Annotated in this window: 32 protein-coding genes and 5 pseudogenes; 31 read left to right on the plus strand and 6 right to left on the minus strand. The window is 41.0% G+C overall.

The window, feature by feature from the left end; all coding sequences use genetic code 11:
- The 4 genes and pseudogenes from ACED28_RS16685 to ACED28_RS16700 all read left to right on the plus strand — a co-directional run.
- Positions 1 to 912: pseudogene (locus tag ACED28_RS16685) on the plus strand (hypothetical protein); the annotation flags it as partial.
- An 831-nt stretch (positions 913 to 1,743) separates the two neighbouring features.
- Entirely contained in the window at positions 1,744 to 3,399 is a 1,656-nt protein-coding gene (locus ACED28_RS16690) for a hypothetical protein (RefSeq protein ID WP_371710302.1), read from the plus strand.
- Positions 3,400 to 3,422: 23 nt separating this feature from the next.
- Positions 3,423 to 4,664, plus strand: coding sequence for a hypothetical protein (locus ACED28_RS16695; protein ID WP_371710303.1), 1,242 nt, complete (start codon positions 3,423 to 3,425; stop codon positions 4,662 to 4,664).
- Between the two features lie 337 nt (positions 4,665 to 5,001).
- Positions 5,002 to 9,420: an OmpA family protein gene (locus ACED28_RS16700; RefSeq protein WP_371710304.1), complete on the plus strand. Its 4,419-nt coding sequence runs from the start codon at positions 5,002 to 5,004 to the stop codon at positions 9,418 to 9,420.
- A 73-nt stretch (positions 9,421 to 9,493) separates the two neighbouring features.
- Here the strand turns inward: ACED28_RS16700 and ACED28_RS16705 are convergent.
- From ACED28_RS16705 to tssH, 3 genes and pseudogenes are all read right to left on the minus strand, one after another.
- Positions 9,494 to 9,658 (minus strand): annotated as a pseudogene (locus ACED28_RS16705) (helix-turn-helix domain-containing protein); the annotation flags it as partial.
- Positions 9,659 to 9,738: 80 nt separating this feature from the next.
- A pseudogene (locus ACED28_RS16710) lies at positions 9,739 to 11,122 on the minus strand (sigma 54-interacting transcriptional regulator); the annotation flags it as partial.
- On the minus strand, positions 11,109 to 13,802 hold the full coding sequence (gene tssH / locus ACED28_RS16715) for a type VI secretion system ATPase TssH (RefSeq protein WP_371710305.1): 2,694 nt from the start codon (positions 13,800 to 13,802) through the stop codon (positions 11,109 to 11,111). The pseudogene ACED28_RS16710 and the gene tssH, both read right to left, overlap by 14 nt.
- A gap of 454 nt (positions 13,803 to 14,256) precedes the next feature.
- Here tssH and ACED28_RS16720 point away from each other — a divergent pair, with 454 nt between their 5' ends.
- The 13 genes from ACED28_RS16720 (at position 14,257) to tssG (ending at position 29,977) form a co-directional block, all read left to right on the plus strand.
- Complete coding sequence (locus ACED28_RS16720; protein ID WP_012600867.1) at positions 14,257 to 14,775, plus strand: Hcp family type VI secretion system effector; 519 nt, start codon at positions 14,257 to 14,259, stop codon at positions 14,773 to 14,775.
- A 74-nt stretch (positions 14,776 to 14,849) separates the two neighbouring features.
- Entirely contained in the window at positions 14,850 to 16,928 is a 2,079-nt protein-coding gene (tssI, locus tag ACED28_RS16725) for a type VI secretion system tip protein VgrG (RefSeq protein ID WP_017097124.1), read from the plus strand.
- Positions 16,928 to 17,413, plus strand: a complete 486-nt coding sequence (locus tag ACED28_RS16730; protein ID WP_012600865.1) for a hypothetical protein — start codon at positions 16,928 to 16,930, stop codon at positions 17,411 to 17,413. The genes tssI and ACED28_RS16730 overlap by 1 nt, the downstream gene beginning before the upstream one ends.
- Positions 17,414 to 17,438: 25 nt before the next feature.
- Positions 17,439 to 18,758, plus strand: a complete 1,320-nt coding sequence (locus tag ACED28_RS16735) for a hypothetical protein (RefSeq protein WP_135384237.1) — start codon at positions 17,439 to 17,441, stop codon at positions 18,756 to 18,758.
- Complete coding sequence (locus ACED28_RS16740; protein WP_371710306.1) at positions 18,739 to 19,731, plus strand: DUF2169 domain-containing protein; 993 nt, start codon at positions 18,739 to 18,741, stop codon at positions 19,729 to 19,731. The genes ACED28_RS16735 and ACED28_RS16740 overlap by 20 nt, the downstream gene beginning before the upstream one ends.
- The gene (locus ACED28_RS16745) at positions 19,724 to 20,677 is read left to right on the plus strand and encodes a hypothetical protein (RefSeq protein ID WP_017097127.1); all 954 of its coding nucleotides are present in this window, start codon (positions 19,724 to 19,726) and stop codon (positions 20,675 to 20,677) included. The genes ACED28_RS16740 and ACED28_RS16745 overlap by 8 nt, the downstream gene beginning before the upstream one ends.
- Positions 20,678 to 21,178: 501 nt before the next feature.
- The gene (locus ACED28_RS16750) at positions 21,179 to 23,170 is read left to right on the plus strand and encodes a serine/threonine protein kinase (protein WP_371710307.1); all 1,992 of its coding nucleotides are present in this window, start codon (positions 21,179 to 21,181) and stop codon (positions 23,168 to 23,170) included.
- Between the two features lies 1 nt (position 23,171).
- Positions 23,172 to 24,749, plus strand: coding sequence for a type VI secretion system protein TssA (tssA, locus tag ACED28_RS16755; protein WP_371710308.1), 1,578 nt, complete (start codon positions 23,172 to 23,174; stop codon positions 24,747 to 24,749).
- 18 nt (positions 24,750 to 24,767) lie between these two features.
- Positions 24,768 to 25,274 carry a type VI secretion system contractile sheath small subunit gene (tssB, locus tag ACED28_RS16760; RefSeq protein WP_012600859.1) on the plus strand — a complete coding sequence of 169 codons (507 nt, stop codon included), beginning with the start codon at positions 24,768 to 24,770 and terminating at the stop codon, positions 25,272 to 25,274.
- 8 nt (positions 25,275 to 25,282) lie between these two features.
- Positions 25,283 to 26,758, plus strand: coding sequence for a type VI secretion system contractile sheath large subunit (tssC, locus tag ACED28_RS16765; protein WP_371710309.1), 1,476 nt, complete (start codon positions 25,283 to 25,285; stop codon positions 26,756 to 26,758).
- A gap of 60 nt (positions 26,759 to 26,818) precedes the next feature.
- Positions 26,819 to 27,229 carry a type VI secretion system baseplate subunit TssE gene (gene tssE, locus ACED28_RS16770; RefSeq protein ID WP_029223832.1) on the plus strand — a complete coding sequence of 137 codons (411 nt, stop codon included), beginning with the start codon at positions 26,819 to 26,821 and terminating at the stop codon, positions 27,227 to 27,229.
- A 10-nt stretch (positions 27,230 to 27,239) separates the two neighbouring features.
- Positions 27,240 to 28,988 (plus strand): type VI secretion system baseplate subunit TssF, encoded by a 1,749-nt coding sequence (gene tssF / locus ACED28_RS16775; RefSeq protein ID WP_029223833.1) that lies wholly within the window; start codon positions 27,240 to 27,242, stop codon positions 28,986 to 28,988.
- Positions 28,985 to 29,977, plus strand: a complete 993-nt coding sequence (gene tssG, locus ACED28_RS16780) for a type VI secretion system baseplate subunit TssG (protein WP_029223834.1) — start codon at positions 28,985 to 28,987, stop codon at positions 29,975 to 29,977. Before tssF ends, tssG begins: the two co-directional genes overlap by 4 nt.
- A gap of 28 nt (positions 29,978 to 30,005) precedes the next feature.
- Here tssG and ACED28_RS16785 read toward each other — a convergent pair whose 3' ends face one another.
- The 3 genes from ACED28_RS16785 to ACED28_RS16795 all read right to left on the minus strand — a co-directional run bounded on the left by ACED28_RS16785 (position 30,006) and on the right by ACED28_RS16795 (position 35,297).
- Positions 30,006 to 30,458, minus strand: a complete 453-nt coding sequence (locus ACED28_RS16785) for an Lrp/AsnC family transcriptional regulator (RefSeq protein WP_017097132.1) — start codon at positions 30,456 to 30,458, stop codon at positions 30,006 to 30,008.
- A gap of 66 nt (positions 30,459 to 30,524) precedes the next feature.
- Positions 30,525 to 33,917, minus strand: a complete 3,393-nt coding sequence (gene tssM, locus ACED28_RS16790; RefSeq protein WP_371710310.1) for a type VI secretion system membrane subunit TssM — start codon at positions 33,915 to 33,917, stop codon at positions 30,525 to 30,527.
- 66 nt (positions 33,918 to 33,983) lie between these two features.
- Positions 33,984 to 35,297 carry a type VI secretion system ImpA family N-terminal domain-containing protein gene (locus tag ACED28_RS16795; RefSeq protein ID WP_012600852.1) on the minus strand — a complete coding sequence of 438 codons (1,314 nt, stop codon included), beginning with the start codon at positions 35,295 to 35,297 and terminating at the stop codon, positions 33,984 to 33,986.
- Between the two features lie 679 nt (positions 35,298 to 35,976).
- Here ACED28_RS16795 and ACED28_RS16800 point away from each other — a divergent pair.
- From ACED28_RS16800 to ACED28_RS16865, 14 genes and pseudogenes are all read left to right on the plus strand, one after another.
- On the plus strand, positions 35,977 to 36,579 hold the full coding sequence (locus ACED28_RS16800; RefSeq protein ID WP_017097135.1) for a hypothetical protein: 603 nt from the start codon (positions 35,977 to 35,979) through the stop codon (positions 36,577 to 36,579).
- A gap of 9 nt (positions 36,580 to 36,588) precedes the next feature.
- Positions 36,589 to 38,076 carry an FHA domain-containing protein gene (locus tag ACED28_RS16805; protein WP_371710311.1) on the plus strand — a complete coding sequence of 496 codons (1,488 nt, stop codon included), beginning with the start codon at positions 36,589 to 36,591 and terminating at the stop codon, positions 38,074 to 38,076.
- Positions 38,069 to 38,569, plus strand: coding sequence for a type VI secretion system lipoprotein TssJ (gene tssJ / locus ACED28_RS16810; protein WP_029223835.1), 501 nt, complete (start codon positions 38,069 to 38,071; stop codon positions 38,567 to 38,569). The genes ACED28_RS16805 and tssJ overlap by 8 nt, the downstream gene beginning before the upstream one ends.
- An 11-nt stretch (positions 38,570 to 38,580) precedes the next feature.
- Positions 38,581 to 39,906 (plus strand): type VI secretion system baseplate subunit TssK, encoded by a 1,326-nt coding sequence (gene tssK, locus ACED28_RS16815; RefSeq protein WP_012600848.1) that lies wholly within the window; start codon positions 38,581 to 38,583, stop codon positions 39,904 to 39,906.
- Positions 39,903 to 40,694, plus strand: a complete 792-nt coding sequence (gene icmH, locus ACED28_RS16820) for a type IVB secretion system protein IcmH/DotU (RefSeq protein WP_167852958.1) — start codon at positions 39,903 to 39,905, stop codon at positions 40,692 to 40,694. The genes tssK and icmH overlap by 4 nt, the downstream gene beginning before the upstream one ends.
- A 148-nt stretch (positions 40,695 to 40,842) precedes the next feature.
- A complete protein-coding gene (locus ACED28_RS16825) occupies positions 40,843 to 42,330 on the plus strand; it encodes a PAAR-like domain-containing protein (RefSeq protein ID WP_135384243.1) in 1,488 nt (495 codons plus the stop codon).
- Between the two features lie 14 nt (positions 42,331 to 42,344).
- Positions 42,345 to 43,106, plus strand: coding sequence for an AHH domain-containing protein (locus ACED28_RS16830; RefSeq protein ID WP_371710312.1), 762 nt, complete (start codon positions 42,345 to 42,347; stop codon positions 43,104 to 43,106).
- The gene (locus tag ACED28_RS16835) at positions 43,103 to 43,669 is read left to right on the plus strand and encodes an imm11 family protein (protein WP_012600836.1); all 567 of its coding nucleotides are present in this window, start codon (positions 43,103 to 43,105) and stop codon (positions 43,667 to 43,669) included. Before ACED28_RS16830 ends, ACED28_RS16835 begins: the two co-directional genes overlap by 4 nt.
- Positions 43,669 to 44,079, plus strand: a complete 411-nt coding sequence (locus tag ACED28_RS16840) for a hypothetical protein (RefSeq protein WP_012600835.1) — start codon at positions 43,669 to 43,671, stop codon at positions 44,077 to 44,079. Before ACED28_RS16835 ends, ACED28_RS16840 begins: the two co-directional genes overlap by 1 nt.
- A 61-nt stretch (positions 44,080 to 44,140) precedes the next feature.
- A pseudogene (locus ACED28_RS16845) lies at positions 44,141 to 45,574 on the plus strand (PAAR-like domain-containing protein); the annotation flags it as partial.
- A 14-nt stretch (positions 45,575 to 45,588) separates the two neighbouring features.
- Positions 45,589 to 45,984, plus strand: a complete 396-nt coding sequence (locus tag ACED28_RS16850; RefSeq protein WP_371710313.1) for an AHH domain-containing protein — start codon at positions 45,589 to 45,591, stop codon at positions 45,982 to 45,984.
- 406 nt (positions 45,985 to 46,390) lie between these two features.
- Positions 46,391 to 46,960, plus strand: coding sequence for a hypothetical protein (locus ACED28_RS16855; RefSeq protein ID WP_012600832.1), 570 nt, complete (start codon positions 46,391 to 46,393; stop codon positions 46,958 to 46,960).
- Between the two features lie 50 nt (positions 46,961 to 47,010).
- The gene (locus ACED28_RS16860) at positions 47,011 to 47,427 is read left to right on the plus strand and encodes a hypothetical protein (RefSeq protein WP_371710314.1); all 417 of its coding nucleotides are present in this window, start codon (positions 47,011 to 47,013) and stop codon (positions 47,425 to 47,427) included.
- An 80-nt stretch (positions 47,428 to 47,507) separates the two neighbouring features.
- A pseudogene (locus tag ACED28_RS16865) lies at positions 47,508 to 47,651 on the plus strand (PAAR-like domain-containing protein); the annotation flags it as partial.
- Between the last annotated feature and the right edge of the window lie 54 nt (positions 47,652 to 47,705).

Consider the following 47,705-nt stretch of genomic DNA (forward strand, 5'->3'; position numbering starts at 1 on the left):
AAAAGTGGCTCTGCGACAGTCGCCAACGGTGGGGCTTGGAGTAGCAGTACCGTTGACATCAGCGATCAACCGAACGGCACTTACACCGTCATTGTGACGGGCACCAACGCTTCAGGCGTGCAAGTCACCGAAAGCGCAAGCTTTACGCTCGCGCAAGCCATGCCGACGTTAATGAGCGCGACGTTTAATCCAACGCATCAAGCGATAGGTCAGAGCGTATCGGTCAGCCTTCAGTTCGATAAAGCGTTGCAAGCGGCCAGTGCAGAATTAGGAGGCACGCTCATCTCGCTGACGAAGAGTGTGGATGCCCGCGTGTGGACCGGGGATGTACTGGTTCCAGCATCGTCTGATTTGAATGTCGGTTTGGTGGTGAGAAATTACCAAGATTTATCGGGTAATGTGGGCGCGCAAGACAGCACGCATTCGCTGCCTATCACGCCAACGTTGGTCATCACGCCAGTGAGCAGCGTGGACGGCAGTAACGCCACTAGCTTGGTATTTTCAGGCACATCGACGCGTTTAGATGGTCAAGGACTTAGTCTAGAAGTGAAAGCGCAGGGCAGTGATGCGGTATTAAAAAGTGGCTCTGCGACTGTCGCCAACGGTGGGGCTTGGAGCAGCAGTAGTGTTGACATCAGCGATCAACCGAACGGCAGTTACACTGTCATTGTGACGGGCACTAATGCTTCAGGCGTGCCAGTCACCGAAAGCGCAAGCTTTACGCTCGCGCAAGCCATGCCGACGTCAACGAGCGCGACGTTTAACCCAACGCACCAAGCGATAGGAGCTGAAGCGGCTGTGATTGAATCGGTTTTTACTCTGAATAATGGCGTGAGATCCACGGCGGTTATTAAACCAAACCTATTTCATCAAACTTTTGAGTTAGTTAGTAATAAAAAATTCGCAGCATAGCGCCAATCGTTATGCAAGAAATGAGAAAAAGGTCTGTCCGTTGAGCAGACCTTTTTTATACACATATCTCAGGCTATAAATATTTAAGTGTACGATATCCCTATCGCCTCTAATTTCTCCACAAATATCGATATAATGTTCAGTGTGAATGTTGTTTTCAATTAATGTCCATTTTTATTGCAATATTTTCTTTCAAATTAATTCATTATTTAGGTGAAATTTAACTAAGATAATTATTATAACTATTGATGTGTTCAAAATACTGATTTTATCGATATTTTGCATAGTGTTTTTTGATGTGAGCCCCATAAAAGTACCATCTTGATAATAGATGGGGACTCTATATAGTAGCCACATCACACTTTGTAATTAGTGTGGTGTTCTGCTTTGGGTAATTATTTTAACCCCTATTTTTAGCTAGTTTATTTAAACATGTTGTCTATTAGCTGTGTTTGTGTGGGAATTTATTCCCACTTTTTTTACTCTTTTACTATCGATACATAATGCTTATACAAGCTTGCTAACTCGAAGGTATGTCGCCACTAGATACGTATTTCCGGTTTTGTTGGCATTGACTTTAACGTGTTACAACGAATGTTACATGATGTTGATGCGTAATTATCTGCTCCGTTAGTTTGCTAGTAAAATTGACTATTTATCCTGTTTAATTGACTGTTTTACTAGCGTTTTAGCAGGTGGTGTTACCATTTCTAATTTGTTGAAATTTATAATTATTCCGCGTAGAATTTCTTCAACCAAATCGTTTTTTTAAGCCTTATCAGCTTAGCTATCACCGCAACTATTGATACCCGTAGGTTGTGGAGAATCCAAATGCACTTAGTTTGCAAATTTATATCTAGTTCGTCCCTCAGTACGAACGACCTTCAATATGTCTTAACACCAGATGAGTGTGTAGGGCTATTTTCGCGTGTGCGCACCCCGAAAGACATCTTGGCTCAATTACCAAGTAATTTGCTTCAGCAGGTTACTGCGTCGGCTAAAAAAAATGTCCACAGCCTACTCAACGCGATTCGAGTTGAACTCGTAAAAGCGAACTGGGTTTGTCTTTCCTCCAATGTGCGACGTAGTCCATTAACCAATAAACAGCTAGCAAGCTTCCCTAAACTGAAGATACATGTTGATAGGGTGAGTAATTGCAGTTCAGAGCGCGCTCACAAAGCCAACTACAAGCAAGTTGTCGATGATGTACCTTTGGCACGTCACTATAGCTTCTCGCCAGTTGAACCTTCCCCAGAACACAAAATTGTGGTCGAGTTTGCGGGCCAGTGGTCTAGCAATGCGGCATGTTTAGCGCTAGGTAAAACCGATGAACAGCAAGGAAAGGTTACGGTAGCAAAACCCGATCTCGCCAACAAACACCGCAGCCTAGCGACGTTTAAAGATCTCGAGGCTGAGGGCAAAACGCTTTATATCAAAATTCCTTGTTCTGACCAGCCTCAGCCAATCTTGCTTAAACTCGCCGAAGGCCTGCAACCCGTTGATAAAGACACTCAGATGGATGAATGGGATAACGTGTTGGTGCCGGTGAGACCATTGGCTTACTTAGATGGCAGCAACGACAAAGCAAAAGCTTCGGATCTGCGTGGTGGTTTTCTTTATGTCTTTTGGAAAGGGAAGCTTTGGCGAGAGATGGCCATAAACGAGAAGGGTTACTACCAAGACGTTGACGTCGAGTATTACCGTACCTTAGAGCAAGAAGAAAAGAAAAAAGACACACATCAGGTAATACAAAGAAGCGCAAGCGGCTTTGCCATGGCGCATTTCTGGGCACCTTACAAAATATTGGGTGAAGTCCAACAAGGGGAAAGTGGACTCAAGATCATTTTTTCACCGAAACAAAAGCGCTTTGCTCAAATTGAAGCATTAGAATCGGATGCTGCTTTGCTAGAGAAATCCAGCACACCATTAGATGAATTAAGCAGTTACAGTGACGGACAGTCATTCAGTGCACAAGAATTCACCTCTGATGTAGACAGTGCCGCCATCCACAAAGTTACCGAAGACGACATGCCATGGCTGAGCGACCAGCAAGCCATAGTACGTAACTATGACCAGAGTAACACCGTGATTGCTTATGTAGATGGAAAAAACAGTGGTCTATTATTCCGGGTGGATGTTGGCACCTCCGGCATCACCGCTTTGAATTCACTCTATGTGACCGATCACAATAGCGATTATAAAGACGTGTTTGATTTAGAGTTTTATGAAGGGGAAGACCACGATTGGCAACAAGCGTTACTAAGCGGGCTACCATCGGACGGAATCTTTACTATGTCTCTTGTACATGATCAAGATCCTGATAGCCGTCACGTACTTTTTGATCAGGTTGCTTATAACGATTTATTTGTTGAGCCTGAGAGCGCTACTGAAACTCCGCCAAAAGCTCTGCCAAACGACAAGCCTAAAGGTATGACAACAGAAGAAAAACAACGCTTTGAGTCATTAGTGCTGGATTGGTCGTTGTAACCTCACTAGAAAATGGATTAAGAATGAAAAATAAAATATTACTCGGCTTGGGTTTGACGACTGTTGTTGTCGCAGGCATTGGTTACATAGCAACTAAACCCTATTTTGACGAAAAAGCTCGAATAGAATTATTGGCGGACCAATTAGAGTCACGGATTAATACGCGATTTAATGATGGAAGTAAGTGGAGATACCGCTATTCTTTTGAAATACCTAAGAACCCGAAGGTTGGGGATTGGAATACTGAGAATGTTAAGCTCCCTCAAGTGTTGTTTTCTATCGAAAACCGAAAAGACAAATCCAAGGTCAGTTACTGGGCATTAAACATTGATGGTACTAACCCTCAATTGTTGATCCCTGAGGGGATATTGCCGCCTGCGCCCAATACTGGGATTGATTATGCTAAATATATGTCACGATCGCCAAACGGCCGCTACCTTGTTATCCCTCAGAAAGATAGTACTGTGTTGTATGATGTAAGTAGTGGTGAAATAACTGAAATTAGTGAGGTATATGGCTCAACTCGTCACGATATTATGTGGGATACAGACAGCACGCAAGTCGTCGTAAAAAAACGAGATGAACTTCTGCTGGTTAAGCTAGACACAAAAGAGGTAGTTAAATTTACCGATGTGAATGGTTCATGGGCAGAGTACTTGACTTCTTTTGCCAAGCCTTATTTGAGCCAGTCAGAGCAAGCGATCTATTTTAGTTACGAACCGGGACTGGCTGGGTTTGGCTGTAAAGGCAGGAAAGAAGAGTACCTCGAAACTTTTGGTGAGAGCGATGTACCCAAATGCGGTAATACATTTGTGTTTGATGCCCAAACCTTAAAACTGGTAGATCGCGGTGATTTTACTCCGGATAGCTACGATTGTAATGTTTGGGGCGGTACGTATGGAGATGGCTTCTATTGCCTCGGAGGTGCGGCATACCGTTCGGGAAGACCATCTGAAAAAATAGGCAACTTCCCTGCTACGGTCGATCTGTTGGCTTTTAACGATAGTGATATGTGGTTCGTACCTGTTAATGGTCGAAATATAAGACGCGTGTTACACCAGCCAAATGAGAATAGCCCTACGACAGAAATGTTATACCTTTACGGCGCTAAAGGTGTAAAAAAATCTGCGTTTGGTTTTGGCTTTAGCCGTTATGTGATTGAACATAAAGAGACGGATAATTGGAGTGAGTCACTCTACCCATTGCCAACCTACGCTGACCTAGAAAAAGCTAAAGCGGTACTAAAGGAGCGTAATCATGGCTAGGGCTAAGATTGAACAGCACTCTCTCTATTTAATGGGGCAATTAGTCGGACCAACTGGAGATGCAATTGACGGTAATGGGCTTTATCCATTACCTGGCTTTGCGCTAGCCCTACCAGAGCTAGCAGTTGTTCAAGCTGCGGACGGTAGCAGCAGTAAGAATGAGTCACCATTATACTTCAGTGATTCATCAGGTCGGCTACAAGGTTGGAATTCCAAGGTTCAATCCGTTAATGAGCTTGTTGGGAACAAGCTTGCTTCTACGCCACTTTTGATTTCTAGCACGACAGATAAGTTAAAACCCATCTATATTCCACCTTACTTAATTCCCGCTGCGGTAATGTCTGAAAATACAACTTGGCCGGAAAGATTAGCTAAATTAGCTAAAGAAGTAGTCACCTCGCAAGGAAAAGAGATCCGCTTGTCCTCCGTAGAAGACTGGCAAATCAAAGATGATTTGAGTAAGGATGCAGCCGAGAGGCGATTTTTAGCGCCCGAATTAGCCGAGTTTTTTATCCATAAAGCTGAAGCGGCAGAAGCGCAGTTTGGGCAGAAAAAAGGGGCGTATAAACGCCTGTATGAACAAATTTATAACGGCAACTATAAACATAATTTTCATTATCTGCGCATTCCTCAAGTTTGGACCATCAATTTATTCTTCTCAGCCGACTATTTTGAGGGTGCGGAAGTTACTTTGTCTGGACAGCCGGAAAACTTAATCATCAAAGGGGATGCTAAGGACATTGGCAATAAAATCACCAGCCGAGTGAGGAAGGTAGAATACTTTGATATTGCCAACCAAGCCAGTGACGCCAAGGATGCAGATAAAGTAACCCAATATGTAGCCACATTTTGGATCACGGGCGGTCACCTAGATGATGATGAACAAATTAAGCAATTAGTCCGCTTTGATATAGATTTGAGTACGATTAATGCTTACTTGGAAGACACCCTAGATCTCGAAGATGAAAATCAAAAACGCCTATTGGAAGAGAGTTTAGCCCAAGTTGATGAGTTAAGCCTCCCAAACAATTGCTACTCTTTGTCTGAACAAGTCTTACACCTACCGATTTATTCAATAGCAGGGCGCAGCATCATTGTGTCCGGTGATCCTATATCTGTTGAAGAATCACTGTTTCAACATGCGCCAGACACGTTTAAAGGTTGGCTAGATTGGAGTAAAAACCTCCCCTATACCAGCGAAAACAAAGCCGCGAACGGTGTTCAACCATCGATTAATATTCTTAACTCCATTGGGAACTATAAAGGGGTTATCGAAGCTTCAGCGTCAGGCGTAATGGACCCATTCAGTATGACGACGGTCCATAAAGCGTTCAGCGCGGGTTTGAATAAGGAGCAAGCTGGAGATGAACTTTTAAATGCGTTAAAACTCGCGGTCGGTATTGATGCTAAAGCTAAGGGGTTCTTAGATTTTGCGCAAACGCTCAAGCCACCAGCGCAAGGTACACTTGCACCGATTACTGATTTAGCGAATGCCCTCAACTGGTCAAATCACCTTGGGAATACCTTACCGAGCGTTTATACGATTCCACCAGCGTTACAGCATTTTTGGCATAAGGTTGACGATAAGATCTTAACCCCTTTAAAGCCGGCCGTTCGTGCTATTGAATATGTGCTTGATAAGCCTTTTGGTTTTGCGCAGCTTGTTTCTAGCGGTCTTGAAATCCCAAAAGGTGTTGAGAATTCTGAGACGGCGTTTAATGCCTATATCGATAAGTCAAAAGAATATGGACAGAAAACACAATCGGTTATCTCTACGCTTTCACTGAGTGATGAAAAAGATCGTCAGGTTTTGCTTGAGTCTGAAGCGGAACATAAAAAAGCGCTCCTTGAAGCATTCTCTGATGAAAGTGTACGCCACAGAGTATTACTAAATGGTCAACCGTTGTCACAAAAAAAACAGGCTAAAGAAGGCGAGGCAAGCTATCTCACGCTGTTTTTCGAATTTGATAGTGCGAATGATAAACTTGCCGATTCTGATAAGGACCTAGTAAAAAAAGTGGCAAAGTATCTGAGTGCTACAGAATCGGAAATGTTGTTGAACGTTGAAGGTTATACGTGTGATATCGGCTTGGTGGAATACAACACTAAACTGTCAGATAAACGTGCTGCAGCGCTTAAATCTTCTATTTTAGAAGAGCTTGGTGCAGATGCTATTAAGTGGGAGTATCGCATTTCAGCGCTCGGGAAAGGCGTTTTTGCTGATAATGATACGCGCAATAGACACTTAAGCCGTAGAGCGGAAATGAAGTTTTATCTTAATTCTGCTTTCGAATACCCTGCCTGTAGAAGTTGGCTGTTATCGCTTGAGAAAAATCGCCAGAAAGCAGTTTTGGCGGAGATGAAAGTCCATAAGGAAATTTGGAAGTTTTCTGGTCAAGCCTTTGACATTGCACTAGGCTTTGCCGCGCCAATGCTGGGTCCGGGAGCGGCTTTAGCTTATGGGTTGTATTGGTCAGGTGAAACCTTAGTTTCGACATTGAATGGCGCAGCAAAAATCCTCAATAAAGAGCTAGAAGAATATAAAGATAAACAGAAACGTTTCTCTGAATTTGATGTTGTTGGACAAGCGCTACTATATCGTGATTTACCCGCGTTCAATGAGTTAAGTGTACTTGGCAAAGCATATATAAAACGCGCTATTGCACTCAATGGGCTGTTACGATTGCTACTCCTTGAAGCTCAAATGAATAAAGAAACGGCCGCGCCCAATTATGTGTCGCAGTATCACGCGGTTAGTCACTTAACATCAGGGCAAAGAGATCTTGATATTGAAGGTTACATAAAGACTTATCTTCTTAGTGATGATTGGGATCTGGGAGGTACTTGGCTTCCTTCATTCCATCTTGATGAAGCTTGGTTGGAGACAAAGAACATTTATCGCAGTGCTTCAGAAAGTGTGTTGAGCTTTTCTGCTATGACGAGCTATGTTACCTATCGAGCAAAGCAGTCTAAGACGGGGGAAGAAGCGCTTGAACAATCGCAGGTTTATCAGAAGTTCTGTCCAATACATACCATAGCTGACTCTAGTTTAACTAAGCTAAAATCTCTATTAAAATCCCCGGATTTATCTAAGCTCGATAAGTCGATATTTTTAGATCATATAGTTTCAGTTAAGGTCGGCGACAATTGGCATCTGCTTGAAAAACTGGTCAATCAAGGTAAGACAATTTCACCGACTATGCCAATTAGAGTACTTGTTATTCTTGATATGAAAGACGAAGCGCTGACCAAGTTCAAAGAAGAAGGTTTGCTTACTCTTGTGCCTGTAGGTGTTAGGCCTGTGAGGCAAAACAGGCTGTTTGACGATTTTGGATCTTACACTACTGAATATGTTCGTGAAATTGCACTGGAGTCATTAGTTGAAACTGAGAGGGTGTATTTAACAGAAAAACAAATGATAGAGACGGATACGCCACTATACGGTGTTGTTGTAAGCCCTACGTATTACTTTGGATGCAACATCATCAGTGGCATCAAGCCTATTGCTGATGACTACGGTAGTAAAGAATGGAAGTCAGTGTTTGGTCAGGTGGATGAGCAGCAATCAGCGTCTTACGTAATGCGTTACTTGTTAGAGGTTGGTGTACCAAATGTCAGTAAAACGGAATCAAAGTTAACATACAAAAGAGAGCTCGTATTTAAAACTCAAGACGGTAAGGTGATTACTTCTAGCACGAATAAGGCATCCATCTTTAATTTAACTATGTCTAAAGAGCATGAGTTCTTGTATGAGAAGACTTTTTTAGCCAGAACGGGAAAAAAGGCGGTCGAGTACCCAGAGCTATTTTCAGACGTCAAGGCAAACTTATATATTTATGATGCTAGCGTGAAGAGTCTGATCCCTGGTAATGAGCACGATGATAAAATGGAAGCGATTGGTTGGACGAAGAAGCAACCATCTTATGATACCTCTGAAAAAGCAACCAAGCTGTTGCTCATCGTCAGTACAAAATCTGTTGAAAATGTTGAACAAACACTTGAACGAGGAGGGTTTGATCCTCACCGTTTACCCGTGGATATTCGTCTGAAATCAAACGACGCAGAAGGCTTCTACAATTTTGAACATCAAGACATCGACTTGTATCCATTAGGAAAGGTCGAAGTGAACCTTGAGAAGAAAGAGGTGTCATTCAAACCTAAATCAATACCGCAAAGCCTGAATAACGTATCGGATCATCTTTCTATCAATATGAGTAAGCTTGTAAGTGATCTCGTGGTTAAGGATGGTAGTTTATTCGATTTTACGCCTGATTTTGTGGATACTGATTTATATGCAGTCGAAATTTCGTTGAAGTACACCAATGCAGCAGGAAAAGAGATGGTTGGTTTACGACCGTTTATTGCGCGCACAAACGAAAAGCCATTTATTAGCGTCGACATAGATGGAAAAGCTGGACTAGCTTTAAATGCCTCATCACAGAAGCTTCCTGTAAGAGTTGTTGATACAACAGCGCCAACTTTGTTCAATTCAAGGGAGATCCACTACAACGCAAAATGGTATGAAATGAATGAAAAGGAGTTTAACTCCATTTCTGAATATACTGCGGGAACGACTGATGATGCTGATTCCAATGTGGCAAATTCAACTCGTAGCAAGATATCGCATAAAGCTACCCCTTTGAGTGTTTGGATGAATGCGGAACCTCTGATGAAAGATTACTCTTCAGCTAAGGTAATGCCTCTATCGAAACAACGAGAGCAAATACTTAAAAAGTGGTTGCTTGATGGAAAATAAGAAAAAACCGCCTTCGGGCGGTTTTTCTTTTCTTATCAATTAAAACAGAAGTTAGAATTTTCCCGTTTCCCCATCAGCCCGCCGCAGAAATATCGTATTTCTTCATCTTGTGATTGAGTGTACTTAACGGCAGCGACAGTTGTTCAGCCGCTCGTTTCGTGTGCCAATTACAAGAGTTTAAGCAGTCAATAATTACGGTACGTTCGTACTGGCTTACGACCTCTTTTAGGCCAACTGCGACATCGTCATCTCCTAGAGGTTCAGGTTCGAACGTGGTTTGAATTGCCGATGTAACTGGAGCAACAACTTGACGGTGTTCTACGTCTTCAGGGATTTGTTCACCAAACTCAATCTGAGTAATGGTTTCAAAATCGGAAAGCAGAACCGAGCGTTCAATGATGTTCTTAAGCTCGCGCACGTTACCGGGGTAGGGGTAAGCGAGCAGTTGGTTTCTCACATTAGCACTCAATCCTGGTGATTGAGGCAAGCCTAACATCGTCGTGGTGTGCTGAACAAAGTGCTCGGCAAGTGGAATAATGTCCGCTTGTCTGGATCTCAGTGGTGGTAAAGTGATAGGAAACACATTTAGGCGGTAGAATAAATCGGCCCTAAAGCCACCGTCTTTAATCTGCTGCATTAAATTACAGTGTGTCGCTGCAATGACTCTGACATCCACTTCAATCTCTCTGCTGGCGCCTACAGGGCGAACTTTACGTTCTTGCAGCACACGTAACAGTTTAGCTTGAAGTAGCATTGGCATATCGCCAATTTCATCTAGGAACAGGGTGCCACCGTTTGCTGCTTCAAATAAGCCAACTTTGTCCTTGTCTGCACCGGTAAATGAGCCCTTTCTGTGCCCGAAAAGTTCGGATTCCAGAAGTTGTTCAGGAATTGCGGCACAGTTCTGAACGATTAATGCTTGGTCAGAACGATTCGAGTTTTCGTGAATGTATTTTGCAATGACTTCTTTACCTGCACCCGTCTCGCCTCTAAGCAAGACGTCGACAGGCAACGAGAGCACTTTATCAAGTCGGCTCAATACATTGACCATCTCTTCACTTTCAGCGATCGGACCTTGATAGGTTTTCTTTGTCCGCTTTTTTAGCTGAGTATTTTCACGAACCAACGCTTGGTTATCGGCGCTTAAACTCTTAATCACTTGACCATATTGCTCTAACCAAATGGCATGGCGAATATTACTCGCCGCCATTCGGCAAAACTCGGTAAGTGCGGTTTCGTTATCGATAACGCTTAAATCAAGCAAAACCAACAATCCGATAGTTTTGCTTTCATCATCAATCAATGGCCAAGCAAGTAAGTTATTGCTTTTTAGACCTAACGTTTGCTCGGTTTGATAGATGCCTTCACAGTCATAACCATTGTAAGTGTATAGCTCATTGATCAAGACAACTTCGCCGTTACGTACGGCGAAGTTGAATGGGTCGGCTTCACTTACAGTGTCTAACTGCAGTGGCTCCCAAGGATGTGAGGCGATGACTTTTTCATGGTGATGCGCGGTACTTGGAATCAAGGCTTGACCGGTTTGGTCAAGCACGTAAATGATGCCATGTTTCGCGAAAGTCATTTGCCTTGCTGCTGTGAGAACGGCATCCAAAGTTTGAGCTAACTGGCTGCGATCAGCCAGAGATTGGCTGATCGCAAGTAGGGCGTTACTAAGCTCACTATGGTTAGCTGAACGCATAGGTTAGAGTTCCTTGCTCGTCGACAGAAACTTCAATTTGAGTATGTGAATCATCCTTGTCATTCACCAGTAGTTGAGTCGAAAGCTGCGGCAATAGTTGACGGTTAATAACGGCATCAATATTTCGAGCTCCCGTCTCCGCAAGGCGGCAGTTGCCTAATACGAATTCCACTAAGTTATCACCATAGCAAAGTACCAGTTTGTGGTGGCTTTGCAGGCGCTCAGACACTTTCTTCAGTTTATGATGGATGATATCAGTCATTGCTGCGTCTGAAAGAGGAAGGAATGGCAACACGGACATACGAGCCAACAAGGCTGGCTTGAAGTGTTGATTCAACGTTGGGCGAATGGCTTCAGCGACGATATTGGCATCAATGTCTTTCGCTTGGTGAACCAAAGACTCAATCTCATGTGTCGCGAGGTTACTCGTCATGATGATGAGCGTATTTTTGAAGTCGATGGTACGACCTTCGCCATCATTTAGTGTGCCTTTGTCGAACACTTGGTAGAACAGGTTGAGTACTTCTGGGTCTGCTTTTTCAACTTCATCTAAAAGAACAACAGAGTAAGGGCGCTGACGTACTGCTTCGGTTAGCATACCGCCTTCGCCAAAACCAACATAGCCAGGAGGAGAACCAATAAGGCGAGACACAGTGTGTTTCTCTTGGAACTCAGACATGTTGATGGTGGTCATGAAGCGCTCACCACCAAACATTTGGTCGGCGATAGCACGAGCGGTTTCTGTTTTACCTACACCACTTGGGCCAACCAATAAGAAAACGCCTGTTGGTGCATCTGGGTTACCTAATCCCGCTTTTGCGGTTTGAATTCCTTCAGCAAGCGCATCAATGGCAAATTCTTGGCCTTTAATGTTTTGAATTAGGTTTTGCTTCAAGTTTAAGGTCGCTTGCGACTCATCTTGAAGCATTTTTCCCATAGGAATGCCTGTCCAATCAGATATCACATGACTAATTTCGTCGGGACCCACTTCATAGTGAACGAGCGGATTGGTACCGCGCACGTTATCTAAACGTTCGTTACAAGACTGAATAGCTTCACGAGTCTGCTCTTCAGAATATTCATGACAATTTGGTTTGTCACTTGTTAGTTCTTCATTGTCTTGAAGCGTATTGTCAGCTTTAGGAGCACTGTCTTCTTCAGTCGAAGGAGTAGTAAGGCTATAAAGATGGCTACGCAGTTCAATGATTTCTTGAATAAGAGATTGTTCTTTTTTCCATTGAACCTGAAGGGTAGCTTGTTCTTCTGTGGCCTTTTCAATCTTCTCTTTTAGCTCAGGAATTAAAGCGGCACTGTGTTTGTCACCAGTTTGTTGAAGTTGGTCACGTTCTAGAGCTTCGAGCTCACGATTCGCAGCGGCAATTTCTTGATGTAATGTTTCAACAGGTGCCGGTGTTGCATTAAGGCTAATATTGACGCGAGCACAAGCCGTATCTAACACGTCGATTGCTTTATCTGGCAGTTGGCGTCCGGTGATGTAACGATCAGCTAAGTTTGCTGCGGCAGTGATTGCGTCGTCACGTACGTATACGTTATGTGACTTTTCATAGGCTGGTCTTAAGCCTCGGATGATCAATGCTGCTTGAGTAGCCGACGGCTCATCAAGTTTTACCAGTTGGAAACGGCGCGCCAGAGCTGGATCTTTTTCGAAATATTTCTTGTATTCAGACCATGTGGTGGCAGCAATTGTTTTTACTTCACCACGTGCTAGAGCGGGTTTAAGTAGGTTGGCAGCATCACTGCCGCCAGCTTGATTGCCTCCACCAACTAGCGTGTGAGCTTCATCTATAAATAAAATGATTGGAGTCGGTGAATTCTTCACTTCATCTAGTACTGCGTTAAGGCGTTTTTCAAACTCACCTTTTACACTCGCTCCTGCTTGAAGTAAGCCCATGTCTAGGCCATATAGTTCAACACCTTTGAGGCAGTCTGGCACATCTCCTTCGGTAATTTTTAATGCAAGACCCTCTACCACCGCTGTTTTACCAACTCCCGGCTCACCTACTGCGATTGGGTTATTTTTTCTGCGTCGCGCCAAGATGTCGATTATTTGTCTGATTTCTTGATCACGGCAGAATACTGGGTCGATCTCGCCCTTTCTTGCTTTGCCGGTAAAGTCGGTGGTGAATTTACTTAATGCCGAACCATCTTCACGTGCGTCGGTTTTTTCAGATGTCGTTGCTAAAGATTCAAGAGAGTTTGTTGTAAGTTCAGAAAAGTTACGTTTTAAGGTGTCTGGGTTTACACCTTCTAAGATTGAAGCGTAACCGTGCTGACCATAGCGTAGTGGGTTACTCACTAGCGTAAGAAGTAGGGCGCCAGAGCGAATCTGAGTTTCGGATAGGTCTAAAGACGAGACTAACCAACTTTCTTGAAGCCATTCGATTAAAAGTGAAGAGAAAACGGGCTTGCTGCCATTTCCTGTGGTGTTGGTATTTAGCGTAGAACGAATAGATTGTCTTAATATGGTCTCTGAGCAATCGAAATGACTTAATAAGATGTCAAAATCACTATTTGGCCTTTCTAATAAGCTTAATAGATAGTGTTCAATTTGCACTTCATTGGCTTTTTCCGATACCGCTAATGCAGCAGCATCTTCTAAAGCGACTTTTACAATCGGGTGCAGACGCTGTATCAAAGAGGAAAGGTTTATATTTATCATTTTAATTCTGTTAGTTATTTATATGGGATGTGCTAATTATACTAAAATTGGTAACTGGTTTTTTATTCGGAGATGAATTTACTATTGTTTATTGGTTGTTTTTATTATCAGCTTTGTTTTTTTGTCTGATTGAAGTATTGATTTTCATTTAAAATAAAATATAACCTAGGTATTTCGACTTAATTGATAGTTTTTTTAACTTTATTTCAATTGTTCAAGCTAGTTGTTTTGTCTTTGTTTTTTAAATTCAATTTATTAAACTAAATGTTCGAAAACTTGTTTTTTTATACAATAAATTGTTATTACATATAAATTGTAAATGACCAAACTTTCGTTAAGTTGCTGTATTTGTTATCTTTATAGGGTTGGCATGATGTTTGTATTAGTTGAATCAGTCGCGGTGATAAGCGATTTGGTGAATTAATGACTTATAAAATTTAAAAAGGAAATATCGATGCCAACTCCAGCATATATGTCTATCAATGGTGAAACACAAGGTCACATTACTAAAGATACTTACTCTGCAGATTCTGTAGGTAATACTTGGCAAGAAGCTCACGTTGATGAGTTCCTAGTTCAAGAACTTGATCACGTACTAACAGTTCCACGTGACCCACAAAGTGGCCAACCAACAGGTCAACGTGTTCACCGCCCTGTAGTAGTAACTAAAGTACAAGACCGTTGTTCACCTCTGTTATTCAACGCATTAGTGTCTGGCGAAAAGCTTCCAGAGTGTGTAATCCGTTTCTACCGTACTTCAGTACAAGGTAAGCAAGAGCACTACTACTCAATCAAGTTAATTGATGCACTACTTGTAGATATCCAAACTCGTATGAATCACTGTCAAGACGCTGCAACTTCAGATCGTGTAACTGAAGAAGTACTTAAGCTGACTTACCGTGCAATCGAAGTCACTCACGAAAACTGTGGTACTGCTGGTAACGATGACTGGCGTGCTCCACGCGAAGCTTAATCGCTTTTCGTGAACAACAAAGGGTCAACAATTGCTGTTGGCCCTATTTCTATTATTAGTATCAGGTAAAAGATATGGTGAATGACGTAGAATTTAAGTTTGAACTGCAAGGCTCTGAGCATGATTTCCGTGTTGAAAGCTTTCAGGTAATCGAAGAGCTTTCCAAGCCTTTTCAAATCAGCCTATCATTACTTTCACTTGATCCTGATATCTCATTTGACGCACTCATCCGTAAACCAGGTAGTTTGACTCTATACGGTCAAGGCGTCAGTTCTGCGAGATGTTTTCACGGCGTGGTAAATGAGGTGCGTTACCTTGGATCGGGCAGGAGATTCTCTCGTTACCAATTGACTCTAGTTCCACAAGCTTGGTTTTTGAGCCAAAGACAAGACTGCCGTATTTTTCAACAGAAATCAGCGTCGGCAATCATTTCTGAAGTTTTAGATGATGCGTCAGTAACTGATTATCGATTAGAGCTGTCAGGCGTATATCCTTCAAAAGAATACGTGCTCCAATATCGAGAGACAGACCTTGAGTTTGTTCAACGAATTCTGGCAGAACACGGAATGTGGTACTACTTCGAGCATACAGAAGCTAACCACACGATGGTGATTGTCGATAGTAATGACGCAATAGCTGAGTTATTGAACACGCCACTGAACGGGTCTTATTTGGGGCCAATTGTTTACCATGCTGATGGTGGTGGTGTTGCAGACCGCGAGCATATCTCAGACCTTGAACTCGTGAATAGAGTGAAAACCGGCCACGTTACTTACACTGATTATAACTACGAGTTTCCGAAAATTCCTCAGGAAATGAGCAGCTCTGGTGAACTTGATTTAGACCTGAAATTGTTCGATTTCCCAGGGCGTTACGTGGACCCAGCAATGGGGCAAGTAAGATCAAATGAATGGATGTCGGAGCATGTTGTTGACAATCAACAAGTAGAAGCAAGCAGTAATGTCATGAGATTGGCTTCTGGATACAGTTTTAGTGTCAGCGAACATCCACGCTCAGCAATCAATCGTGATTACCTCATGTTATCGGTAATGCATAGTGGCCACGATCCTCAGGTTCATGAAGACGAAACTAATGGCTTGCCGACCACATATCACAACCAGTTTGCGTGCATTCCTAGACATGTTGAATTTAAGGCTCCAAAACTTGAAGCTCCTTTAGTTGAAGGTACACAAACAGCGGTTGTTGTTGGCCCTGCAGGCGAAGAGATCTATACAGATAAGCTTGGGCGAATCAAAGTTCAGTTCCATTGGGACCGTTATGGAGAGAGCGATGAGCATTCAAGTTGCTGGATTCGTGTTAGCCAATCAATGGCAGCACCAACTTGGGGAGCAGTATACTTACCTCGTATCGGCCATGAGGTGGTGGTTACTTTCCTAGAAGGCGATCCAGACAGGCCTTTAGTGACAGGTGCTGTTTATAACGGGCTTCATTATCCTCCTTATTCGTTACCAGAGAATAAAACACGTACGACATTCCGAACTCAAACGCATAAAGGGACTGGCTATAACGAGTTGAGCTTTGAAGATGAAGCCAATCAAGAAGAAGTCTACATTCATGCACAAAAGGACATGTCGACCAAGGTTTTAAATAACCGCTATCGAGACATAGGCCAAGATGAATTCTTGAAAGTGGCGCGCCATCAGACGAACGATGTTCATGGTGATCATAAAGAGACAATCGATGGCCATAAGACTACCCAAATTAACAGTACGTTTACTGAAACTGTCGAGCAAGACGTATCGGTTACTTACAACGCTAATGAAACTCAATATGTAAAGAACAACTCTGATCTAGAAATTGGAGATAATCAAATTACCAAGATTGGTAAGAATGATGACTTGGATGTGGGTGAAAACAGCAATTTAACGGTAGGCGCATCAAAAAGCTCTGATATTGGTGCCGATGATAACCAAACGGTTGGTGGCAACTTGACTGTGTCTGTGAAAGGGAACACGTCATATAAAGCCGATGGTGCGACCCAGATCATAAGCGGTGACAAGATTGTACTGAAAACGGGTGGTTCGTCATTAGTGATGAATAGCGACGGTTCTATTAAGCTGTCAGGTTCTTCAATAACCATTGAAGGAAGTGACAAAGTTGTAGTCAAAGGTGGCAACGTAGCGGTCAATTAATGATGGAAAAACAAATCCCAATAATACAAACCATCACCGAACAGCAAGCCGAATTATCGGCTTGCTTTTCACGTTTTGGAAGAATCTTATCGATCAATGAGTCTATGAATGGAGTACGAGTCGACTTTGAAGGCAACTCGTTACAGCAGCCAATTAATGCAAGGTTGGGGCGAGGCTTTAAATTAGTTGAGTTACAATTTGCTATAGATAACAAACTTTCATGTCGCATTGAGTTCCTAAATAACGACGTTAACCTTCCTTTAGTCACAGATATCTTTTTCTCCATTCTTGAGGAGTCGGATGAGTTTGTGCTGAGAGCAAAGAAAATGGTTATTGAAACGGAACAAGAGTTAATTGTGAGAAGTGGCGAAACCGAAACTCGCTACAGCGGCCGTGATGGTCGAATTACCACCAAAGCCAAATATGTGACTTCTCAAGCTGAGAAGGCACAAAAAATTCAAGGCGGCACCATCGCGATCAATTGATCGTGTTACTAGATTGGATTCACGGATGCGTCAAAAAATAGGTATAGATCAGCTAAACCAGCCGATTACTAATGAAGATGTGGAGCTGGCGATTGCCAATGCGGAAAGTACGCTCGCTTTATTGGACGAGCTTCCTATCAAGTGGCTGGAAATTTGTAATGAAAAGTTGTCGCTGGCTTCGGAGACACTCAATTTCTTATTAAAGCAACGATTACAAGTCCATAAGAGGGGATACCCAAGCATCGAGCTGGAGTATTTAGCGTTGGCTGATCGTCAGGTTAAAGACCTAAAAAATGTTTATTTGTCTTTCTATCGTTTGGCTCCGGGACTCATCCATCAATTAAAGCAAAGTGAACCGACAGTTTATGCTTGGCTTATGTTGAATTCCGATATTGGACAGGATCATGAAAATCTACTTTGTGGCTTATCTACACTAGATGAGTTAGATGACCAAACCGCAAAATTCTTGGTTGTTCAGTCGTCATTACCAAGTATCGACTCTGTAGTCATCGAAATGGTTGAAGGTGGTTCTAAACTGCCTCTGCTTTATTTAGAGTGCTTACAGTTACGCCAAACTATCACAGTTGGCCTGTTAAAGCGCTGGCTTAAAGATGAGCGCTTTTCTAAACATAAAGCACATTTGTTTTTATCGTTACAAAACGACGCAGAAAGCGTTGTCTGGTTAGCTGAAAATTCAAATGGAAGTCAGAACCTGTTTGAACGCTTGCTTACGAAAGAGGATAGGGGAACTTGGTTTCGTCAGGAGTTCGGTACCTCAATCGATAGCATGTCTGATCCTGAAGTTATCACTTATGCCAAACTTTTAGACCTCAAAGAGTTTGAACACTTTGATCCGAGTAGTGCACAGGCTCCATTTGATTTTGTATTACATGGCCTCAATGAACACGTTCCTATAATAATTGAATTGATATCGAGCCTTGAAGAGTTCGAAGCTGAGGATTGGATCCAAGCGCTTTATATTGTTTATGGAAAACGCTTACCTGTGACACCAAAAAACTTGGGCATTGATTTTGAATGGCATGAAATACTCGAAAGGTTACAAGAGTGGGCCAAGACTGATGCCTACAAACAAGTATCTCCAGGTCGAATGGGACAAGCTTTGACTCTAGAAACTAGTATACAAGCCATGTTCGATACTCAAGTTAATGCAGCTTTTAGGATTTGGATTTGGCGTCAGGTTTGCCTCCATACTCGTTCATACATTCCTTGGGATATGGCTATGCCTGCTCATCAACAAAAGTGGAATATCACGCGACTAACTCAGAATTCAACAGCCTCAGAAAGGTTTAACTTAAGGAATAATAATGCAGTTGTGGGATATTGAGAACCATCCAGAACTTTCAATAAAAGGCCGTTTTCAACGAGATCAGAACGGTAAAGAGGTTTGGGTTGTTGTTGGAAAGCGCTCGTGGCAATTCGTAGATTCTGTTTGGAAGGAGCTGGAAGAGTCAGAGATCTATGACGATCCTATTTATTTGGGTGAAGCGGGACTTTCTGCGATGAAAGTTGATCATGAATTCTCTGTAGTGAAGGCCAATACAGATGTACTGGTTTTCGGCAAGGCGCGAAGTTACGCAAAAAAGGCCGTTACATACCACGAGTGTCGGCTTTTGATTGATGGCCATATTGATAAAACTCTATCGGTACTTGGAGATAGGCAATGGATAGAGCATGGTGGTAGCGTAACCTTGAGTAAATCACTCCCGTTTGTCGAAAAAGAGATAGATTTCTCCTGTGCTATTGGAGGCGATTTAAGAAACCGGCTTGGCGGAGGTATTGCTGATAGTAAAGCGGAACTATTAAATCAGAAGGTACCTTCTGTTTTTTATCCAACTGAAGATTGGAGTGCGACGTCAAAGAATACACGGGTAGCAGGCTTTGGCCCGCTAGCGCCATTTTTTGGAGCTAGGCAGCGGTATGCCGGGACTTTTGATGCCGATTGGCTAGAGAATCGAAAACCTCTTTATCCATTAGATTTTGACCTACGTTTTTATCAGAGCGCACCACAAGATCAACAGTGTAGAGGGTTCATATCGGGCGGTGAACGATTGATGATGAGTGGGTTTTGTCATAATGATGCGCTTTCTTTTCGCTTTCCTAAAGATATGTATATTGCAGAAGCTCAGTTTAAAAATACTACTTACCAAGTCGATATGACTATTACGACGGTTTTTATTGACACAGAGGCTCGTACACTTTCAATTAGCTATAGCGCCGCGTTCCCATGCCAAGGAGAGGAGCATATGTTAGTGTCAACTAGGATTCATAAAAAGCAGGAGCTGTCCGATAATGAATAACAATTCAGCTCGTTTTATTATTGGAATGGAAGCCATGACACCAACGGGCATGAACCTTGAAATTGCCACAGCAGTCGCTAAGGCGGATTTGGGAAGGTTTGATCAGAAAGTAGCTGAGGATGGGATTGAAAGATTTACCTACGGTAATATTGAATACACTTCCAACACATCGTTGTTTGACAAATGCTCAGAGCTTATTGAGAGCTTAGTCGGGGCTCTTTTAAAGCAGCTACCTAAGGCCCTAAAGCCGATTCCATTACTCATCAACATTCCGGAAGCTCTTTCCATAGTAGAGGTTAGTGAATGGTTAAGTGAATGTAAGCACAGTGACTCAATATCTCACTATGAAGTGGTTCAGCAAGGTGGGACGTTACACTTAAGTACCTCGTTGGCCAAATTGAATCAATATGATGCTTTAATGAGTATATCGGTTGATTCGCCTGTGGCAAATATAGACGCATTGATTGAAACTGGGCACGTTATGAGTTCGTCTAACCCCTGGGGGATAATACCTAGTGAAGGAGGGGCGGGCGTAATTTTGTGCCGGAATAATTTGGTTAAAACGTTAAAGCTTACCCCTCTGGGACAATTAGGTTATTTCGGCTTAGAACCTGCAAATACAACCCGCCGGTCAATGATGAAGCTTGTAAGAAGTGCGAGCCGTAGTATCAAGAGTTTTGGGGTTGTGTTCTCCGATATGACCAATTTGAGATCTCATACTGAAGATTATGGTTTTGCGTTAGGTGCCCGTGCAGAATATTTTGATAACCCTCAACAGCCATTTTTAATCAATGATTTATGGGGCACACTCGGCAGTTGCTCATCATTGGCTCTAATGGCCAGTGCTATTCAAGAAGGGCCTCATAATAGACCTATTACCTTGTTAATGTTTGATTTGCAGGGCGAAAGGGCGCTACTTCAACTGACCCGTATGAAAAATAATTAGCAGAGCTAACATAACCGGAGGGCTGAGAGCCCTTCGGTAATTAACGTCTCATGAAGTCAATTTGAATGTTCATCGCCTCTTAAGTGCTTATCCGGTCGATAATGTCATCAATCTACATTTCTATTATTAAATTCGGTTAAATATTAAGGCAAGTAATCCTTGAGTTTAAATGCTTTGCCACAGCTGCTCATATCTTCACGGTAATGATTGAACTGTTCGTCTGAAATTTATTACTTACAATAACCTCTTATTTGTAATTATAAAGTGTGATTTATGTGGCAATGTTTGTTCCAAGCCTAACTACGATAGAAGAGTTTTTATTTTTTAATCGGAAAACAATGAACAATTGGTAGTCAATGAGTTTGTTATTATGCGTGGTTGTTTAGTAATAATAACTAAAGTAATAGTCTTACCGAGGTTTTTTAATACTGCTATTGAAAAGGGTATTAGACAGTAATTATTATCCTACATTAATTTATTTCGTTTGATAAAGAGTTTAGCGTGCCAGAAAAGCAAGGGACAGCCAAAGGTTATCTAGATAAGTTGGTTGTGAAAGCGATCGAAAAGAAAAATCAGCAAGCTCAGGACTTGGCTAATAAAAATAAGCCTAAGTTAGAGTATGTGATTTTTTCTCAATTTGACGTTTTAGATACATTACCTTCAAAAAATGGCAAAACGACTGTCTATCATTTAGCGAAAAAAGGAAGTCCTGAAAAACAGGTCTGTTGCAAAGTTCTAAACGAGAATTCATCTGACGTAGCACATGAATTACTCATAGGTGAGGCCAGTCGACTTGAAATGTCTCAACACCCAAGTGTCGCTGATTTCATCAAAATAGGGAAAGAGTTCGAACGACCATACTTTATGTATCATTGGATTCAGGGAGAATCATTAGCCGAGAAAATGGCACGCCATTCTCCCAAAGGGTTTCGGCATGATCATATTGCATGGTTGATCTACCAATTGTCTGGTGCGCTAGAGTTTATGCACACCAGAGGTGTTTGCCACTTAGATATTAAGCCGTCAAATATCATCGTTACAGAGTCGGATTACGTTAAATTGATTGACTTTGGTGCGGCTCGGTATGTTGGAGAGTCAAACACTTATGCAGAAGCAAGCATGAGCTACGCATCTCCCGCGTTTCTAAAATCTGGAATGGCTCAACCACAAGATGACGTTTATTCTCTAGCGTTATTGACCGGCCATTTATTTCTTGGTGCAGTATTTGGCGATGCTTGGGCAACGCAACTTAAAGCAAAGAAACGACCAGCTCAAATTCCTAATCATGTATGGAAGTTAATTAAAGAAGTTATTGGCAACCCAAGACAGCATAGATACACGGCTACTTCGTTCGCACAACAATTAGCTAAGATAGATACTCAAAAGTTTGAGACTGAAGTTAGTGCCCCCTTGTTTAGTAGCTTACGTAACGCCGATCTCGTTTTAACAAAACATAGTGCTATCGATAGAATTCACACTGGGCGACTTCGCTATTTAGAAGCGAGTTTGGTTTTGTGTGTTGCAATTATTACAGGGACTTATTTGTATAACCAGACCCAACCTGAATGGAAATCGATAGTTAAATCGAGCAACGGTACAAGTAATCTAGTAAGTACGATTAAACCTGCCCAGACTGCGTCTTTCCTGGCTCAGTCACCGTGGGATATTGAATTTGCGTTGGAAGACATGGAAAAAGATGTCGTCTCGACAGCTCCTTACAGAGAAGCTTATGAAGTACAGCAGAGTAAATTAGCTCAATTGTACAAAAACTATGAATCGGATTTAAGTCAATATGCAGGAACAGTTGACCAACTTCCTAAAACTTTGAAGTCTATCCGGAAAAAGCTTGTTTCGTTACGAGAGAAACTAAACAGCGATGGGGCGCTATTTCCTTATGCAGACAAAGCGCTGACGGACGCGATGGCAAGTATTAATAAGGCGACCATCGACTCACAAAATATCGCAAGTTTTGATGGAAATAACGAACAGCGTTTGGTCGATTTGATACTAGATGGTAAGTCAGAAGTTGCTGATAGCGATATTGAAACCGCTTGGAAAATAAATCAATCAAAAGCTTATTTTTATAGCCATGTTTTACCCCAGAAAGTGCTGAACGGAATAGATCTCTCAATAGAGAATAATGCGGAGCAACATTATTACTCTAAAGCTATTGATGAGGCAGAAGCCGCGCAATCATTTTTTGGCAATACGCCTAAATTAAAGGCAAAAGTAAGAGCACTGAAAGTGGCTCGAAGTGAATTCATCTTGTTCAGTACGGTGACTGAGCAATCTGTTTTTGGCACACAAAAACTCCATGATTCATTAGTCGATCTAGAGATAAATGCTCCTAAGAAGTTTGAAGAGATAACCGAAATTTTAAATAGTATGGCAAGTGACTCAATTGACAAGAGCCATCAGTTATCTAAACCCGCAAGAGGTGCAATAGCCATCGAGCGAGCAATTAGAAGTTACAACTCTGAAAGCCGAGGTTAACTTGAGTTTGATCGATACAGAAACGTTATTAGCACCAATACCAGGAGCCTCTCCAACGGGTGAGGACGCTAGGTATGAGTTTTGCTACGAAATGATGGAAACTGAAGTTAAAAAATTTGGTTCATTGTTTGGTGAGACTGTTGACTGGCATATAGTAAAGGTCCATTCAATTGAGGTACTAAGTCAACATAGTAAGGATCTTAAAGCGCTTTGCTATTTGATTCGAGCTTTGGTTGAAGAGAACGGAGTCGCTGGGCTAGACGAAGGTTTATCTTTGCTTAACGAATCAATAAGCCATTTTGGGGGCGAGTTATATCCAAAACGTAAGCGAGGTAGAGATGGTGCCGTTGAATGGTTGAACCATCAAATTAAACTTGTTTCGACTAAATTGTCTACCCAATCTTTGAGTTGGGAAGCACTTTCACGTTGTGTGACATTAGTCGAAAGTATTCAGCGCCAATTTGACCAAATATTTCAAGATTCTGATGCGGACTTTTTTGAAATAAAAACTCAGCTAAATCAGTTGATGCAGAACGCAGCTTCAAGCGAAGAGGTATTAGGACAAGACAGGGCGGTCGTTACAGGTCTGTTGACCGAAGCGAATGAAAAGTCCGAGAAAGTGAAAGATGTCGACGTTCAACCACCTTTAGATTCTTCTTTGACTCAAGCTTTGTCAAATAAAGCACGGATCTCGCCCAGTGAACTTAACTTCGTTGACGTTGAAACGGATTTTTCGTCTCCGACAGTATCAAAGCGTACGTTAAAAAAAGTTGCAGAAATGATGATGCATTCTAATCCGACAGAACCATTAGGATATCGGATTTATCGTCATCTCACGTGGTTCGACGTTGACGGTCTACCAGACCACCAAGAAAACGTTACTCAGCTGAGTTTAGCGGTTTCATTAGATCAGCAAGTTGAGTATCGAGACAAAGCACATCAAGAAAGTGATATTGACACAATTAAGCGTCTCGAACGAACTCTGACCGATGCGCCCTTTTGGCTGACTGGACATTATTTTGTTTATTCAATGTTGAGTAATCTTGGGTATGACGAAGCTGCAACGGCCGTTAAACAAGAAACAAGGAGGTTTATCGATTCTTTTAATGGAATTGAAAGCCTATCTTTTAAAAATTCTATTCCATTTGCAGATGAAGCAACCATTGCTTGGTTATCTACAGGTAATGGTTCGTCTTCGGATAACTCTTCAATTGTTCAAAGTATTGTTGTTTCTGAAGATGATTTATCAGAGATGGAGGATATTGCCCTAGAAGATTTGGGTATGTATGTCGCTGAACTGTCTGAAAAACTCGAGTTGGATGACTCCGGTCGTGGGCAGTTTATGTTGCATTTGAAGTTAGTAAAAGCCTACCAAAATGTTGGTTTATATCCGTTGTGCTTGCCTTACTTGGAAAAAAGTTGGGAAGTCAGCAAAGAATTAAATCTATCAATTTGGGAACCTCATTTGTTTTTCACCTTAGAGCATTTAATTCAAAAAACTCTTAGGGAACTGTATCGAAATAAAGATTTTCTACCAGAGATATATAGCGAATGGGGAACAATTTATGACCAGCAATAAATTAGAAAAGGACTAATTATGTCACGTGATGGCTCGGTGGCTCCGAAAGAGCGAATTAATATACGTTATGTTCCAGCGACAGGCGATGCGTCTGAAGATGTTGAACTGCCTCTAAGTATGATGGTCGTCGGTGATTTTACTGCCCGTGCAGATGAAACACCGATCGAAGAGCGTAATCCTATTAATATCGATAAAGACAACTTTAACGAAGTATTAGAAGGCTATGCGCCGAATATCAAAGCAAACGTTGACAATCGACTTTCTGACGAAGAAGGCGCGCAAATTGGCGTTGATATTACATTTAAAAATATGAAGGACTTTACTCCTGAGTCTATTGCGAAGAAAGTTCCAGAATTAAATGGCTTATTAGAGCTTCGTGAAGCCTTGGTTGCATTAAAAGGCCCTCTAGGAAATGTACCTGCTTTCCGTAAGAAGATAGCAGCTGTTCTTCAAGATGAAGAAGCAAGAAAGAAACTTTTGGATGAACTTAGCATTGGTGCAGACCAAGGCGAAAAAGCAGAGTAGGGAATACCATGTCGGCAGAAGTACAAGCACCAGAACAAGAAGCAGCTCTAGTTGAATCAGGCTCACTTCTGGATAGCATTCTAAATGAGACTCGCCTCAAGCCTAGCGACGAAGGTTTTGACGTTGCAAAGCGTGGCGTTGAAGCATTTATTGGTGAGTTGTTAAGAAGCTCAACAGTAGAAAAAGTAGACCAATCGCTGGTTGATTTGATGATCTCTGAGATTGACCAGAAATTATCTAAGCAGGTTGATGCAATTCTACACAATGAAGAAATTCAAGCTATTGAATCAACATGGCGCGGGCTCAAATATCTTGTTGATCACACGGACTTCCGTGAGAACATTCAAATCGAACTTATTTCGGCTAAGAAAGACGAAGTTTTGGACGATTTTGAAGATGCCCCTGAAGTAGTTAAATCCGGTTTATACAAGCAGATCTATACTCGTGAGTATGGTCAATTTGGCGGTAAGCCTGTAGGCGCTGTTATTTGTGACTACCAATTGTCTGCTTCTTCACCTGATATTAAGTTGATGGAATATATGGGTAATGTAGGAGCTATGTCTCATGCACCATTTATTACTTCGGCTTCTTCTCAATTCTTTGGTTTGGATTCTTATGAAGAATTACCAAATTTAAAAGATTTGAAATCGGTATTTGAAGGTCCTCAATATACTAAGTGGCGTGGATTCCGCGAACACGAAGACGCACGTTATGTAGGCCTGTGTACATCACGCTTTATGCTTCGTACTCCATATTCAGTTGAAGATAACCCAATTAAGGCGTTTGATTACGATGAAATGGTTACGGATAGCCACGATAACTACCTTTGGGGTAACTCAGCTTACGCGATGGCTTCAAAGATCAGTGAGTCGTTTGCAAAATACCGTTGGTGTCCAAATATTATTGGACCTCAAAGCGGCGGTGCGGTTAACGATCTTCCGGTATACAACTTTGAAGCGATGGGCCAGATCGAAACTAAGATCCCAACTGAAATATTGGTTTCTGACCGTCGTGAGTACGAACTTGCAGAAGAAGGCTTTATGGCGTTAACAATGCGCAAAGGTTCTGACAATGCAGCGTTCTTCTCGGCAAACTCAGTACAGAAGCCAAAAGTGTTTGCGAATACGCCTGAAGGTAAGCAAGCTGAGATGAATTACAAGTTGGGTACTCAGTTACCTTACATGTTCATTATCAACCGCTTAGCCCATTACATCAAGGTACTTCAGCGTGAGCAAATAGGGTCTTGGAAAGAGCGTACAGACCTTGAAGTCGAGCTAAATAAATGGATCCGTCAATACGTATCTGATCAAGAAAACCCGCCAGCAGAAGTTCGTGGTCGTCGACCATTGCGAGCGGCTAAAGTTGAAGTGTCTGATGTTGAGGGTGACCCAGGTTGGTACAAAGTATCAATGTCTGTTCGCCCGCATTTCAAGTACATGGGTGCAAGCTTTGACTTATCTTTGGTTGGTAAACTAGACCAATAATAGGTTTTAGAAATTAATAAGCGGCCAGATTTCTTGGCTGCTTTTTTATTAGAGTTATATATGGAAAAAGGTTACCGATTACTAGAACGAATTGAACTAGGTGAACCTAAAAACTGTTATGAGAAAGTAGTCTCACATAAACATTTGATTGAATCCATTCATCTACACCTTGCCGATCTACTTAATACTCATTCGGGAAATGCAATGATCGATGGGGAATATGGCTTACCTGATTTCAACGATGTTCTTTCGAGCAATACTAACTTAGTTCGCCATATTCAAAAGAACATCACTTCCACTATTGAAAGCTTCGAACCTCGGCTACGAAATGTAGAAGTTCATTATAGAGAAAATCACGATAACCCTCTTCAATTAGGCTTTGGCATTTGCGGAGAAGTCTTACATAACGGTGGGAAAGTTCCGATGTCCATTGACGTCTATATGGGAACTGACGGCCAATTTAACGTTTAGTAGGTGTCCCTTGAGTAACAGTAAATACTTTCAAGATGAACTCACATATCTACGAGAATCCGGCAGTGAGTTTGCCAAATACAATCCCAAACTGACCAACTTTCTGTCCGAAGGGACATTCGATCCTGATGTCGAGCGTCTTCTTGAAGGTTTTGCGTTCCTTACTGGCCGCATCAGAGAAAAAATTGACGACGAACTTCCAGAGTTGACCCAATCATTGATGACGCTATTGTGGCCACATTATATGCGTTCTATTCCGTCGTTGTGCATTAGTGAGTTAACGCCACATTTAGGAAGTGTTACGGAAAAAACGGTAGTGAGGCGCGGGGCTGAGATGGCTAGCGAACAAGTTGAAGGAACGCAGTGCTTATTTAGAACCTGTTATGACGTAGAGCTCTTCCCGCTTCAAATAACAAGTATCGAACAAAGTAACAGCAGAACAAGCTCTTCGGTTGATGTAACACTGGCTACTGAACATGGCTTAGAACTATCACGTATTGGATTAGATAAACTGAGGTTTCATTTACATGGTGAGATTCATATAACTAGAATTCTATTTTTGTGGATATTTAGATACTTAGATTATGTTGAGCTGGATGTTGGCGGTGCCTATAAACGTAAACTAGGACCTGAGTTTGTCAAGCCGGTTGGTTACCAAGACGATGAGGCAATATTGCCTTATAGCGAAAACTCATTTGCCGGTTATCGATTGTTACAAGAATACTTTTCATTACCTGAGAAATTTATGTTCTTTGATGTCACCGGCCTTGAGTGGTTAAAAGGGGTCCCACAAAAGAGTACTGTAAATCTGAAGTTTCATTTTAAGAGAGCATTACCAGCTGAAGTCGTCCTGAAAGATAAGCACTTAAGGCTACATTGCACTCCAGCCGTCAACCTGTTCGAAAAAGATGGGGACCCGATCAGGCTCGAGCACCGTCGCAATGAATACAAAGTAAGGCCACAAAGTAGTAATCAAGATCATTACGAAGTTTACTCAATAGACCAAGTAGAAAGCTGGAGTAAAAATGAAAGGCGCCGAAAACCTCTTATCGAATTTGAGTCTTTTGAGCATCAAATCAACCAGAGAGATAAGCGTGATTTTTACAAGTCTAAAGTATCTGAGCGAGTGAGTGGGAGAGGGCTTGAACGTTTTATCTCTTTCCATACCCACAATGGTGATATCGCAGATCTAGGTTCTGAAACAGTGCTGATGAAGTTACAGTGTAGCAATTCGGATCTTTCTGAAAGATTGTCTGTTGGTGATGTCATATATACAACACATAAATCACCAACTTACGCTACTTTTAGCAACATTACTAAACCTACACAATCTGTTAGTCCTCAAGTCAACGGAGAGCTCCAATGGCAACTAATTGCAAATATGTCTCTCAATTATTTATCGCTATCTAATATCGACGTACTTAAAGTTTTACTCTCGACATACGACTTTCACTCTAGAGTAGATAGGCAGGCACACAGAGCTTCATTACATAGGCTTGATGGTATTATCTCATCAGAAATGAAACCTATCGATAGAGTGTTTAGAGGGGTATCAGTACGAGGTAATCAACTAAAGTTAATGATGAACTCTAGCTTTTTTGTAAATGAAGGCGACATGTTTTTGATGGCGAATGTACTGAACGAGTTCATACGACTATATTCAAGCGTTAACTCATTTACAGAGTTAGAAGTTTACGATGAACAACGTGGAGAAAGCTATCATTGGGCGAGCTTAACTGGGCAACAAACGATCTTATGATTGATGTATTAGCAGAGAAGACCAATGAATTTAGCTTCTTTCAAGCTGTTCTGTTATTGGAGAAGCATTATCAACTTTTGCCGGACGGTGAATTTGTAGCTGTTGGTGAAAATAAGTACTTTCGTCAAGAGAGGGTTGCGTTCAGCGTTTCACCAAATCTATGTTTCCCTAAAAGTGACATGGAATTTATCTGTCACATGGAAAGATCGGGTAAGCAATATTCTAGAATCGAAACTAATTTTTTGGGCTTGCACGGCTCTAGTTCTCCTTTACCAGCTAATTACACCGAAAAGTTAGTTGGTAGAGATATTGATGATAATCCGGTCAAAGATTTTTTTGATTTCTTCCATAATCGATATACCAGCTTAATTTATCGTGTTTGGAAAAAGTATCGTTATCATGTTCAGTATCAAAGTGGTGCAGCGGACAAGTTCTCTGGACGAATGTTACACCTAGCTGGCTTGTCTAATGTTATTCAAGAGTCAGAAGCGATAGGACTCGATCGTGCAAAGATTTTGTCTTACGTTAATCAACTGTCTACTAGAACACGATCGCCTAAACTAATTTCCGGTATTGTGGCGCATTACTTTTCATTACCAAGTGTACGAATTGAAGAGTGGGTATTCCGGAGAGTGAATATTGCAGAATGTCAAAGAAATCAATTGAATAGAACTAATTGTACTTTGGGTTCAAACCTACATTTAGGTAAGAGTATCCCAGACCTAAACGGGAAATTTAACCTCTGTATCGACAATGTTGACTTTGATACGTACCGTAAGTTTTCCTATGGTGGAGAGCTTCATACCACCCTAGTTGGTTTGATGCGCTTCATTCTTCGCGACCCAATGTCTTGGGATCTAAGGCTTACTGTTGATATATGTTCGATCCCCAAGAATCAGCTTGGCCAAGGAGCTAGCCTTGGCCAGACGTTATGGTTAGGTCAAGCGAGTGAAAAAGATGCCAAAATTAGGGTTATTGGAGGCGTATGAAAAAGCCGCTCATAAGAGCGGCTTTGTTTTAACGACTAATTGGTTGGTGTAAGACAACGGTGGTATTAAGAGAGCGGATACCATGAAAAGACTCTATCTCGTTGCATAAATGGTGTATTGATTGTAAGTCGGGGGCTTCAATCAAAGATATAATGTCATATGTACCGCCAACGATACTGGTCAGCCTAACTTCAGGTAATTCTTTTAGTGCATCACTGACATCATTTTTTTTACCTTTCTCGCAAGAAATTAGGAGGTAACTCGCTGCCTTTCTTCCGTCGTTTTCTACTCTGACTTGCGCCGTATATCCCTTGATAATACCTGTTTTTTCAAGTCTGTTGATACGCTCAGCGACAGCTGTGCGTGATAAGCCTATATTTCGAGATAAATTAGCAATCGATTCGCGTCCATTTGAGAGTAGATTCGAAAGAATTTTGCGATCTAGTTTGTCTAAGCCTTGTAAACTAATGTTTGACATCATGTGTTCTGCCTTTGCCGAATAATTATTGTATTTGTATTTGTATTTGTATTTGTATTTGTATTTGTATTATATAGCTTCAGGTAGAGTGAAGTTATATAGCTCCGCCAACGTAAACGGATTTCTCTGAGTTAAAGGGGTAATTCGTAAGCTTAGGTCTCTGCCTGATACTTTTATATCACTCACGAAGCTGCCGTTGTGGGTATTTGTCAACGTAGAATCTCCAAATAGTCTATAGATAGCCCATTGACCATTTTTACTCAGTACGTGTTGTTTCCCCTCGTCTGTTACGTCTTGTATTGTGATGCTTATATTGAAGTCTCCATTTTGAGGAGGCCATTCGAGTTCTCGAATTCTGCTAGGGCCATGGTAATAATTGATATTTGAGTCTGCTATCTTCAAGCTTGCTCTGATTGCACTAGAGTCCAGGTCAAGTACTTTTGCGCTAAAAGGAAGATACAGTCGGTTTGTGCTTTTATTGATTAGCGTATCTCTAATTACATTATAATTTCTAAGCTGAACGAGTAACTCAGGTGAGAGCGGCATCGTTTCACCTTCTACTTGTTTTGGTGTCCATAGGTTTGTGTCGTAAAAAGGTGCGAAGTTTTTGACGATGAATGCATCTAGTAACCCTCCTGGTGCAAATAAAAGTTCAAAGTCATCGATTGAAATTTCTTCAGTTGCACTTAAATCGAAAGGATATTTCCCTAATCCTAACTCTTTGAACTTGCTATATATTTCACTATACCAAAGAGTTTGTATTCCTTTTGATGATTCAGAAATCATCACGGACCAGCTCTGGTTAACTACGTCTAAAAGCCAACTTCTTACTGGCTCAGGAGATTTTTGAGCGATCTGTTTTAAACGAATAATAGGATCTGCCTCAGTACTCCCCATTCTATGTTGCGCTGCTGACAGCGCGGCCATTTGAGGATCTGGTGCGTCAGCAATATCCTTCATATAAGTTCGAACTCGACTCAGCGCGGTTATCGTCTCATCCCATGGAGTGGGAGAGTTTGGAGTTTCATTGATCTGCAGCTGATTCAGGATATGAAATGCCTGTTCAACCCTTTTCATTAATAAGTAATCGGGTTGTACCATTTCTTCAACGAGATCCGGAGCCGCTTTTACCGCTCCGGCAAGTTTTGGGTTAACCTTGGCCATCAAAATGCTTTGTTGGCCTATAGGTGAAAATTGTGTGTTTGTATAAACTTGTTTTAAAATGGTTGTCATTGGGGAAGATGGCCCGGAAATTAGATCAATAGCGTTAGTCAATTCCCCTACATTGTTGTAACGTTTTACTTTTAACTCGCTCAAAGCATTTCGCCAATAACTAATGTAATCATCGGTATATTTCTTCCTTACTAGTCTCTTGAAGCTTTCTTGCTCTTTGTCAGTAGGAATCATGTGGTTTGATAGGCCAAGAACCCAATTATCAGTGATAACCTGTTGAGACATTAAATCGACGCGAGGGCGATAAAAAGTACTGAAACCTGTTGACGTATAAACTTTATCGATCTCTAACCGTGCAGGATCTAAGTTATCGTTGAAAACATTGTTGAAGTCAAAACCAACCGCTCGTTGTAGGTTCAAAGTGCCTAAATCGATATCACCAGCTTGTTGTAATAAGCTAGCATAAACCAAATCTACGTTTGAATGAGAAAGCAACGATCGTCTTGTCGCGCGAACAATATTCATGTTTATTGATACCGGCTCAAAATTCGTGCGGAGATAGGCGTCTAAATACTTCATTACGCTAGCAATCGTTTCAGGTTGAGTGCTTAGCTTTTCTAGTGTTGACATTGTTTGTTGACGTAGAAATTTTGTCTCTCGCTTGCTTGGGTCATTTAACATTAAGTAGCCTTTGAGCAAAGGCAGCGCATTGTTAACATTGTCTTGGTTATGTGTTAGCTGTAAACGATATCCCTGTTCAATTGCTGGCATTAGGTGCGTTCTAATTTGCGTGATCAGGGCGTTGTAAGCGATTTTTGTGCTTTCATCGAGACGGCTAACGTTTAGGTTTAAAAGTTCACTATCTAATGCATGAGATCCACTAAGCCATGCTTGATAAGATGGTTGTATGATTTGGATTGCATTTTCAAGTGAGTTATCAAAAGATTTATCTCTTTGAATTAGAGATTGTGAGTCGTCAATCCCAATGAGTTGGCTAATCACTCTTAAATTGCTATTCAAAGTCGTTGAAAAGAGGTAAGCGCCACTCGCAAGCAAAATGATAGAAACAGCAACAGCAAAGCGACTTTGTCGCTGGATCATTCTAAGATAAGTTTTGTTTTCGCCTGCAAAGTCCGATTCTGGGAGGATTTGAGAGTCCATCAAGAAGCGAGTGAAATAGGGCGTTTCAGTCAACTGTGTATGTTCTGAAGCAATGATCGGCAAATTGAAGTAGTTACTACAGCTCTTTGCCAATAGGTTGTATTTTCTACCACCTTGGATATTCGATATAAAAAACACTTCGCGGATATCAAGTGAATAGGACCCAGTATTCAGTTCTGAAAGTCGCTCTATTACTGATGCGATCTCAGTTTGACATAACTCAAACTGTTTAGGGAAAGCTAATATAGCTTGCTTTTCATTTACGTCGTGAGAGTGGGAAGATGAATCCAGTGCATTACTCTCCATCACTTTGACTAAATTTCGAAAACTGTCGTGATAGTATTCAACGAATACTCCTTTAGCTTCCTTCAATGGGATTGATAGAAACTCGACCGATGTTTTTAGGGAGCTAAAGTGAATGTACTCCTTAAAACCTTCTAGTTTATCGAGCTTAGACATCATTAGATAAAGAGGGATTGCTGATGATGTTTTGTCACTTACTGATTCTAATCGATGGTTAAGAGCTGTTAATGTGTAATCTATTTGTTCCGATTCAGAGATAATTAGAAATTCAAAATCAATAAAGAATAGACAACCAGAAAATGGCTTTCTTGGTTTATGTGTAATGACTTCATCTACAAACGCATTCCATAAAGCGCTGTCATTACTTGATACTTCTTGAAATAACAGTCGTTGAGCCGGTTTGATATATACAGCCGAGTCAGACTCATACCATTCGAAAAAATCATTCTTTGCGGTACGAGTTTGATCCATCGGTTTGATCGCACTAGAGTTAAGTAGGAACTGAGTTCGACCCGCATGTTTATTGCCAATCATCAAATATACTGGCTTTTTGTTTGAACGACAAAGAAGAGGGCGCATTACCATAGCTAGAGCTTCTTCCTCTGTTTCAAGTTTTAAGGCTTTAGTGTTGTTTTTTTTCTTAAGCCACAGTGTCACCTGAAACAACGAATAGATAAGTGTGACAGCGCCTAAAGCAACCCAAAGATAAAACTTGTCTGTTATATCTAGCCAAAGGATATAAGTAGCAGCGATTGTAGCTGCAAGAAAGAGAAAAACCACCGTTGATATAACAACAGGGTTTCTCATTAGTTTGTGTTTTAACATAAGCCTATTTCTATTTCGTTGTTTTAAGTTTGTTGTATGATCTGGCCGTAAGACGTTTTCTTAATGTTACGGTTTAATAGCTTTAAGCTCAGACTCCAAGTTTTTAATTTTGTGTAAATAGACGTTGAGTATTTGAAGAGATTTCTGCAGCTCTTTTTGTTGTTTTTCTTTTTCTGCATATTCAATACGGCCAATCAACGGGAAAAGGGAGTTGCTGTATTCGTAAGCTTGGGCTGTTTTCTGACTTTCACTTCCTCTAATTGCATTTGCAAACACAGTTCTCGCGTTTGAGAAGCGTCGATGAAGTTTTATGTAATCTGCGTTTAACTTTTGTTGCTCATTAGTGAATTCGTTACGTAAACGTAAGACGGATGATGAGTCTGGGTAAAGCTTAGTTAAATCAATAGTCAATTGATTTAGAGTATCGATCTCGTACACTTTAATTGGATCGGTACCCCAATCTTTCATTAATTCATCTAATTGATTGACGACACTAGGTCTTACATCATCAGAAATCGAAGCATATTCATACTTTAGTGAATGTACTATTTCATTCAGTTGTGGGATATCAGACGTAACGATTTGTCTAGCCAACTCTTTTCGTTGATATTGTTTATAAATGAAATGAGAGGATAAAGCCAAAATTAGAAACCCAACGAGAAGATAGATGACTAAATAACTCGAGGTCGATTTTCCATCGACTTCAGCTGCATTCTTAGGTTTGTTGTTAGACACATCGATTTTAATGGTTGATGGCTGAACTACTGGTATTGCCTTTTTATGTTCTTCCGAAACGCGGAGTTTTTTTGTGTTTTCTGCTTCAAAGAGTTTTGCTTCGTTCTCTTTATGCTCATCAACCCAGTGCTTTAAGGTTCGACGAATTCCCCCTAGTGAAGGTGCTTTTATACCGTAATGTAGTCTGAGCTCTTCTTCTATTCTCAAACATAAGCGGTGGCATGTTTCGATCAATAGAATGTCGTCGGAACTTGTTTTTATGGACTTAATTCGTTTATCTGTGTGTTCGACCATCCAATCAATCGCTCCGATCCTTGCATTTGATTTTGTCACCTCTGGATATGCGGTGAACCAATAAATGACACACAAATCTAAGATAGAGTTAAGCCCTTCAACTAAACCTTTTAAGCCTTCGTTGTGCGTAGCTGCAACAGTAAAATAACAGCTACAACGGAAATCTTTACTGTTTTTGGACAGTATTTCTTTCGACAAAGTCTGAATTTTTTTCCAAGAAACTCTGCCTGTGACCTTGTTTATGTTATTAATTTGGCGCTTTATCTCTGTGAATTCATCTAACCCGTTAGGATTGGTTCCGTAGGGTTTTTTTTCATCAATGGGGCGTCTTGTAAAATCTGACGAGAGCATGATCTTAATATCCAACTGTATATACAATGAAATCTAAAAACAGCGAAACCAATAAAACTAGCCCGCATGATTGATAATGTGATTATAATTTTTAATGATTCTATAGTTAAAATTAATAATTTGAATGTGAAAAGGTTTGAAATCTTATGAATATAGCCTTAATGTGACGTGTGTCGCATAATTAAAATGGTGTTACACCTTCAAAATTGCTCATGTTTTGTCATTTCAATGATCCAGGTTGTCTTTTTGTGGTTATTTTTGTGATGTCGTACGCGTATTGTTAATGATGTTTATGGTTGCTAATTGAGCAGGGTTGATGCGTTTAATCATTATCTTGATTGTTAGCGGATGCCTAACTCGAAATCGAAGTGCCGACTCTACGCTATTTAGATAAATTTATGTATGTTTGCTTCTAAATTTGCGATCGAAAATTACCCAATTACCCAATTACCCATAAAGTTACTTTTTCTTAACGCTTAACTTTTCTATTATTGACAGTTCTAATTTTAAAGTGCCATTTTATTGGTTGATTTCTTAATGCATTTTCTAATAGATATATCGTTTCTTTTACTAGTTATAATGTCGAAATTAGCTTGCAACGTGTTCTCTGTCTTGTAAAAGAAATAATACTTGCTATCTTGCGCATCTAATTAATATATGGACGAACTCAGAGGGAAGCATGCGAAAGCTAAGTCAAATCGGTCTAATATCCACAATGTGCCTTTTTTCATCTATCGTGATCGCAAAGGGCGAAAGATATGGTGCTTCAGTTAATATGCTGAGCATTGATAGTATCGAATACAAAGAAGGAACGACTGGACAAGTCGATACATTGCGATATGGCTTAGTCCATACTCGTCCCATTGATGAAAGTAACAACAGGTGGCGCTGGTGGTTAGGGTTAAATTATTTATCCGAAGACATCGAAGCCCCAAGTAATGGTGTTTACAACGAGGTGACTAACTACGAATTTCGCATTGTCCCCCAATTCGCATTAGGAAGTTGGTCAATATTTACGCCTTATATTGGCGCTGGTTTATCTTTGGGTTATTCACAATACTCTAACCGCTGGAAAGTCGATGACCAAGGCTTTAGATATGGAGCACAACTTGAGGACATCGACCAATTTGAAGCCGGAGCCGTTGTCACTCTAGGTAGCGTAATTAAATTGGGTAGTAACCCTGACGCGCACTTGCAAATAGTTCCTCAAGCTTCATACATCTTACCTTTTTATAACGAGGGTTTGGGTGGCGTTGAGTTTAGTGTTTCTCTTCTGTTTTAAAGGTAATTCATGAGAATAAATCAACTGATTTTGGTGATCTCGAAGTGCCCAGAAGAGTACGTTGGTGCTAAGAATATAGAGGTGCCTGAAGAAGGAGGCTCTTTAGGACGAGAAGCAGGCTGTACCGTAACATTAACGGATCACAACCGATTTATATCTGGTACGCATTGTTTATTGAGTATATATGGAGATACCTATTACATTAGTGATGTCAGTACAAATGGCACGTTGGTGAATGGTAATAAGATCCTAAAGAATCAACCAGTCTCATTGTGTGATGGTGATAAGATATCCCTTGGCCAGTATGAAGTTAGTATATCGTTAGAATTGGTCACAACATCATACGATATTGCCTCTGAAATCGCCCCAGAAAGAGATTCAACCGATCCACTAATGAATTTGGAAAAGTCAGTTGTTGAAGAGGACGTTGAACCTGGCGCACTTGAAGACCTTTTTATGGAAACAAAACCTGACGACGTAGACAGTCATGACCCCGTTGAGCACTTAAAGTTTTCGATGCAAAGAGACGACGATTATCTTGTTAGGGATGAAAGTAATGATAAAAACCTTGCGAGCACGTCGATCGAACCTCAAAGGCAAGTTGTTGATGACAGTTTGAGTATTCACTCGGAGTTTGACCTACCTAATTTGATTCCTGAAGATTGGATGGGATTAGAAGAAGAGGCCCCGACGACTCTTCATGCACATAATCTTGATAACGAGGAAGAAATACCGGGTTACGTACAACCTATTCATGATAAAGATTTAAACGGCAAACCTGAAGACGTTATTGAACGTTCTTCTGTTTCTAAGCATACGTCAATTCCGGTGCAATCTGTTGTTAGTGCCCGAAGTTCTGCGAATATACAAAGCCACAAATGGGAAGAGGTGACACAAGAGTTTGTCCCACATGTTGAGACTCAAGAACTGTGTGCGGAAAGCGAAAGTAGATCTCAGAATAATGTCGCCCTGAGTGAATCATCATCTGAGAACGTAACACATGCATTCTTCGAAGGCCTCGGTGCAGATATAGAAACTGATTCAAATCATGACGCTCTATTTTTTAAGCAAATGGGCGCGTGTTTACGATTGTGTATCGATAATCTGTACAAAAACTTACAGGGTGTTGAAGAACTTACAGACGAAAACTCGTTTACTAAGAATGAGCTTAGCCTAACCACGTTAATGTTAACGCTAAACAATCAAAATCTGTTAGCTCCAAATGAGCTCATTGAACAGATTTTGGATGAGCTTGATGAACATGACGCTTTGTATTTAAAAACACTCAACGACCTTGTGTTCGATCAGTTAAAAGCGAACGACCCCAAAAAATTCGAAGATGTATTAAGCCAAGAAATCCGTTTTCTAAGTAAATCGAAGTTATGGCAAAAGTACGGGGAACATTATGACCAGAATACTCGTCAACTCCATGAATCGACATTCAAAGCGTTGATTAAAGAACGATACAATAAGGTTGCAAAAACGAATCATGCATAAACTAATAGCTCCTATTATCTTGTTCCTTTTATCAGGTTGTTCAATGTGGGAACAGTTCAAAGAATCTTCTGGAATAACGCCGGAAACCTCTTCGATTGAACTAGTTATTGAAGCGTCAGAACACCTCAATATACGCGAACAAGGACAATCATCGCCAGTCATCTTGAGAATTCACGAATTAACGTCTCCCGTTATGTTCCGTAGTTTGGACTTCTTTGCTCTATTTGAAAATGATAAGGCCTCCTTGGGGGACGAGTACATCAAACGGTACGAATATCAGCTTCAGCCCGGTGATAAGCTGCATGAGCTGTTGGAGCTAGACCCAAAAACTAGAGCACTAGGTTTTTCTGTCGCATTTAGAAATATTAATGGTTCATCTTGGCGTAAGGTCGAAGTGATCGAAGAGAAAAGTGAGTACTTCTTAAGGTTAAAAGTAGAGGGTAGCGAATTATCTTCGAACAATACCCGCGGTATTGAACAGACGTATTTTTAAGGAATTGACGAATGTCTTTATATAACCCAGTGGTTTGGCAAGATGGTATGTTCATGAAGCCTCAGCACTTCCAACAGCTAGATAGGTCTCAAAGCAAATTATCTAACATGCTTAGCTCTAACAGCTCTCCTTTACATTGGGGAGTGAAAAAAATCGAGATAAACACCGAACTATTGGCGTTAGGCAAAATCGGGATCACGCGAGCAGAAGGCATATTACAAGATCGCACACCATTTGATTTGCCGCTTCTTGCCGAACTTCCCGAAGTAAGAGATGTTGACCCATCTATAGCTGATAAAGTGGTGTACCTGTGCTGCCCATTGCCATCCGAGCGCTCTGAACTTTTTGGTGAAAGTAGTGATGGTGCCCGCTATAAAATGGAAAGCCAAGAGGCCGTGGATGCCTGTTATGAATCAGAAGACATGGCAAGTATTGTGGTGGGTAAGCTTAACTTCTTCTTGATGTACGATCACGAGGATAAGAGTGCATATACATCCATTCCTATTTTAAAGATTTCGGAAGTCAAGCCAGATGGAAGCATTATCCTGGATGAGAACTATATCCCGACATGCATCGATATACATGCTTCTACAGTGTTGAGTAAATTCGCGACAGAATTCGCTTCAATGCTAAAACACAGAGCAGAATCGATTGTTCAGCGTTTAGGTGTGGTTGACCAACAGGGGGTATCATCTGTTGCTGATTTTATGTTGTTACAAGCCTTAAATCGTTATGAGCCGTTATTCTGGCATTTTGCTAGTGTCGAAGGTGTTCATCCAGAGTCGTTTTATCGAACCCTGTTACAAGCTGAAGGTGAACTGTCTACGTTGTGTTCAGCCTCTCGTAGACCGCAAGAGTTTACAAAATACAACCACCGCCAATTGACTGATTGTTTATCTCGCACGCTTGATAGTGCAAAAATGACGCTAAGCGTGATGTCAGAGCAACGGGCAATACCTTTAACACTAAGAGAGCAAAGCTACGGAATTCGAACGGCAGCAATCCCAGACAGTAAGATTGTCGAATCTACAACGTTTATTCTTGCGGTTAAAGCAGACGTACCACTCGATATTTTACATACACAGTTTGTAAGTCAAACTAAGATTGGTTCGATTGACAACATTCGCGATTTGATCAACTTACAACTGCCAGGCATAGAAATGAAACCAATGCCAGTTGTGCCTCGAGCGTTACCTTACCATGCTGGTTATACCTATTTTGAATTGGATAAAACGAGCGATGAATGGAGTACCTTGAATAATGCAGCGGCCATCGCTGTCCATATTGCTGGTGACTTCGCGAATTTATCACTACAACTTTGGGCTGTACGTTTATGAGTTACGTCGAAAACGATGTCACCGTAGTACTATTCCAACCAGAACCAGGCAAACCAATGGAGGTGATGCCTGCACCTGATTTATCTAGGAATATTGCGGTAAGAGACCTAAATGTAGAAAGCATGGGGGTTAACCCATTGGTTGATCAGTTTACCTGGTTGATCGCCAGTCTTTCATGTATGTCTTCAATTCCTTGGTTGGACGACCCTGGCCCTTTCAGAGAACAAGTTGCTCGAGAGATTCGCAAAGGTGAGCGAAAGCTAAACGAAATGGAGTTGGATAGGGCATCTATTCTGGTTATACGCTATTGCTTATGTGCTGCAATCGACGAATCTGTATGTCGCCAAGAGTGGGGCGCTAATAGCCACTGGAGTACCAATAGCTTATTGTCTGAGTTCCATAACGAAACATCTGGTGGCGACAAATTCTTCACTATTTTAGAGCGTTTGAAAGCTGACCCACGAAAATATAGACACGTCATCGAATTCCTTTATCTATTGCTTCAACTTGGGTTCAAAGGAAAATATGGCCGAGAAGACCGTGGTAACGAAAAGCTTTCAGAGATAGGAAATACTATTTATCGTTTAGTTAGAGACGAGCGTTTAGCTGAACAGGAAAAAGTAACGTTAGTTAATTTAAAGGCGAAGTACTTAAAAAAACCGCTAAAACGGGTTATTTCACCTAAGTTAATTCTTGGTGTTAGTACTGCCATTTTTGGCGTTATGTATGTCGCGACCTACTTGGTTATTGACCTGAAATTTCAGCAGCTTCTAGATGTATATCAATAGCGTTCGATTTGATCATGAGATCTGCAGTCCATTTTTAAAATTAGGCTCAAACTAACAGGCTCTACTTTCATTTTAACTACGTACTTAGAGAGATTGTACCCAGCGCTCTCTTTTATCATGCATTCATTGGAATTTAATTGGATTTACTATGGCCGTAACAGTTTGTGCGAATGGACTCAGCGTAGTTCATCAAGGCTCGGGAGGAGAAGCGAACGCAACGCTTCCTGATGTTTGTTTAACAACAGTCGGCAACTCTGTTGTACCTATTCCCTATGGCAATAATGCAAAATCCGCTGATTTAGCTGGCGGCACCACTACCGTTTCTATGGATGGTGGTAACAGCATTGCTATTAAAGGCAGTAAATTCAGTGCCAGTACTGGCGATGCCGGTGGTGATAAAAAGGGTGTCTCATCTGGCACCATTGAAGCTGAGGCGGAGTTCATATCGGCTTCTCCTACCGTTAAATTTGAAGGCGTCGGCGTATGTCGCTTGTCCGATCAAATGACGATGAACAAAGCCAACACCATGTGTTTAGGCGGCGCTCAAAACCCTTCGGTTTCAGTAACAGAAGAGCAAGAAGGGACGTATACGGTTGATCTGTTTCTTTCATACTCAGATGGGGAACCTGTTCAAGGTGCGACATATAAACTGGTCGATCAAACCGGCGCTTCCTTTGAAGGTACATTAGATAATGCAGGCAAAGCTTCCGTGAGTGGGGTTGCACCGGGTGAATTTAACATTGACTATGGTGAAGATAGTCGCGAATTCATGCCGAACATCCCAACCAAAACCAACCCTAATTTCAATCCAAATGCGAATGCCCAATTAATTATTGAAGAAGCTAAACGAGGTGAAGTTGGTTTCTGGGAAAACTCTTGGAAGAGAATGTCAGGGGCAGCTAGCTGGATCTGGGGGGTAATTTTAGGTGACTTTAATGATGATGCATCGGTAGAGCAAATCATAGCCAACACAGCGCTGACCATGCTCCCCGTCGTAGACCAAGCAGCGGATGTGCGAGATCTCTCAGCCAATATCATGACACTATTAAGTGAAGAAGAGCGAGAGAAGCCAGAAAATTGGTTGGCACTGTCTCTGACTTTGATTGGTTGTATCCCAACGTTTGGTAGTGCAGTTAAAGGTACATGTAAAGTCGCTTTGAAAGGCGGTAAGGGCACATCGAAAGACACTTTACTCGCGGTACTTCGTGGTATGGGTAAAGGCGATCCAGAAAAGTTCTTACGAACATTAGATTGGGTTGATTACGCTAAGCAGGCGAGCAACATTGTGTCGGATGTTTTAAAACCCTGTATCGAAGTAGCAAGTGAGCTCGCTTCTTACGCCAATCGCATGGGCGCAGACGAATTAGCAGAATACTTCTTAAAGCTAGCCGATGAAGTGAAAATCATCGATAAAATGGTGCCGGATAAACTAAGAGAAGCGATGGGTGAGTTTGACCAGTTGTTTGCGCGAATTTTGGGTAAAAGTGAGAGAGCATACCCTGCAAAGGTAAAGCATGGGTCTGGTGATACTGCGCAATCTGGTAAAAATACTAGTAAGGCGAATCAAGAGAAAGATAAGGATGAATTTATTTGTCCTGTTTGCAAGAAGAAACCTGAAAAGTGTGATGCATATTAACCGGTGATAATTATATGACTAAGAAGATTAAACAAACTAGCCATCGCTTAATTGAAGGGTCTGGAAACAAGTTGGCAGCTAGGATTAGAAAACATAATGGATATGGCTCTGATTTTAAGAAGCACCCATGGGGGGATAGCAGGGTTAATAGTGATCAGTGTGGACTTGAAGCCCACCATATAATTACTACAAAAAACTTAGGAACTCCCGATTGGAAAAAATATAGAAAAGCTTACGAGTATGATATTAATTCTTGGGAAAATGGTGTAATGCTTCCATCCGAGCCAGATATCGCATGCCAAGCTTTTACTCATGTCCATCGGTCTCACCATAATGGGGGACTGGATTTTACAAGTGTTAAGACTAAATATTGGAAGGAAGGGGAACCCGAAACTGAAGTATCAGATGACGTAGCTTCTTACTTGCGTGGCCTAGACTATAAATATATTAAGGCTGTTTTCTCTGACATAGACTCAATCAAGCAGAATGCAAAATCGAAGTTGTATTGTAAAAAAGGCAATAAGGAAAAGTTCTCTTTGCACATGCATCAAAAGTCAAAACACATTCTTGCGAAAGTTAATAGTTTTTTATATACGATTTCAACTTATGGACATGACTACTCCCCTTCGAGTAAAGTGGGCTGTGGCGGTGGGGAATCCGAGAATAAAAGTAAGAGCAGAAGTTATTGTGAACATCGCATAAAACAAACATGCCATGATATTATGAATCATCAAGATAAAAAAATTGAAAAAAGAACTTTAAAGGTTGGAAAATGAGCGATTACTATTTTTCTAAAGAGATTGTTGACATACCTTTTTATGACTTTCCAGATGAATTTTCCGATTCAGTACCGTCAAACGTGTTTACTTACCCTAATCACCCAGTACCAATAGTGAAAAAATTTGCTCCAATCGGCGAGTATAATATTGTAGATGTGTTCTTAATTCCTTCACTAAGTATTAGACATGACCTTTTTGATAGAATTGATCTAGGAAATATTTTTGGCGTTAATTGGGTAGATATAACGCTGATAGATAAAGGTAAGCATAGTTATAAAATGCTACAGTTATGTAATGAGATAGAGATTGTTGATAGAAATAAAAGTAAGTTCGAATTTTATGACAAATTTGAAGGTGGAGAGTTTATTTCTGGGATGAATAGATTGGTGATAAATGAAGAGCTAATTTATGGAATAGAAATTCATAGGAGACTGATCTTTAGGGATCCAGGCTGGAAAGATAAAATATTTTATCACAAATCAATTGTTGAAAAATTCATAGATAACAAAGTGCAAGGAATTGAATTTTTTCCAGTTGCTGGGTATTCGGAGTTTGCTTAATGTATATTAAATTTGATAATGTCAAAGAAATACTACCAGAATGTCGAAGTAAGGTTGTTTTTAGGAACCCTGACATCTATATTGCTTTAGGTCAAACTCAACGATTCGTCATTTGGGAATCTATTTTATCTGATTTAGATGGAAACTGGTTTGATGGAATTAAGTTTTGGCCAAGCCAGTTTGATTTTGGAAGCCATCCTGATGACTATAACAAGCAATTTGATGATTATATAACCATTGAATTATTGCAATTTCCAAGTGTGGATAACTTAGACACCGAAGAAAAACACGCTTTTGTTTTCAACGAAAACAATGAGCTGTATATTAGTGAAATTTTCGTTAAAGACTTAAAGTCTGCTGGGTGTGTCGACGTTTGGTATGATACAACAGCTCCATATGGTCGTTATTAGGCTGTCAGCATTAAAAGCGCCGTAAGGCGTTTTTTGCTTTTAGTCGCGGTGTTTTTCGACTAAAGCGAACGCAACACATCCCCCTGATGTTTGTTTAACAACAGTCGGTAAACCTGTTGTTACTACCCCTTATGGCAATAATGCGAAGTACGCCGATTTAGTAGGAGGCACCACCACCGTTTCTATGGATGGTGGCAACAGCATTGCTATTAAAGGCAGTAAATTCATTGCCAGTACTGGCGATGCCGGTGGTGATAAAGCGGGTGTCTCCTCTGGTAACATTGAAGCCGAGGCGGAATTCATATCGGCTTCTCCTACCGTTAAATTTGAAGGCGTCGGCGTATGTCGCCTGTCCGATCAAATGACGATGAATAAAGCCAACACCATGTGTTTAGGTGGCGCTCAAAACCCTTCGGTTTCAGTAACAGAAGAGCAAGAAGGGACGTATACGGTTGATCTGTTTCTTTCATACTCGGATGGGGAACCTGTTCAAGGGGCGACATATAAACTGGTCGATCAAACCGGCGCGGTCTTTGAAGGCACATTAGATAATGTAGGCAAAGCTTCGGTGGGTGGTGTTGCACCCGGAGAGTTTAACATTGACTATGGTGAAGACGGTCGTGAGTTCATGCCGAACATCCCAACCAAAACCAACCCTAATTTCAACCCCAATGCGAATGCCCAATTAATTATTGAAGAAGCTAAACGAGGTGAAGTTGGTTTTTGGGAAAACTCTTGGAAGAGAATGTCAGGGGCTGCCAGCTGGATCTGGGGGGTAATTTTAGGTGACTTTAATGATGATGCATCGGTAGAGCAAATCATAGCCAACACAGCGCTGACAATGATTCCCGTCGTAGACCAAGCAGCAGATGTACGAGATCTCTCAGCCAATATCATGACACTATTAAGTGAAGAAGAGCGAGAGAAGCCAGAGAATTGGTTGGCACTCTCTCTGACTTTGATTGGCTGTGTCCCAACGTTTGGTAGTGCAGTTAAAGGTACATGTAAAGTCGTTTTGAAAGGCGGTAAGGGCACATCAAAAGACACTTTACTCGCGGTACTTCGTGGTATGGGTAAAGGTGACCCAGAAAAATTCTTACGTACATTAGATTGGGTTGATTACGCCAAGCAGGCAAGCAACATTGTGTCGGATGTTTTAAAACCCTGTATCGAAGTCGCGAGTGAGCTCGCTTCTTACGCTAATCGCATGGGCGCAGACGAACTAGCAGAATACTTCTTAAAGTTGGCCGATGAAGTGAAAATCATCGATAAAATGGTGCCGGATAAACTAAGAGAAGCGATGGGTGAGTTTGACCAGTTATTCGCTCGAATTCTGGGTAAAAGTGAGAGAGCATACCCTGCAAAGGTAAAGCATGGGTCTGGTAATACTGCGCAATCTGGTAAAAATACTAGTAAGGCGAATCAAGAGAAAGATAAAGATGAATTTATTTGTCCTGTTTGTAAGAAGAAACCTGAAAAATGTGATGCTTATTAGAGGTCAATACCATCATGGCTAAAAACTCAACTGTAAAAAAACACAGTCTTGTAAAAGGCTCAGGGCCTGCTTTAGCAAAATCCATCAAATCTAAGCACTATAAGTCGGGCTTCAATGAACATTTATGGGCGGATGGACGTTTGAAAGGGGATGACGGACAGTTCGGATTTCAGGCTCACCACATCATAACAACTAAAAACTTAGATACTCCAGACTGGAAAAAATACAGAGAAGCATATGAGTATGATATAAACACCTGGAAAAATGGGGTAATGTTCCCTTCCAAAACGGATATTGCTTGTCAAGTCAATACACACGTCCATAAGTCTGGCCATGGTGGAGGCTTGGACTTCAAGACCGAGCAAGAACAGTTTGGGAAACAAGTTCAGATCCTGAAAGTGGTGAAGTAACATCAATTCCGGTAACAAAGGTTCCTGATCCTGTAGTAACTAAGTTTCGGCTGGAAGATATAAAGTATATAAAATCGGTTAATCGAGATATTAAAGGTGTAAAAGAAAATGCCCAAAGGAAGTATTATTGTAAGACAGGAAATACAAGATATTTTCAGTCTGATTTAGATGGGGTCTCTGAAGATATTTTAGTGTGTTTAGATAGCTTTTTATATACAATTTCGACTTTTGGTCATGATTACTCTCCGGCAAGTGACATAGGTTGTGCAGGCGAAAGTAATATAGAAAGCAAGAGTAAATCAAGAAGCGCATGCCCAAGTAGAACTTCCAAGCTACCGGAAGAAAAACACAATATAAAGAATGTAAAAGGTAAGACGATGAAACCTAGAAAACTTGAGGTTGGAAAATGAGTGAATATTTTTTTGCAAGAGAGTGTGTCAATTCCCCAATTTACTGTTTTCCAGATGAACACATCGATTCAGTGCCCTTAACGAGTTTTACTTACCCTAAAGCACCTGTTCCCTTGATAGTCGAATTTCTTCCACAAGATGATTATGAAATCCCAGATATACTTGAGATGCCAAATTTCTCGATTAATAAGAATGGATTTTCGAAATTAAATTTGAATAACATTTTTGGAATTAATTGGGTCGATATTAAACTTCATGATAAAGGTGAGCATGATTTTCTTATGCTACAAGTTGTCAACGAGATTAAGTTGATTGATAGATCCGAAAGTAAGATCAAGAGGTACCGAAAGGATTCTGATGGTGATGAGATGATTAGTGGTATTCTTAATCTTATATTAGATGAAAAACTAATTCAGACTATACCAGTAGATAGAAGACAGATAGTGGTAGATCCTGGTTGGTTGAAGTGTGTTTTTTTCCATAAAAGTTTAGTTGAAAAAATAAAAAATTCTAAGCTAGTCGGTGTAGAATTTATACCGGCAGACGGCTATTCAGACTTTAGATAGATGAAATCAAATTTGAATTATTTTTATTTAAATAACAATCTTAAAGTAATATGTATATTAAGTTTATTAAAGAAAATTTAAGCAATGTACTACCAGGAAAAAGACCAGGTATGTTTTTTTCTAACCCTGACTTATTTATTATTTTTGACAATACTATCCGATTCGTAATTTGGGAAGAAATTTTAGAAAAGTTGAATGAATCGTGGCTTGAAGGAAAGGATGCTTGGGATAGTAATTTTGATTTTGGTAGTCATCCTGACGATTATGATAGACAGTTTGATGATTATAAAACAATTGAACTTTTACAATTTCCAACCCTGACAGATTTAGAAGTAGAAGAAAAATATGCTTTTGTTTTTAACGAGAATAATGAATTATATATCAGTGAGAACTTCGTTAAAGACCTGAAATCAGCTGGTTGCGTCGACATATGGTATGATACCACAGCTCCATATGGTCGTTATTAGACCGTCAGAATTAAAAGCGCCGTAAGGCGCTTTTTGCGTTTAGTTGCGGTGTTTTTTGAGTTAAGTGAACGTAATACACCCCTGATGTTTGTTTAACAACAGTCGGCAACGCTGTTGTACCTATTCTCTATGGCAATAATGCAAAGTCCGCTGATTTAGCCGGCGGCACCATTACCGTTTCTATGGATGGTGGTAACAGCATTGCTATTAAAGGCAGTAAATTCCGGCGTTTTTCAAGGTAGTTGTCATCATTCGCTTGTTTACTAAGCAGCTTCTCT

Origin of the sequence: Vibrio sp. 1F253 (assembly GCF_041439295.1) — a bacterium.
GTDB classification, from domain to species: Bacteria; Pseudomonadota; Gammaproteobacteria; order Enterobacterales; family Vibrionaceae; genus Vibrio; species Vibrio tasmaniensis_A.

Coding starts and splice junctions, on each gene's coding strand:
- ACED28_RS16690 (WP_371710302.1), top strand. CDS start 1,744: ATGCACTTAGTTTGCAAATTTATATCTAGTTCGTCCCTCAGTACGAAC.
- ACED28_RS16695 (WP_371710303.1), top strand. CDS start 3,423: ATGAAAAATAAAATATTACTCGGCTTGGGTTTGACGACTGTTGTTGTC.
- ACED28_RS16700 (WP_371710304.1), top strand. CDS start 5,002: ATGTCTGAAAATACAACTTGGCCGGAAAGATTAGCTAAATTAGCTAAA.
- tssH (WP_371710305.1), bottom strand. CDS start 13,802: ATGATAAATATAAACCTTTCCTCTTTGATACAGCGTCTGCACCCGATT.
- ACED28_RS16720 (WP_012600867.1), top strand. CDS start 14,257: ATGCCAACTCCAGCATATATGTCTATCAATGGTGAAACACAAGGTCAC.
- tssI (WP_017097124.1), top strand. CDS start 14,850: ATGGTGAATGACGTAGAATTTAAGTTTGAACTGCAAGGCTCTGAGCAT.
- ACED28_RS16730 (WP_012600865.1), top strand. CDS start 16,928: ATGATGGAAAAACAAATCCCAATAATACAAACCATCACCGAACAGCAA.
- ACED28_RS16735 (WP_135384237.1), top strand. CDS start 17,439: ATGCGTCAAAAAATAGGTATAGATCAGCTAAACCAGCCGATTACTAAT.
- ACED28_RS16740 (WP_371710306.1), top strand. CDS start 18,739: ATGCAGTTGTGGGATATTGAGAACCATCCAGAACTTTCAATAAAAGGC.
- ACED28_RS16745 (WP_017097127.1), top strand. CDS start 19,724: ATGAATAACAATTCAGCTCGTTTTATTATTGGAATGGAAGCCATGACA.
- tssB (WP_012600859.1), top strand. CDS start 24,768: ATGTCACGTGATGGCTCGGTGGCTCCGAAAGAGCGAATTAATATACGT.
- tssC (WP_371710309.1), top strand. CDS start 25,283: ATGTCGGCAGAAGTACAAGCACCAGAACAAGAAGCAGCTCTAGTTGAA.
- tssE (WP_029223832.1), top strand. CDS start 26,819: ATGGAAAAAGGTTACCGATTACTAGAACGAATTGAACTAGGTGAACCT.
- tssG (WP_029223834.1), top strand. CDS start 28,985: ATGATTGATGTATTAGCAGAGAAGACCAATGAATTTAGCTTCTTTCAA.
- ACED28_RS16785 (WP_017097132.1), bottom strand. CDS start 30,458: ATGATGTCAAACATTAGTTTACAAGGCTTAGACAAACTAGATCGCAAA.
- tssM (WP_371710310.1), bottom strand. CDS start 33,917: ATGTTAAAACACAAACTAATGAGAAACCCTGTTGTTATATCAACGGTG.
- ACED28_RS16795 (WP_012600852.1), bottom strand. CDS start 35,297: ATGCTCTCGTCAGATTTTACAAGACGCCCCATTGATGAAAAAAAACCC.
- ACED28_RS16800 (WP_017097135.1), top strand. CDS start 35,977: ATGCGAAAGCTAAGTCAAATCGGTCTAATATCCACAATGTGCCTTTTT.
- ACED28_RS16805 (WP_371710311.1), top strand. CDS start 36,589: ATGAGAATAAATCAACTGATTTTGGTGATCTCGAAGTGCCCAGAAGAG.
- tssJ (WP_029223835.1), top strand. CDS start 38,069: ATGCATAAACTAATAGCTCCTATTATCTTGTTCCTTTTATCAGGTTGT.
- tssK (WP_012600848.1), top strand. CDS start 38,581: ATGTCTTTATATAACCCAGTGGTTTGGCAAGATGGTATGTTCATGAAG.
- icmH (WP_167852958.1), top strand. CDS start 39,903: ATGAGTTACGTCGAAAACGATGTCACCGTAGTACTATTCCAACCAGAA.
- ACED28_RS16825 (WP_135384243.1), top strand. CDS start 40,843: ATGGCCGTAACAGTTTGTGCGAATGGACTCAGCGTAGTTCATCAAGGC.
- ACED28_RS16830 (WP_371710312.1), top strand. CDS start 42,345: ATGACTAAGAAGATTAAACAAACTAGCCATCGCTTAATTGAAGGGTCT.
- ACED28_RS16835 (WP_012600836.1), top strand. CDS start 43,103: ATGAGCGATTACTATTTTTCTAAAGAGATTGTTGACATACCTTTTTAT.
- ACED28_RS16840 (WP_012600835.1), top strand. CDS start 43,669: ATGTATATTAAATTTGATAATGTCAAAGAAATACTACCAGAATGTCGA.
- ACED28_RS16850 (WP_371710313.1), top strand. CDS start 45,589: ATGGCTAAAAACTCAACTGTAAAAAAACACAGTCTTGTAAAAGGCTCA.
- ACED28_RS16855 (WP_012600832.1), top strand. CDS start 46,391: ATGAGTGAATATTTTTTTGCAAGAGAGTGTGTCAATTCCCCAATTTAC.
- ACED28_RS16860 (WP_371710314.1), top strand. CDS start 47,011: ATGTATATTAAGTTTATTAAAGAAAATTTAAGCAATGTACTACCAGGA.